Raw genomic sequence first — 55819 nt, 5'->3', positions numbered from 1 at the left:
AGTGCGGCTACTGCACGCCCGGTTTCGTGATCGGCGCGACCGCGCTGATGGAGCGGCTCAAGGCCCATCCCGTGCGCGCCGACCAGCTGGAAGACACGATCACCGAGCACCTGGGCCGCCACATCTGCCGCTGCACCGGCTACGTGCGCTACTTCGAGGCGGCCAAGGCCGTGATCCTCGCCACCCCCGGCCTCGTTACCAAGGAGAAATGACATGGCCCGCCCGTCCCCCTGGCGACGCGGTCCCATCGTCGCCCTCGTCATCCTGGTCCTGATCGTCGCCGCCGTCGCCGCGGCGATCCTGGGCAACCGCGACGCGCCGCCCGACCGTGAGCCCCAGCAGGTCCAGGCCACGCAGGAACAATTGCAGCTGGGCCGCTACCTGGCCCGGGCCGCCGATTGCGCCGCCTGCCACCAGGTCGCCGACGGCGCCGCCTATGCCGGCGGCTTCCCTTTGCAGACGCCGTTCGGCACGCTGTACGGCACCAACATCACGCCCGACCCCGACCACGGCATCGGCCGCTGGACCGCCGACGAATTCCACCGTGCGCTGACCGAAGGCAAGGCCCCGCACGGCCGCAATCTCTACCCCGCCATGCCGTACACGGCCTACCACGACATCCCGCGCGCCGATTCCGACCTGATCTACGCCTATCTGATGAACGTGCGGCCCAGCGCCCAGCCCAACAAGAAGCCCGAAATTCCTTTCCCGCTCAACCTGCGCATCCTGATGACAGGCTGGAACCTGCTGTTCTTCGACCACGATCCGCTGCCCGCCGCCTCGCAGGGCGAATCGCAGCAATGGGTGCGCGGACGCTACCTGACCAACGTGCTGGGCCACTGCGGCGAATGCCACACCCCGCGCGGCAAGCTGGGTCAGCTGCACCGCGACGACTGGCTGCAAGGCTATACCCTGAACCGCTTCGAGGCGCCGTCCCTGACCCCGCAGGCCCTGGCCGAACGCGGCTGGACGCCGGAAGACCTGCAACGCTTCCTGCGCACCGGCCTCGCGCCCCAGGGCATCGCCGCCGACGAGATGTACCCCGTCATCCTGCACAGCACCCAGTACCTGACCGACGACGACCTGAAGGCCATGTCCGCCTTCCTGCTGGGCGACTCGCCTCCCAAACCCGTCCCCGCCCCCCAGGCCAAGCCCGACGCCGGCCCGCCCTCCCCCGGCCGCCGCGTCTACCTGAACACCTGCGCCGCCTGTCACGGCGTCGACGGCGAAGGCCACCCACCCGGCATGCCCCCCCTGGCCGCCAACAGCACCGTCCGCCTGGAAAGCCCGCGCAACCTGCTGCTCTCCATCCTGGACGGCCTGCCCGCCCAACGCCTGCCCGACGGCACCAGCATCGGCGACATGCCCGGCTTCGCTCATCGCCTGACCGACGACGAGGTCGCCCAACTGACCAACTACATGCGCACCACCTGGAGCGCCCGCGAAGGCCAGGTCACCGCCGCGGATGTAGCGAAGCTGCGCGAGGGCAAATGAAGGGGGGCAAACCCCCTTCATTTGCCTGCTGAATATTCCGTAGAATCCTCATAAGGGCCCCGGACACAGCCGTCTCAAGAACCAGAAACCCCCATGAACTTCCGCCAACTAGACCTGAATCTCCTACGCGTCCTGGTCGCCATCCACCAAACCCGCTCCGTCACCGCCGCCGGCAAACTCCTCTCCCTTTCCCAGCCCGCCACCAGCAACGCCCTGGCCCGCCTGCGCTACTTCTTCGACGACGAACTCTTCCTGCGCACCCCCCAGGGGCTGGTCCCCACCCGTATCTGCGAACAGGTCGCGCCGACCGTCGCGGCGGAATTGCGCGCCCTGGAAACCGCGGTAACGGGGCGCGAGGCTTTCGACCCCCAGCACAGCCATGTCGAATGGCGAGTCTCCATGTCGGACCTGGGCGAAATGACCTTCCTGCCCACCCTGGCCGCGGCGCTGCACACCGAAGCCCCCCACTCGCGGCTGACCAACATTTCCGTGCCCGCCAACGACGTCGCCGCCGCCCTGGAAGCGCGCGAGATCGACTTCTGCCTGGGCATCCTGCATCCCAAGCAACGCGGCATCCAGGCCGACGTGCTGTTCCACGAGCCCTACGTCGCCATCACCTCGCCGCACTGGACGCCCACGCCCAGGCACAAGGGCAAGACACTGAGCCCCGCTGAATTGGCGAGCGCATCGCTGCTGGTGGCCTCGCCCACGGCGACCTTCCACGACAGCGTCAGCGAAATGCTCACGCGCCTGAAGCTCGACGATCGCATCGCCGTGCGGGCGCGCCACTTCGGCGCGCTGCCCGAAATGGTCATGAACTCGCGCATGCTGGCCATCGTACCCACGACGTATGCGCGCAACGCCCAGCCACGCTACGGATTCAAGGTATGGACCCTGCCCTATGCGCCCGCCTACGACGTGCGCCTGCTATGGCACGCCAGCACCGCGCGCGATCCGTCGCTGCAGTGGGTACGGGCGCTGGTGCACAGGCTGTTCCGGGTGCCCGCGGCGGGCGAGGATGGCGCCGCTCCGGCCAAACGCGCGCGGCGGCGGGCGGCGCCTCAGTGATAGTCGTCTTCGCGCTGGTGCCGTACGGCAAGGATGGTGACGGAATCAGGCCCATCGATCTCGAACAGGGCTACGTAACCCATACGGCCGAAGGGAATCAGCAGTTCGCGCAGGTAGGGCGAATGCGGCGTCGCTTTTCTGCAGGTATAGGGCGAACGCTCGAGAATCTCGACGCCATCCCGGATTGCGACCAAGGCCTGGGCGGCCAGGCCCGGATCATCGGGATCCCTCTCCAGGACAAAATCATAGAGCCGCAGAAGGTCCTGCTCGGCTTCCCGCGTGAAACGGACGCGGTACATCAAGGCCGCTTGCGCCGGTCGACCTTCGCTGTCTCCAGGCGCTGCTGCAGCTTGTCCAATACGGCTTGCGACGATGCGTAGTCCCCCGACTCCCGCGCCTGATCACGCGAGGCCAAGGCCCGGGCCAGGAAAGCAGCCTGCGCCTCGCGGCGCGATACAGCCGAACGAACAGCCTGCTCGACGAAGCTGGACAAACTCTCACCGGCTTCGAGGACTCTTTCAGCAGCCTCGCGCAATTCCGGCTCTACCCGCAGGGGAGGAAGCGTGGCGGTTTTCATGGCAACTCCCAAATGCATCGCATTTGCAATACATTAGCGCAACGCAGGGCCATCGGCAAGCCAGGGGACGTATTCAATCCGCCTGGCGCACCTCGGCCCGGATGGCTTCCCGCACCCGCGCCGCCATCGCATGGCGATGGTCCTCGTCGCCGTTCTCGGCCGCGGCGGGCGGCAGGTACACGACCTGTACCGCCACGCCGGTCGAGCCCAGCACCCGCCAGGCATTGCCCATCAGCGTCTCCTCGCCCACATAGGAAGGCAAGGTACTGCGCGTGCCATGGTGGAGATAGCGCAGCGCCACCGGCAGCACCGGCACGCCAGCACGCCGGGCGGGCTCGAACAAGCCGGCGTGGAAAGGCAGCACGTCCAGGCCGTCGGAGGTCGTGCCTTCGGGAAAGAGTCCGATCAACTGGCCACGCGCGAAGCGCTCGCCCATGGCCTGGGCCACGTGGTGCAGGGCGCGCCGGTTGCCCCGTTCGATGAACACCGTACCCACGCCCGCGATCAGCCAGCCCAGCACCGGCCAGTCGCGCAGCTCGCGCTTGCCGACGAAGATGGTGCAGCGCACGCTGCTGAGCGCGTAGATGTCCAGCCACGATACGTGGTTGGCGATCAGCAGCGCCGCCCCCTCGACCGGCGGATGGCCGCTGACGTAGACGCGAACGCCGCACCACCGCAGCAGCCAGCGCGACCACCAGCAGTTGATCCGGTCGCGTCGCGCCAAGTCGAACCGCCGGAACACGGTAGCCAGCACGATCAGCCCGAACATCACCCACAGGGTGACGAGCAAGAACCGCAGCGAGAACCGCAGCAAGTGCGCGGCCAGGCGAAACCAGGCGCGCACGATCAGACAGCCGCCTCATACGCGACGTGGCCCGCGACGATGGTCATGCGGACCTTGCCGGGCAGCTCCATGCCCAGGAACGGCGTGTGCTTGCCCTGGCTTTGCAGGCTGTCCTCGCTGACCAGCCAGTGCGCGTCCAGGTCGACCAGGCAGAGGTCGGCCAGCGCCCCGGCGCCCAGCTGCCCGCACGAGGCCAGCACCTTGGTGCCCAGGACCCGGGCGGGCTCGCTGGTGACGCGCGCCACCGCGCGCGAGACCGGCAGGTCGGCGTCGCGGGCCCATTTCAGCGCCAGCGACAGTAGCAGCTCCAGGCCCGTGGCGCCGGGCTCGGCCTCGCCGAAGGGCAGCAGCTTGTAGTCCTCGTCCACCGGCGTGTGGTCCGAGCAGATCGCGTCGATGGTGCCGTCCGCCAGGGCGGCCTGGATGGCGTCGCGGTCGCGTTGGCCGCGCAGCGGCGGCGTCAGCCGGCAGTGCGCGTCGAAGTAGCCGATGTCCACGTCGGTCAGGTGCACGTGGTGGGCGCTGACGTCGCAGGTCACCGGCAGGCCCTCGGCGCGGGCGCGGCGCACCAGCTCGATCCCGGCGGCGCTGGAGATGCGGCACAAGTGCAGGCGCGCGCGGGTGGCGCGCTGCAGCTCGAACAGCGTATGCAGGGCGATGGTCTCGGCCTGCTCGGGAATGCCGGCCAGGCCCAGGCGCGAAGCCATGGCACCGCTGGCGGCCACGCCCTCGCGGGCCAGCCAGGGGTCTTCCGGGCGCAGCCAGATCGCGTAGTCGAAGGTGCGGGCGTACTGCATGGCGCGCAGCAGCACGTTGGTGTCGGCGATGTGCGCATCCGCCTGCGAGAACGCCACGCAGCCGGCCTCGGTCAGCTCGGCCATCTCGGTGATGATCTCGCCCTTCAGGCCGACCGTCATCGCGCCCAGCGGGTAGACGTGCGACTGGTTCAGCTGGCGCGCGCGGTGCTTGAGCATCTCGACCAGGCCGGGCTCGTCCAGCACCGGATCGGTGTCGGGCGGCAGCACCAGGCTGGTCACGCCGCCCGCCAGCGCCGCCTGCAATTCGGACTCCAGCGTGGCGCGATGCTCGAAGCCGGGCTCGCGCAGCCGGGCCGACAGGTCCACCAGGCCGGGCAGGACCGCCAGGCCCCGCGCGTCGACCAGGCGGTTGGGCACGAAGCCCGCCGGCGCCTGGCCGATGCCGACCACGCGTCCCGCGGCGATGTAAATGTCGTTGACGGCGTCCACGCCGTTGGCCGGGTCGATCAGGCGGCCGCCCTGGATATGGATTTTCATGGGGTCAGGCTCCTGCGACGATGCTCATGACGGCCATGCGGACCGCGATGCCGAACGTGACCTGGTTCAGGATGACGGCCTGCTTGCCGTCGGCCACCGGGGAGTCGATCTCCACGCCGCGGTTCATCGGTCCGGGATGCATGACGATCGCATCGGGCTTGGCCAGCGCGAGCTTCTCCTGCGTCAGGCCGTAGTGCTTGAAGTATTCCTGCGCCGAGGGCAGCAGCGCGCCGCGCATGCGCTCGTTCTGCAGGCGCAGCATGATGATCACGTCCACGCCCTTGAGGCCTTCGGCCATGTCGGTGAACACGCGCACGCCCATCTGTTCGAGGCCGGACGGCAGCAGTGTCAGCGGGCCGATGGCCCGCACCTCGGGCACGCCCAGCGTGGTCAGCGCGTGGATGTCGGAGCGGGCCACGCGCGAATGCAGGATGTCGCCGACGATCGCCACCGTGAGCTTGGTGAAGTCCTTCTTGTAGTGGCGGATGGTGTACATGTCCAGCAGCCCCTGCGTCGGGTGCGCGTGGCGGCCGTCGCCGGCGTTGATCACGTGTACGTGGGGCGCCGCGTGCTGGGCGATCAGGTGCGGCGCGCCGCTGGAGGCATGCCGCACCACGAACAGGTCGGCCTGCATGGCCGACAGGTTGTTGATGGTGTCCAGCAGCGACTCGCCCTTGCTGGCCGACGAGGCGTTGATGTTCAGGTTGTAGACGTCGGCCGACAGGCGCTTGGCCGCGATCTCGAACGTCGTGCGCGTGCGCGTGGAGTTCTCGAAGAACAGGTTGAACACGCTCTTGCCGCGCAGCAGCGGCACTTTCTTGATCTCGCGGTCGGCCAGCGGCACGAACGACTCCGCGGTGTCGAGGATCTGGTTCAGGATCGCGCGCGGCAATCCCTCCACGGTCAACAGGTGGGTGAGTTCGCCGTTGCTGTTGAGCTGCGGGTTACGCATGGTGCGGCTCCTGGGGCGGCAGGGTTTCGAAATCGATCTTGAAGGCATCGCCGGCGCGCGACAGCACGACGCTCTGTCCCGGCGCCAGGTCGACGGTGGCCGCGGCGAAGTCGGCCGCCACGGGCAGCTCGCGCCCGCCCCGGTCCACCAGCACGGCCAGCCTGATGGAGGCCGGGCGCCCGTAGTCGAACAGTTCGTTCATGGCGGCGCGTATGGTGCGACCGGTGTAGAGCACGTCGTCGATCAGGACCAGGTGCTTGTCGTCCACGTCGAAGGCGATGTCCGAGGGCTTGACCTGGGGATGCAGGCCGATGCGCGCGAAGTCGTCGCGGTAGAAACTGATGTCCAGCTTGCCCGGCGCCTCGGGCAGGCCGAGGTCGCGGTGCAGCCGCTCGGCTATCCACGATCCCCCGGAGTGGATGCCGACCAGGTGGGTGCGGTCGGCGGGCAGCGTGTCCAGCAGCTTGCGCACGGCGTCGCGCAGCCGCGCATACAGCGCCTCGGCGTCGAGGTGGGGAGGAGTTGGATTCATGGCAGTCTCGGATCAGGGAGAACGGGGCGTATCGAAGTAGCTTTGCAGGATGATGGCGGCGGCCACCGCGTCCACGCGCAGCCCGCGGCCGGCCGCCCCCATCTCGGACTGGGCGGCCAGGCTGGTGCCGCGCTCGTCCACCAGCTCCACGGGCAGCCCGTAGCGGCCGTTCAACTGGTTGGCGAAGCGCCGGCACAGGGCCGTCATGGGCTGCTCGCCGCCGTCGGTATCCAGTGCCAGGCCCACCACCAGGCGGGACGGCTGCCATTCGCGCAGCAATTGCTCGACGCGGCCGAAGCGCGCCTCGCGCGTGGTATTGGCGATGACCTCCAGCGGGCGCGCGTGGCCGGTCAGCGTATTGCCGACGGCAACGCCGATGAACTGGGTTCCGTAGTCGAAGGCGAGCAGCGTTTCGTCAGGCATGGCCGGCTTCGCCCGCCAGCATGATCGGGGCGATGCCCAGCAGCGCCAGCGCGGCGTCGAAACGCTCGGCAGGCGGAACGTTGAAGATGACGTCGGACGACGCCGACACGCTCAGCCAGGCGTTCTCGGAGATCTCGTCCTCGAGCTGGCCGGCGCCCCATCCCGCATAGCCCAGGGTGACCAGCAGCTTGCCCGGCCCCTGCCCGTCGGAAACCGCCTGCAGCACGTCGCGCGAGGTGGTCAGGGCCAGGTCGCCGACCTTGATGGAGGAGTTGTAGTCGCCCACCGGAGCATGCAGCACGAAGCCGCGATCGGTCTGGACCGGTCCGCCGAAGAACACCGGGGTTTCCGCCTGCGGGGAATCGTCCAGCGACAGCTCGATTCGTTCGAACAGGCCCGCCAGGGTCAGGTCGGTGGGCCGGTTGATGACCAGGCCCAGCGCCCCCTTGGCGGTGTGTTCGCATACGTAGATGACGGCGCCGGCAAAGTTCGGATCGGCCATGGCGGGCATGGCGATCAGGAACTGGTTCGTGAGATCGATATTGGCGCGTTCGCTCATACCTGAATTGTAAACGCCCAGGGTGCGGGTCAGATCTCGACCATCTCAAAATCTTCCTTGCGGGCGCCGCATTCGGGACAAACCCAATTGGGCGGCACGTCTTCCCACTTGGTGCCGGGAGGAATACCCTCTTCCGGCAGGCCGGCTGCTTCGTCGTAGATCCAGCCGCAAATCAGACACATCCAGGTACGCATCGTCGTTCAATCTTACCAAGCCCCGCCCCCGCGAACCGGGAACCATCGGGCATCCATTAGAATCTCGCATCTTACCGAAACACCGTGGGCCACGCCCGGATCCCCGCCGGACGACCCCGCCTTTCGAGACTTTTCGTTGCCAGCCGCTCCCACGCCACCCCTCGTTCTGACCTTCGCCCCCTCCGACCCCAGCGCCGGCGGGGGTATCCAGGCCGACCTGCTGACCTGTGCCAGCATGGGATGCCATGCGCTGACCGTGCTGACGGGCTATACCGTGCAGGACTCGGCCGGCCTGGAGGACGGCGAAGCCGTCGCCCCCGAATGGATCGACGACCAGGCCCGCAGCCTGCTGGAGGACATGCCGGTGCGGGCCTTCAAGATCGGCGGGCTGTTCTCGGCCGAGGCGGTAGCGGCCGTGGCCGAGATCCTGGCCGACTACTCGGCCGTGCCGGTCGTGCTGCACCTGGGGGCCGACCCTCCGGACGCGGACGACGCCGAAACCGAGGACTCGGCCGAGGAAATCATGGCCGCCACCATCGAACTGCTGGTGCCCCAGGCGACCCTGGTCGTGGCCGACAGCCTGCGGCTGGAGCAACTGGTGGCGGACGGGCTGCTGGACCTGGATTCGGCCGACGAAACCGCGGCCCAGGCGCTGCTGCGCCGGGGCGCCGCCTGGGTGCTGGCGACCGGCCTGCATCAGCCCGGCGACATCGTGGTCAACACGCTGCGCGGCGGCGGCGACACCGCCGCCGAACCGGCCGGCGAATACCGCTGGCCCCGGCTGCCCGGCAATTTCCGCGGCGCCGGCCCGACCCTGTCGGCCGGCCTGGCCGCCCTGCTGGCCAGCGGCATGGACGTGCGCGACGCCACGGCCGAGGCCCAGGAATACACGTGGCAGGCGCTGGCCTCGGGCTTCCAGCCCGGCATGGGCCGGCTGCTGCCCGACCGCTTCTTCTGGGCCAAGCAGGGCGAACAGGCGGCGGCCGGCGACGCGGCCCCGCCCGACTCCACGGAACCCACGCCATGAGTCCCGATCCGGTCCCGACCCACCCCCTGCGCGGCCTGTACGGCATCACGCCCGAATGGGACGACACCGCCCGGCTGGCGGCCGCCGTGGAAACGGCCGCCCGCGGCGGGCTGCGCGCCGTGCAGTTGCGCCGCAAGCTGGCCGAACCGGCCAAGCGCCTGGAACAGGCACGCGCCTTGCGCGCCGCCTGCGACCGCCTGGACGTGCTCCTGATCATCAACGACGACTGGCGGCTGGCCATCGAGGCCGGCGCCGACGGCGTCCACCTGGGGCGCGAGGACGGCGACATCGCCCAGGCCCGCCAGGCCGGCGGACCGGCGCTGCTGATCGGCGCCTCCTGCTACGACGACATCGGGCGCGCCCGCGCCGCGCTGGCCGCGGGCGCCGACCACGTGGCCTTCGGCGCGGTGTTCGACTCGCCCACCAAGCCGGCGGCCGTGCACGCCCCGCTGTCCTGCCTGACCGAGGCGCGCAGCCTGCGGCGGCCCGACGCCTCGCGCCCCGCCATCGTCGCGATCGGCGGCATCACGCCGGCCAACGCCGGACTGGCCGTGGCGGCGGGCGCCGACGCGCTGGCCGTCATCACCGCGCTATTCGGCGCCGACGACATCGAAGCCGCCGCGCGGGCCTTCGCCCAGGCCTGGGCCGAGGACCCCGCCGGCAATCCCACCAAGGCATGACCATGATCCGCAACGCAGAACTCTTCGAACGCGCCTGCCGCACCATTCCCGGCGGCGTCAATTCGCCGGTGCGCGCCTTCCGCTCGGTGGGCGGCACGCCGCCCTTCATCGAACGCGCCGCCGGTCCCTACACCTGGGATGCCGACAAGAAGCAGTACATCGACTACGTGGGCTCCTGGGGCCCGGCCATCCTGGGCCACGCCCATCCGGACGTGATCCGGGCCGTGCAGGAGGCCGCCGTCAACGGCCTGTCGTTCGGCGCCCCCACCGAGGCCGAGATCGAACTGGCCGAGATGCTGGTGCACCGCCTGCCCTCGATCGAGCAGGTGCGCCTGGTCAGTTCGGGCACCGAAGCCACCATGAGCGCGATCCGGCTGGCCCGCGGCTACACCGGCCGGGCCAAGATCATCAAGTTCGAGGGCTGCTACCACGGCCATGCCGACAGCCTGCTGGTGAAGGCCGGCTCGGGCCTGCTGACCTTCGGCAACCCGACCTCGGCGGGCGTGCCGCCCGAGTTCACCTCGCACACCCTGGTGCTGGACTACAACGACATCGCCGGCGTGGAAGCCGCGTTCAAGCAGTACGGCGACGAGATCGCCTGCGTGATCGTGGAGCCGGTGGCGGGCAACATGAACCTGGTCCAGCCCGTGCCCGGCTTCCTGCAGGCGCTGCGCGACCAGTGCACCCGCTACGGCTCGGTGCTGATCTTCGACGAGGTCATGACCGGTTTTCGCGTCGGCCCGCAGGGCGTGCAGGGCCGTACCGGCATCGTGCCCGACCTGACCACCCTGGCCAAGGTCATCGGCGGCGGCATGCCCATCGGCGCCTTCGGCGGCCGGCGCGACATCATGGCCCACATCGCCCCGCTGGGCGGGGTCTACCAGGCCGGCACGCTGTCGGGCAACCCCGTGGCCGTGGCCGCGGGCCTGACCACCCTGCGCCTGCTGGCCGAGCCGGGTTTCTACGAGAAGCTGGAAGCTCAGACCGGCAAGCTGGTGCAAGGCTTGCTCGCGGCGGCGGCCGGCGCGGGCGTGCCGTTCAGCGCGGACCACGTGGGCGGCATGTTCGGCCTGTACTTCCGCGACACGGTGCCGACCTCGCTGGCCGAGGTCTCAGCCTCGGATACCGCCGCGTTCAACAAGTTCTTCCACGCCGCGCTGGTCCGCGGCGTGAGCTTCGCGCCGTCGGCGTTCGAGGCCGGCTTCGTCTCGATCGCCCACGACGACGACGTCATCGCCCGTACCGTCGCCATCGCCGGCGAAGCCTTCGCCGAACTCAACCCCTGATCCGACACACGGGGCGCAGGCCGCGCCCCGCCCCTTCCGCTCCGCGAGGACAGCCATGGCCGTCAATCTGCACATTCCCGCTCCCGAACTCGTCTTTCCGGTGGACGGCGTCGAAATCGGCGTCACCGAAGCCGGCATCCGCAAGGCCGACCGCCGCGACCTGACCGTCTTCAGGCTGGCCGAAGGCACCAGCGTGGCAGGCGTCTTCACGCGCAACCGCTTCCGCGCCGCGCCGGTGCAAGTTTGCGAGGAACACCTGGCGCAGTCGCTGCCCATCCGCGCCATGGTCATCAACACCGGCAACGCCAACGCGGGCACGGGCGAGCCCGGCCTGGCCGCCGCCCGCGCCACCTGCGACGCGCTGGCGAAGCTGCTGGGCCTGGACCCACGCCAGGTCCTGCCCTTCTCGACCGGCGTGATCCTGGAACCGCTGCCGGTGGACCGCATCGAGGCCGGCCTGCCGGCCGCCGTCAAGGCGCTGGCGCCGGGCAACTGGACCGAAGCGGCGCACGGCATCATGACCACCGACACGCTGCCCAAGATCGTGTCCAGCAAGGCCAACATCGGCGGCCATCAGATCACCCTGACCGGCGTCAGCAAGGGCGCCGGCATGATCCGGCCCAATATGGCGACCATGCTGGGCTTCCTGGCCACCGACGCCGCCATCGCCCCGGCCCTGCTCAAGCGCATGGCGGGCCAGGTCGCCGACGTCTCGTTCAACCGCATCACGGTGGACGGCGACACCTCGACCAACGACTCCTTCATCATCGCCGCGACCGGCCGCGCCGGCCTGCGCGTCGAGTCCGAGTCGGACCCTCTCTATCCCGAGCTGCTGGCCACGCTGAAGGCCGCCGCGACCGAACTCGCGCAGTTGATCGTGCGCGACGCCGAAGGGGCGACCAAATTCATGACCATCCGGGTCGAGGACGCCGGCAGCCAGGACGAGGCGCTCAAGGTCGCCTATTCGGTGGCGCATTCGCCGCTGGTCAAGACCGCCTTCTACGCCTCGGACCCCAACCTGGGGCGCATCCTGGCGGCCATCGGCTATGCCGGCATCGACGACCTGGACGTGGGCCGGGTCAACCTGTGGCTGGACGACATCTGGGTGGCCAAGAACGGCGGCCGCAACCCGGACTACCGGGAAGAGGACGGCCAGCGCGTGATGAAACAGGCCGAGATCGCCGTGCGCATTTCGCTGGGCCGCGGCAAGGTGGCCGAGACGGTGTATACGTGCGATTTCTCGCATGAGTATGTGAGCATCAACGCCGACTATAGGTCGTAGAGGCCCCCTACGCCCTTCGGGCGCCCCCTCAAGGGGGCAATGCGCGAGGACCGGAAGGAAAGCCCCACCCCCTACGCCCTTCGGGCGCCCCCTCAAGGGGGCAATGCGCGAGGACCGGCAAAGCCGGATCCTCCGCATTCTGGATTAGAAGACCGTAATATCAGTCCTTAATAGATATAAGGACTGATATTGCGGTCTTTTTTGATTTTTGACAATATGTCTGCAATCTCGGTCCTTAAGTTATTTTAGGACTAATATTGCAGACATGAAACGCGACGAAACTCCGCTGCTGCCTGATGGCCGGGTGACCGAGGCACGATTGCTGGGCGAACGGATCACCCAATTGCGCCAGGGGCTGAAGCTGCGCCAGGCCGACGTCGCCGCGCGCGCGGGCGTCTCGCGCTCCACCGCCGTGCTGATCGAAAAAGGCGACCCCGGCCGCACCCTTGCACAGGTTCTGCGGTACATCCATGCGATGGCGCCGGACGTCTCGCTGTTAACCCTGTTGTCGGGCGAGGCGCCCGCCCTGATCGCCCTTCATGCGCGCAAGCTCCCGCAACGCGTGCGCGCCGCGACCAGGAACGAGCTGCGCGACCTGGACTTTTGAGGACTGACCTTGCCCCCCCGTCGCTCCCACGACCGCGTCGCGATCTTCGCCCACATCGCCGACCGTGCCGACCACCGGCACCATTTCGTGCCTGCGGGGCTGCTGGACAAGGAACGCGCGGCTTCGGACCAGCAGGTCATGAGCTTCGCCTACGGCTTGCGCTATCTAAAACGCCCGGAGGCCTTCGATGTCGACCCTCGCGCGTTGAGCCTGGCGCGAGCGCGGGAACGTCCCGGTACACGCTGGTATCCATCGGCCGGACTGGATGAATTCGGCGGCATCCGTGACGCCGCCCCCGACGCCTGGGGCCGGCGCGTCATCGAAGCGCGGCTGAACGCCGCGCCCAACAGCCTGGACGAGTTCACCTATCTGCTTGAAGCGGGCAGCGATCGCGTGGGCGCGCTTGACGTACGCGAAGCGCTGGATGCACCGACCCGAAATCCGGCCGGAAATCTGGCGAGCCTGCCGTATCTGCTGCAAGCCGCTGCCGCCGTGGACGCGGGCGAGCCCGTCCCCGGCCATCTCATTCCGTACCTGGGCGGCGCTCCCTCGGCGGGCGGGGCACGCCCGAAGGCGTCCTTGCGCGACGAGGACGGCGTGCTGTGGCTGGCCAAATTCCCCGCGCGAAACGACGCCTACGACATGGCCGTGGTCGAAGCCGGCGCCCTGGACCTGGCTCGCGCGGCAGGCCTCACTGTGCCACCGCTGCGAGTCCTCGCCGTCGGAGCCCAGCGCGTGCTGCTGGTGCGCCGCTTCGATCGCTACTGGGCGCCGGCCGGCCAGCCCTTGCCGGTCGGCTCTCGCGGCTATGACTCCCGGCCCCAGGCCGGTTTCACCGAGGGGCGTATCCCGCAAGCCAGCGCGCTGACGATGATGGGATGTCCGGAGATTGACTCCGCGGCCAAAGGCTACAGGGATCTTGCACAGACCATACGCGAACAGGTGGCGCCTGCCTGCATCGCGGCCGACAACGAAGAATTGTTCGCCAGGATGGCACTGAACATCTTCGTCAACAACGATGACGACCATCTGCGCAATCACGCCTTCTCCTATGACGCCCAATTGTCCGGTTGGCGGCTGAGTCCGCTCTATGACGTCGTCCCGCGTCCGACGGTCGCGCGAGAGCGCCGGCTGCACCTGAGCGTGGGCCTGCAAGGAAAGCTCGCCACACTGGACAACGCCATGAGCGAGTTCGCGGCTTTCGTTCCCGACAAGCCCGCCGCGCTGGCCGTGATCCGCCGCGTATGGGGTGCCGTACGCAGTTGGAAGCAAGTATTCGAAGCGCACGGTGCCACACCTTCGCTCATCCGCACGCTGGAGCAGGCCATCCGCCCCTTGAGCGACATCGCCAGCCCGGAATTGGAACGCGAGTTGCGACGACATCCGCCCGCCCCGCCGGGCGCGCCATCGAAAAAAATGGTGCAATACCCGATGCCGTAGATGGATACCGGCCCGTGCGGCCTGCCCGCCCGGGCCGGTATCCGTCGTTCAAGAACACGATCCGGGGCCCGCGCGGCGCCGGCCGAAGATAGGAACGCCGCTGTGCCGAACGAGTCCTCCCCACCTGTCGATCTGGCCTCTTTCCTGAAACGCGCCGAGGGCGTCCTCGCCCAGCTCGAAGCCTGGTTGCCCCCCGCCCCGCCCCCCGTGGACTGGAACTCCCACGCCTTCCGCTGGCGCAAGCGCGGAACGCGGGGCTGGCTGGAGCCGGTGCGGCACATCGCGCGCATCGACATGGACGACCTGCAGCACATCGACCGCCAGAAAGAAGTGATCGACCGCAACACGGTGCAGTTCCTGGAAGGCAAGCCGGCCAACAACGTGCTCATGACCGGCGCCCGCGGCACCGGCAAGAGTTCGCTGGTGAAGGCCATGCTGGCCACCTATGGCGACCGCGGGCTGCGGCTGATCGAGGTCGACAAGAGCGACCTGGGCGACCTGCAGGAGATCGTCGAGACCGTGGCCGAGCGGCCGGAGCGCTTCCTGGTCTTCGCCGACGACCTGTCGTTCGAGGAAGGCGAGGCCGGCTACAAGGCGCTCAAATCAGTGCTGGACGGCTCCATCGCCGCCTCGACCCAGAACGTGCTGATCTACGCCACGTCCAACCGGCGCCACCTGATGCCGGAATACATGCACGAGAACCTGCAGGCCAAGCATCAGAGCGACGGCGAGATCCACCCGGGCGAAACCGTCGAGGAAAAGATCTCGCTGTCCGAGCGCTTCGGCCTGTGGCTGTCCTTCTATCCGTTCAAGCAGGATGACTACCTGGATATCGTCGCGCACTGGCTGCGCGACCTGGGATGCAGCGAGGAGTCCATCGCGCGCTCGCGCACGTCGGCGCTGCAATGGACGCTGGAACGCGGCTCGCGCTCCGGCCGGGTTGCCTGGCAATTCGCGAAAGACTGGGCCGGGAGGGATGTCCCCCCCCCTACGCGCTGACGCGCGCCCCCCCAGGGGGGCGATGCGGGTGGACCGGCGGAGCCGGATCCACCGCATCCTGGGTCTTGTGCGGGTTTCTTCTTTAGGAAGGTGAATGGGGATTCTGGATTCTGGTGTGAAAGTCGTCGATGTCGCGGTGGGCGTGATGCTGCAGCCGGACGGGCGGTTGCTGCTGGGCCAGCGGCCCGAAGGCAAGCCTTATGCGGGATGGTGGGAGCTGCCCGGGGGCAAGCTGGAGCCGGGCGAGACGATCTTGCAGGCCCTGGCGCGGGAGCTGAAGGAAGAGCTGGGCGTGACGGTGCTGGAGTCATCGACCTGGGTCACGCACGTGCACGCCTACTCGCACGCCACCGTCAGGCTGTATTTCTGCCGCGTCACGCGCTGGGAAGGCGAGCCTCGGGGGCTGGAGTCGCAGGCGCTGCAATGGGGGCGGATACGGGATGCGGGCGCGGCCGAGATACAGGCGGCGCGGCACGATCACGCGGAACGGTTGAAGGCGCTGGAAGCGCGCATCGCCGGGGGCGAACAGCCGACCGACCTGGAAGCGGCCCAGGCGCGCGCGCAGGCGCCCGAGGATGCGCTGGGACTGGCGCTGGAGCCGCGCATCGGCCCCCTGCTGCCGGCCACGCTGCCGCCGCTGCGGTGGCTGCACGTGCCCGAGACCTATGCCATCACGAACATCGGCGCGCCCGGCAACGTCGACGCCTTCCTGCAACGCCTGGATGCCGCGCTGGCCTCGGGCCTGAAGCTGGTCCAGTTCCGCGAGCCGGGTTGGCCCGGCGGCGCGGCCGACGACGGACTGCGCCAGGTGCTGAAACAGGTGGTGGCGCGCGCCCGGCCGGCCGGTGCGCGGGTCCTGCTCAACAGTGCCCATCCACGCGACTGGATCGCCGATGCCGACGGCCTGCATCTGCGCGCCGCCGACATCCCGGGCCAGCGCCCCGCGCTGCCACCCGGCGCGATGCTGGGCGTGTCGGCCCACGACGCCGCGGAACTGGAGCGAGCACGCCAGCTGGACGCCGACTTCGCGGTGCTGGCACCGGTGCTGCCCACGCGCTCGCATCCCGGCCAGCCCGGCCTGGGCTGGGAGACCTTCGGCACGCTGGCGCTGCATGCCGGCCTGCCGGTGCTCGCGCTGGGCGGACAATCCGCGGACACGCGCGCGACGGCCGTGGCGCACGGCGCGCACGGCATCGCCGGCATCAGCGGTTTCTGGGGCGGCTGATCCCGGACAGCGGGCCGGCGGCGGCCGGCCCCTCGGCATCCCGGCCTCGTCACTGCACGGTGATGCTGGCCTCCTTGATCACCTTCTCCCAACGCGCGGCCTCGGTATCGATCAGACGCTTGAATTCGGCGGGCGTATTGCCCACCGTGATGCCGCCGTGCGCCTGCACCTTCTCCTTGACGTCCGGCGACCGGGCGATCCGCGCAAATGCGGCGGCCAGCTTGCCGACGATCTCGGGCGACGTGCCTGCGGGCGCGACCACGCCGTTCCAGACGGTCGCCTCCAGGTCCAGGCCCTGTTCCTTCAGCGTCGGCAGCTCGGGCATGGAGGCCAGGCGCTCGCCGCTGGTCACGCCCAGGCCGATCACCCGGCCCGACCGGATCGGCGCCATGCCCGAACCGGTGAAGGCGAAATGGATGCGGCCGGCGTTCAGATCGACCTCGGCCGAGGCGGTGGACTTGTACGGCACGTGCAGGGTGTCGACTCCCGCCATGGACGCGAACAGCGCGCCCACCAGATGCGGCGACGTGCCCGACCCCGGCGACGAGTAGTTGAGCTGGCCCGGCCGGGACCTGGCCAGCGCGACCAGTTCCTTCACGTTCTTGACGCCCAGCGTGGGGCTGGCCATCAGGTAGAACGGCAGCGCCGCCACCATGGAAACCGGCGCGAAGTCGCGCTTGGGATCGTAGGTGATGTTGGGATACAAGGAAGGGTTGATCGACAGCGTGGTCACCGACGCCATCAGCAGCGTATAGCCGTCCGGCGCGGCCTTGGCGACGTAGTCGGCGCCTATCATGGTGCTGGCGCCGGCCTTGTTCTCCACGATGACCGGCTGCTTGAGTTCGCGCGCCAGCGCATCGGCGAAGATGCGCGATACCGTGTCGGCGACGCCTCCGGGCCCGTGCGGCACCACCAGCTTGATGGGCCGGTCCGGATACTCGGCATGCGCCGCCAGCGCCGGGATCGCCGCCAGCGCCATGGCCGCGGCGAGAGTCTTGATGCGTGTCTTCATGCTGTCTCCTGTTTTCATGCGCGGGACGGGTGCCGGCCTCCCGGCCCCGTCCCGCGGAAAAGGCTTATTGTCCGTTCGCTTCCAGCGGCACGTTCCAGGCGTCGTAGCCGTAGACCCAGTCCGGGTTGGTGGACTCGCGCATCCAGTTGTTGGCGCTCGACCCGGCCTGCACCGCCGACGTGCGGGGCTTGCGTACCTGCTCGAACAAGCGGAACGCCGCGTCGAGATCGCTGCCGTGGGCGGCCACGCAGCGCGCCAGCACGACCGAGTCCTCCAGCGCCATGGCCGCGCCCTGGGCCATGTAGGGCGTCATCGGATGGCAGGCGTCGCCCATCAGCACGACGTTGCCCCGTCCCCAGCTCGGCAGCGGATCACGCTGGAAGATCGCCCATTTGTGCACGTCGGGGCAGGCCGCCAGCACCGCGCGCACGTCGGGATGGAAATCGGCGTAGGCCGCACGCAGCACGTCCAGGTCGCCCTTGGCCGACCACGATTCGGGGGTCAGCCAGCCCGCGTCCTCGGGCTGGCTGGTGACGAAATAGATCTCGTCCTGGCGCCGGGTGACGTAGTAGATGACGATGTGGCGGTCCGGCCCCCACCATTTCGTGCGCGACTGACCGATATCGAGCGCGCCCAGCCGGCTGGCCGGGAACGTCGTCCGGTAGGCGACGCGGCCGGTGAAGCGGGGCTGCTCCTCGCCCAGCAGCAGCTCGCGCACCAGGGAATGCACGCCGTCGGCGCCGATGACCGCGCGGGCACGGGCCTCGGTGCCATCCTCGAAGCGCAGCGCGACCTCGCGATCGCCCTGGTCCAGATGCACCAGCTTCTTGCCCAGCGAAATCTGCGCCTGCGGCACCTGTGCCGCCAGCGCCGCATGCAGGTCGCCCCGGTGCATGGCCAGGAAAGGCATGCCGTAGCGCTCCAGGACGGCCCCGGCCAGCGGGAACTCGTTCGTCACAGCGCCGGTGTCGTGCGCCCGGTTCAGCGACGACTTGGGCGAAAAAGCGATTTCTTCCAGTTGCGGACGCAGCCCCAGCCCATCGAGCACCCGCATGGCATTGGGCGACATCTGGATGCCCGCGCCGATGCGCGCGAACTGCCGCGCCTGCTCGTAGACCTGCACGGCCACGCCCTGCGCGCGCAGCGCGGTCGCCGCCGCCAGTCCGCCTATACCCGCGCCGATGATCGCAACCGGCAACTCCGACTTCGTCATGAAACTCCTCCAAGGGTCCGCCATTGCGGAAGCGCCCATTATTGGAGCCGGGACATATCGAGTAAATTGCAGAACAGCTCTAGCAGCTATAGAACTTCTCTATGTGACGCGAGACAGGCATGGATATCAAGCAACTTGAGTACTTCGTCCAGGTCGTCGACGCCGGCAGCTTCACACGCGCCGCCATGGTGCTCGAAATGACCCAGCCTTCCCTGAGCCGGCAGATCCGCCTGCTGGAAGTGGAGCTGCACGAACACCTGCTCTACCGCAACGGCCGCGGCGTGGAACCGACCGAGGCCGGCAGGCGCCTGCTGGAACACGCCCGGGTCGTCCTGGCCCGCCTGGCCACCGCGCGCCAGGAAATCCACGAACTGAAGGCGGTGCCGCGGGGCAAGATCGTGGTCGGCTTTCCGCCGCGCATCGCCCATCTGCTGGCGCCCAGCCTGGTGCGCGGCTTCCGCGAACGCCTGCCCGGCGCCGCGCTGACCGTGACCGAAGGACTGAGCGTCAGCCTGCGGGAGTGGCTGCACGAAGGCCGGGTCGACGTCGCGCTGCTGTACGACCCCGCCCCGGGCGAAACGCTGGACTACGAGCCGGTATTCCAGGAGGAACTGATGCTGGTGGGATGCGTGCCCGGTCCGGGCGAACGCCTGCCGGAGTCGCTGCCGGTCGATGCGCTGGCGGACTACCCACTGATCCTGCCCTGCGAGCCCAACACCATCCGCGCGGTGGTGGATGCGGCCTGCCGCCGGCGCGGCATCGCGCTGGACATCGTTGCCGAGGTCAACGCGGTGCACACCATGGTGGCCCTGGCCGAAAGCGGGGAAGGCTACGCGCTGCTGTCGGCCAGCGCCATCGGGCCGCAGCGCCGCGCCGGCACGCTGGCCACCGCCCGCGTGCACTCGCCGTCCATGCACAACAACCTGATCATGTGCACGGCGCGGCTCCAGCCGCTGACCCGGTTGACGCGGGAGACCATGCAACTGCTGCGGTCGCTGGACATCCGGACGCTGCTGGAGAACTCCTAGCTCAGTTCATCGACTGCGGCGAAGGAAACAGCCGGCCCGAGGAATCCCCGCTCAGGTCGTCGGTTTCCAGGGGCGCGCCGGGTATGGCGAATTTCTCGGCCGCCCACGCTCCCAGGTCGATCTGGCGGCAGCGTTCGGAGCAGAAGGGCCGCCAGGCGTTGTCGGGGCTCCATGGAGCCGGCCTGGCGCATGTGGGGCATTTGACTTTCTTGACCATGGCCGCATTGTAGCCAGGGGACGAGCGATGCGCCGCCTTCAGAAGCTGTTGCACAGCGTCAGCTGGAAGGGCACGTCGGCCGCCACCGGCTGCGGCTTCAGATCGCCTCCCTGGGACGAGAAGCGCACCGACACCATGTACTTGTTGGCGCTGACCTCGGGGAACACGCCCAGCGCCTCGTCGACATAGATGCGCAGCAGCTGGTAGGCCTTGCCGCCCAGCATCTGCTGGAAGGCGCCGCCCTCGGCCACCACCGCGACCTGCCGGCCCGATTCGCGCAGCATCTTCAGCACGATGGCCAGGCCGTCGCGTATGGGCAGGAAGGGTTCGACCCACTGGGCCAGGTCCTGGACGCGATGCTCGACGGGCTTGTGCTTCCAGGCGTGGAAGGACGGGACGTCGAATTCGCAGGCGCCGCCCGGGATCGCCAGGCGGCTGCGTATGCTGGTCAGCCATTCGTTCTGCCGCAGCGGCTGGCCGGTCTTGCCCTGGGCCACGAGCGCGCCCGCGGCCTGCTCGATGCTGGACAGCATGACGTCCAGGGTCTGGCGATCGACGCCGGGATGCTCGCGCAGCGAACTCAGGGATTGGCGATAGCGCTCCAGGTCCTGGAGCAGTTCGGACTTGAGATCGGCCCGCGCCGACACATCCAGGATTTCGAACAGCGTGGTCAATGCGACGTGATGCCCGCGGGCATCCGGTTGCCGCACGAAGAAGAACAGATTGTCGAAGAGGCTTTCCAGACGCAGCAGCGTTCGGACGCGCTCGTTGAATGGGTATTCGTAAAGAACCACGTAGACCGTCCGGAATCGGAATTTCGTAGAAATATACCTGTACGGCATGGACACGGCGACACTTGCCTTGCCCGCTTCCGAACGGCGCCTTGCGCGGGCGCTTCGGAACACCTCCATTGTAGGTACGGAGCCAACGGGAAAAACACTCAACCGTAGCTCGATCACCCCCTACTTTGAAGCAGGCGGCCCCGCAATGCGGTTTCGAGTTGTGACGCCCGCCGCGTCGGCCGCTTCCAGCAGGACTTCGTGGAAGTCGCGATGCAGCGAGGTGTCGGGCGCATCGCGATGGCGCAGGATGCCCACCATGCCCTGCCGGCGCGTGGGCAGGTCCAGCGCCACCAGTTGGCCGGCGGCCTGAAAATAGCGCAGCACGCGGCGCGACAGCGCGGTCAGCAGATGGGCCCGCTGCATCATCGCCACCAGCATCAGGATGCCGACGGCCTCGACCCGGTAGCGGGGCGCGGGCAGGCCGGCCAGCGCGAACTCGGCGTCCAGTTCGCGGCGCAGCGGATTGCCCTGGGGCGGTACCACCCAGCCGCATCCCTCCAGGTCCGCCCAGGCCAGCCCCCGGCGGCCGGCCAGCGGATGCGACGGCGGCGCGGCCACCGCGATGCTTTCGCTATAGACCGGCGTGCAGCGCAGGCGGCCGTCGATGGCATCGCCTTCCAGGCGCGTCACCACGAAGTCCAGGCGACGCTCCAGCAACAGCGGCAGGAGCTGGTCCAGGGTCGACTCGGTAATGGACAGACGGGTCTCGGGCCGCCGCGCCAGCAGCAGGGCCACGCTGTCGGGCAGGAGCCCGGTCGAGACCGTGGCCGTCACCCCGATGGACAACTGGCCGTCCGCGCCTTCGGCCATCAGCGCCATGGCCTGGCTGGCGCGCTCGACTTCGGCCAGCATGACGCGGGCGTGTTCGGCCATGGCCGTGCCGAAGCGCGTGGGCACGAGGCCGCGCGAATGACGCTCGAACAGCGGCACCCCCAGTTCGGCCTCCAGCTCGGCCAGCCACTTCGACAGGGCCGGCTGCGTCATGCACAGGCGTTCGGCGGTGTGGCTGAGATTGCAGGTATCGGCCAGGCTGCTCAGCACTTCGAGCTGCCGGATGCGCAGTCGCCGGGTCCAGTCCATTGCCATGAATTTTAGATATGACAGCACCGAACTTTATCATTGGAACCAAATACCTCTCCGTTCCCATAATGCAGGCACGGCGCCGACCAGACTGGCTTCAGCCAGCCCGCCCCCTTCCACGGAGACATCCCATGCAACCGCTTGCGCGCCTTTTCCTCGCCCTCGTCCTCGTTGCCGCCGCCCCCTGGGCGCGGGCCGCCGGCTATCCCGACCACCCGGTCAAGCTGGTCGTCAATTTCGCCGCCGGCGGACCGCTGGACCTGGTCGCCCGCTTGATCGCCGAACAGGCCGCATCGCGCCTGAAACAGCCCGTCATCGTCGAGAACCGCGCGGGCGCCGGCGGCAACATCGGCGCCGAGTACGTCGCCCGCTCGCCCAAGGACGGCTATACGGCGCTGGTCAGCGTCGACCACCTGCTGACGATCAACCCCTCGGTCTACAAGAACATGGGGCTGGATCCCTACCGCGACCTCGTGCCGGCCGGCATCTTCGGCACCACCTCGCAGGTGCTGGTGGCCCATCCCAAGCTGGGGCTGAAGGACTTCCGCGACTTCCTGGAGCGCGCCAGGAAAGAGGACCTGACCTACGCCTCGGCCGGCCTGGCCTCGCCCGGGCACCTGACCTTCGAACTGCTGAAGGCCCGGACCGGCATACGCGGCACGCACGTGCCCTACAAGGGCAATGCCCCGGCACTGTCCGACGTGGTGGCGGGACACGTGCCGCTGGCCTTCGTGGCCTCGTCCAACACGCTGCCCTATGTGCGCTCCGGCACGCTGCAGGCCCTGGCCACGTCCGCCGCCACGCGCAACCCCCAGTTGCCGCAGGTTCCCACCGCCCAGGAACAGGGCGTGCCCGACTTCGACGTGCAGTTCAGCCAGGTGGTGCTGTTCCCCGCGGGCACGCCGGCGGCCGTGGTGAAGACGTGGGAAGGCCTGCTGCACGACATCCTGGAAAGCCCCGAGGTGCGCCGCCAGCTGGATCAGATGGCAGTAACGCCCTTCTGGGCGGACTCGGCGCGGACCACGGCCTGGCTGCACGATACGCGCACGCGCTGGGAAGCCTTGATCCGTACACTGGACATCCAGTAAAGCCTTGGCGGGTCGCTAGCCGGTCGGTGCGGGCAGATCCAGCCAGACGCGGTGCTGGGCCAGGGTGCGTTGCGCCAACTGCCCGGGCGTGGTCTCGCCGTCGTTGACGATGACGTCGTCGGCCACCGCCAGGCGCTGGGCGCGCGTGGCCTGGGCGGCCATGATGCGGGCCACCATCTCGGGAGCCAGGCCGCTGCGGCGCTGGACGCGCCGGACCTGGGTGGCCTCGTCGCAGTCGACCACGCAGATGCGGTCCACCCGGTCCCGCCAGCGGCCGGACTCCACCAGCAGCGGCACCACGAAGACCTGGTAGAGCCCCTGGCGCCCGGCCGCCTCGCGCTCGACCTCCTGGCCGATGAGCGGGTGGATCAGCGCTTCCAGCCGCGCCTTGGCCTGGCCGTCGGAGAACACCAGGGCCCGCATCCGGGGGCGATCCATCGCGCCGTCGGGACCGATCATGTCCGGGCCGAATTCGCGCCGCACAGGCTCGATGGCCAGCCCGCCCGGGGCCGTCAGCGCATGCGCGATGGCATCGGTATCGATCACGGCCGCGCCCTGCGCCTCCAGCAGATCCGCCACGGCGGTCTTGCCGGATCCGATGCCGCCCGTCAGGCCCACGCGCAGGGGCCGGACGCGGGAAGAGGAAAGTGTGCCTACCATGCCAGCAGCTTAATCCATGCATCGCCCGCGAACAGCGCGGCCACGCCCGCCGCCGCCAGATACGGCCCGAAGGGCAGCGGCTGGCCGCGCCGCACCCGGCCGGCGATCATCAGCACTCCGGCCACCGCCACGCCGGCCAGCGAGGCCGCCACCATGACCAGCGGCAGGCTCTGCCACCCCAGCCAGGCGCCGATCGCGGCCAGCAGCTTGAAGTCGCCATAGCCCATGCCTTCCTTGCCCGTCAGCAGGCGGAACAGCCAGTACACGGACCACAGCACCCCGTAGCCCGCCATCGCGCCGATGACCGCGTCGGGCAGGAAGGCGAAGCCGCCCCACAGGTTGACGAACAGGCCCGCCCACAGCAGCGGCAGCGTCAGGTCATCCGGAAGCAGCGAGGTCTGGTGGTCGATCACGGCCAGCGCCAGGCAGACCGCGCAGAACGCCATGGCCGCCAGGCTGCTCCACGTCACGCCGAACACGGCCACGCAGGCCGCGAACAACGCCGCCGCCGCGAGTTCCACCAGCGGGTACTGCCAGGAGATGGGCGCAGCACAATGAGCGCAGCGGCCGCGCAGCACGAGCCAGCCCAGCACCGGGATGTTGTGGCGCCACGAAATGGGATGCCGGCAGGCCGGGCAGTGCGAAGCGGGATAGGCCAGGTCGAAGCGCGCCGGTTCGGGCGGGGAGTCGCCATGCAGTTCGGCGCACTGCTCCTGCCAGACGCGCTGCATCATCTGCGGCAGCCGCGCGATCACGACGTTGAGGAAGCTGCCCACCACCAGCCCCAGCACGGCGGCGGCCGTATGGGCCAGCCACGGGGTGGCCGCGAGTATCTGCACGAATGACATAGGCAAGAATGAAAACGCCGCCACGGCGGCCCCCCGCAAGCTTAACCGCCCCACGGGTCCCGCGTGGAGCGGTTGCTGCGATAAATGTCCTACCGCCGCGGCACGGCATCCATCGGCCGGCCGCATTTCCCGTCGCATGCCGGCAGACGCAACAGGTTAGACTTGCGGTAAATCTCAAGAGCCGGAGCCGTGATGATCAACCCGCCCCTTTCTTCCCGCCCCGCACCTTCCCGCCTTGCCACCCTGGCCGCCGCCCTGGTCGTGGCGGCCGGACTGGGCGCATGCTCCATCCCCCTGCCCGACCGCGAACGCTCCGGCACCCTGACCGCCGCCGACGCGGTGATCCCGCCGCCGCCCGCCGTGAAGCAGGAACAGGCCGAACGAGGCAGGCAGGACCGGGGCGTGCCTCTGGCCCAGCCCCAGACCTTCCGCGGCGTGATCCCCTGCGCCGACTGCGCCGGCCAGCGCGTCACGCTCACGCTGCTGCCCGACTGGACCTGGCGCATGCGCCGCGTGTATTTCGGCACCCGCGACAACAAGGAACTGAGCTTCGTCAGCACCGGCCGCTGGGAACGCCTGTTCGATTCGCCCGACCAGATCCGCCTGATCGGCGACCGCAACGAAGGCGGACTCTACGAGTTCATCTCCGCCACCACGCTGCGCATGCTGGACCAGAATGGCGAACCCATCCAGTCCACGCTGAACTACGCCCTGACCCAGCAGTTCGAGGTGGATTTCATCACCGACACTTTCACGATGCGCGGCAAGGTCGTACCCAAGGACGGCCAACCCACCTTCGCCATCTGCAGCACCGGCAAGCGCTACCCGGTAGCCTCCGCCGGCCAGGCCCAGGCACTGGCCGACGCCTACGCCAAACTGCGCGTGGCGCCCGGCACCCCGGTCCTGATGTGGATAGACGGCCACATCGCCCGCAACGGCGAACCCCCGGTAGAGTCGGTGGTCGTGGACAAACTGGCCCGCGGCACCCTGGACAGCCCCTGCGAGGACTAGGGTCCCCCCCTACGCGCTGACGCGCGCCCCCCAGGGGGCCGACGGCGGGGGACCGGCGAAGCCGGATCCCCCATGTCGTGGTCTTGTGGGGCCATCTTGGTACGTCGCACGGGTGCTATCGCTGGCTGCCAGCGGTAGCTACGGTGTGACGTGCCAAGAAACAGGTACTAGACCCAGGAAACCGCGGATCTGGCTTTGCCAGTCCGCCGGTTTCGCCCCCTGGGGGGCGCGCGTCAGCGCGTAGGGGGGGTTCCTCTACCTAGCGCGTGAGATCCGCACTTCCGCGCCGCGGCGCTTCACTTCCAGGCCTTCGGACGGCAGGATCTTCAGGCCTTCCAGGCCCTTGGCGTAGCTCGATCCCTGCATCTGCATGACGCGGATCTTGTTGCGCATCACGCTGGGGTTGTGCACGGGCATGCCGAACAGCCAGACCTCGTCCAGGATGCGGGCGGAATTGAATTCGCCGGTGTGCTGGGCGGCGGGGCCCAGGCACAGCATGTGGCCTTCGCGGCCGAAGACCGGCAGGCGGTCCAGTCCGCATTCGAAGGTCCAGCTCGTGCCGCCCTCGTAGCGCCAGCCCGTGTTCAGGTCCCACCAGGCTTCACCCTTGGGGAAATAGACGCGGATCTGGTTGCCGGGCTGCACCGCGGGCACGACCAGCAGGGCCGGGCCGAGCAGGTATTGCAGCTCGTGGGCATGCGCCTCGGGATCATCCGGGAAGGACAGCGCCATGGAACGCTGCACCGGCAGGCCGGTGCGGGCCGCGTCCTCGATCACGCCCAGCACGTAGGGAATGAGCCGGTAGCGCCACTGCATCAGCGTCTGCACGTGCTGGAAGGCTTCGTCGCCGAAATCCCAGGGCAGCAGCCCCGGCACCGCGTGGAAGCGCAGGTGCGAGCTGAACACGCCGGCCGCCAGCCAGCGCAGGTACAGCTCGGGCGTCATGGTTCCCAGCGGATGCTCGGGCGAACCGATGTCGTGGGCATGGGCCGGCAGGCCGCTGGCGCCCGAGGTCAGCGCGGCGCGCAGCGACTCGGCCAGGCCTTCCCAGGTATTGGGCACCGACACCGGCGCCTGCATGGGCAGGCGCTGGCCGGTCGGGAAGAGATCGCGGCTCCACACCACGCCTTCGGGCGGCGTCTTGTTCCAGGCCGCCGCCTCGAACAGGCAGCGCTTGGCCAGCATGGGATAGGCCGTGCGCAGCCGCGCGCCGGTATCGCCGTTGCGCGCCTCGACGCCGTCGGGAATGTCGAACTGGATGTCGCAGGACACCGCATCGACGCCCTCGTCCATGACCTGGCGGATCTTGTCGCGCCAGAAGGTCCACACGTCGCGATGGGTCAGGTCGAGCAGGCCGAAGCTGCCGCCGGCGCTGGCGGGCACGCCCGCGAACACCTGGGCGGCGCCGGACTCATCGGTCAGCAGCCAGCCCTTGTCCTCCAGCTCGGCGAACATGGGGCTTTGAGTGGGCACGCCCGGAAAGCCCGGTGCGCACACCTTCAGGTCCAGGCCCTTGAACTCGCTCAGCACCTGGCGCGGATCCGGGAAGCGGGCGGCGTCCCATTCCAGGTTCAGCTTGGCGCGGATCTCCCAGGCCGCGGGCGGGCGGAACGACACGGCGTCGACGGGCACGCCGCGGCTGCGCATCTGGCCGGCCACGGACGCGAGCTGTTCGGCGCCGGTGCCGGCCGCCTGGTGCAGCCACGCGCCCATGCTCCACAGCGTGGGCTGCCCGGCGCGGCCGGTCAGCTGGGTGTACTGGTTCAGGATCTCGGCCGGCTCGCCCACGAACAGGAACACGTCCAGCTGGGCGTCGGCGACGGTCACCACATAGCTGTCGGGCGCGAATTCGGGCAGGCCGATGTCGTGCACGACGGATTCGAGCGTATTGACGTACAGGCCCCAGCCACGCGGGCTCCAGGCCAGCGGCAAGGCGCGCGACTCGGCCTCGTCGGAGACGACGCGCTCGGCGCGGCGATCCAGCATGATGCGGCTTTCGCCCAGGCCGTGGACGGCTTCACCGGTCGCGAGGTCGAAGCACAGGGCCCACGACGCCGGGGCCGAGGCGTCCTCGGTGCCAAGCGGGCACAGGTCCTCGTCGGCGGACGAGACCAGCACCTGCTGCCCCTTGCGGTACAGGGCCAGCCGCACGGGATTGGCGGCGATCTCGAGCACGTTGTCGCCCTGGACGATGCGCCAGCCTGACTGGCCGGCCACGTCCGCCTGTTCAACCACGGCCTCGCCTATGGCCTCGTCCCGGGCCAACAGGTCATGCAGGGCCGCGGCGCGCGTGGCCGAGCCGGAGGCCGGCTTGCCGGTCGCGGCGGGCGTGCCCATGCTCAACCGGAACACACCTGGCGCGCTGGCCTCGACCAGTACCGCCTGGCCCTGGTCTGTCGTGAAACGGACGGCAGCCGGGCTGGATGTGTTGAGAGACAGGGATTCCAGACGCTGGTAGCGGGAGGAGTCGAATTGAAGTGGCACAGGTTTCCCTCGATCGCTTTCGACAGATTGGCAATAGCAAAGACGCAACCCCTCGCGAGGCCCCGCTATCCGCCCCGAATGCGGCAGATGACCGCACTTTTTCGCCAAAACCTCTATTTTGACGGATTCGGAGAGGCAAATAAACCGTGGAAGCAGCCTTCTCCCGTCCAAGCGCGCCTCGCGGGGCTCCACGGGAGACCCGGCAAGGCCGTATCCGGGGCCATCCTGCGCCCCTGGAAGCGGCGGATCGGGACGCACGGGCCGGGCACCGCGCGCCCTCGGGCACGTCTTTTTGCTGTTAATCCTTCTATTTTCCCACGATTCGGCCCAGGATCAGCGCCAGGCGATCATCCGCAGCAAATCCCCTTCCAGCACCATGGGTTCTCCCTCCAGGGAAGCGGCCAGTATGTCGCCCCCCAGGGCGGACCAACTGAGCCCGCGCGAGGCATAGCCCGAGGCGGCCCAAAGCCCGCCGTGGACGGGCGATTCGCCTATCACCGGCAGCCTGCCGGGCAGTACGGCGCGCCAACCGGCCCAGCCCGTGAGCGCGCCGGGATCCAGGCCGGCACCGGCCAGTTCCGGCAGCAGCCGGGCGGCCCGTTCCAGGTTGACCGCATGGCCCTCGGCCGTGGCGACGGCCTGCGCGGCCTCGTGCACATAGGTGCTGCCGGCCACGCAGGCGCCGTCCACGGCGGGCAGCACATAGCCGTCGCCCGCCACCACGCAGTGCGGCGGGCGCCAGCCGGCATCTTGCGCCGGAAGCAGCGTGATCTGCCCCGCTATGGCCTTTTGCCCGAAGAAGCCCGGCAGTTCGCCGCCGGTGGGCGCCAGGCCGCTGGCAGCCAGCAGCTGGGGAGCCTGGGCGGCATTGGCCAGCACCACGATCTCGGCCTCGGCCAGCGTGGCGCCCTGCCCATCGACGGCCCGCCACCGCCGCCCCGCGGGCACATCGGCCGGCAGCGCCTGGATGCGGGCTACGCCGGCGGCCCGGACTTCGATGCCAGGCCGGGACAGCAGCGCAGCGCCCAGCAGGCGCGGGCGTACGCGCAGTCCGCCGGGGAAATACACGCCGCCGCGCGCCGCCGGGCAGCCGGCCAGTTCGCTGGCCTCATCCCTCGTCACCGGGCGCACCCAGTCGGCTGGAAAGCCCAGTTCCTCCAGCATGGCATGCATGCCGGCCTCTTTGTCGTCGGACTTGGCCTGCTGCACGGTGCCGCAGCGGGCGACGATCCCGCCATCCATCCACGGCGTCCAGCGCGCGGCCGCGCGCAAGGCCCCGGCGCGGCTCAGGCGCGCGCGCGGGCTGTCATCCCGGGCCAGCAGCGGCGTCAGCGCGGCAGCCAGGTGGCCGGCCCCCTGCGCCGGGGCTCCCCACGCCGCGTCGAACACGGACACGCGCCAGCCGCGCAGCGCCAGCGCATGCGCCACACCAGCCCCGGCGATGCCCGCCCCCACCACCACGGCGTGGCGCTCGGCGAAGGACGGCGGTTCGGCCGGCGGGTGGCGGCGCTCGAAACGCGGCGCGTAACGCGCCACCGTCATGTGGAGCTTGCCGCCGAAGCCGTCCCGGCGCTCGACCTCGAAACCCGCCGTCTGCAAGGCCCGGCGCATCACGCCGGCGCTCGCCCAGGTCGCCGCCGTGGCGCCCGGCGCGGCCAGCCTGGCCAGCGCGCGCATCAGCGGCTCGGACCACATGCCGGGATTCAGCGTGGGCTTGAAGCCATCCAGGAAAAAGGCGTCCGCGCGCAGGACCAGCCGGGGCACGACCTGTTCGGCCAGGCCGAAGGCCAGGGTCAGCGTCACCGCCCCGCCATCCAGGTCCAGCCGGTGCAACCCCGGCAGGAGCGGCGGCCATTGCGCCAGCAACTGCGCGGCCATGTCCTGCCAATCGGCGGGCAGCCGCGCGCGCAACAGTTCCGCCAGGTCCTCGCGGGTGAACGGATGGGCCTCGACGGACACCATATGCAGCCGCCGGCTGCGCCGGGGATCGTCGCGCCAGGCCCGCCACAGCGTCAGGAAGGTCAACCCCAGCCCGAATCCCGTCTCGCACACGGTGAACCGCTCGCGTCCGCGCCATCGCTCCGGCAAACCGTTGCCCGCCAGGAACACATGGCGAGCCTGCTCCAACGCCCCCTGGGCGGCATGGTAGATGTCGCCGTAGAGCGGGCTGTAGGGCAGGCCATCCTGATCGAAGGCCGGCCGGGAAGGAATCAAAGGAATAAACACGGCGAGGATGATACCCCCCTACGCCCTTCGGGCTCCCCAGGGGGCGAAACCGGCGGACCGGAAGGGAAGCCCACCCCCACGCCCTTCGGGCGCCCCCTCAAGGGGGCGATGCGAGTGGACCGGCAAAGCCGGATCCACCGCATCCTGGGTCTAGTACCGTTATCTTGGGTTTGGCACGGGTGCTATCGCTGGCTGCCAGCGGTAGCAACGGTGATCCAATCCAAGAAGCGCGTACTAGACCCAGGAAACCGCGGATCTGGCTTTGCCAGTCCGCCGGTTTCGCCCCCTGGGGGGCGCGCGTAAGCGCGTAGGGGGGGTACACTCCCTCTATGAGCATCTCCGCAGCTCCCACCATGGACAAACCCGTCCCGCTGGATCTCTTCAAGGCGCTCGAAGCCGCCGTCACCGCCGCGCATGCCGGCGCCGCGATCCTGCAGGCCTATGCGCACAAGCGCTCGGAACTGGTGATCGACCTGAAGGCCCGCAACGACCTGGTCTCGCAGGCGGACCGCGAGGCCGAGATCGCCATCATCGAAGTCTTGCGCGCGCGCACGCCGCAATACGGCATCGTGGCCGAGGAAACGGGCGGATCGCCCTCGGGCCCCGCCAGCTGGTACATCGACCCGCTGGACGGCACCACCAACTTCGTCCACGCCATTCCCCACTACGCCGTCTCCATCGCGCTGGTCGCCCACGAGGGCTGCGGCATCGCCTTCGAGGAAGCCCGGTGCGAGCCGGGACCGGTGGTGGGCGTGATCTACGATCCCTGCCGCGAAGAGATGTTCACCTCGGTCCGGGGCGTGGGCGCCTGGCTCAACAGCCACCGCATCCACTGCTCGCGCACCGAAACGCTGGCCGATGCCCTGCTGGCCACGGGCTTCCCCTACAGCGACATGTCGTTCACCGAAAGCTACCTGCCCATGCTGCGCGACGCCATGCACGGCACGCGCGGCGTGCGGCGCAACGGCGCCGCGGCGCTGGACCTGGCCTGGGTGGCCTGCGGACGCTTCGACGGTTACTGGGAACTACGGCTCAAGCCGTGGGACGTCGCCGCCGGCACGCTGCTGGTGCGTGAAGCCGGCGGACAGGCCTTCGATCCGTTCGGCCAGGCCCCCTGGCCCGAACAGGGCAACATCGTCGCGGGCGGCCCCGGCGTGGCCAAGGCCCTGCACGAGCTGATCGGCCCCAATCTCAAGGCCGCCGGCGCGGCCTGAAGGCCCGACGGCCGGTCAGCGCACGATCATCAGGCCGATGCGCACCTGGGACCTGGCGCGCACGTTGTAGTCCAGCAGGGTCTCGCCGTAGCCGTTGAAGTACTGCACGTGCAGGAAGCCGTTCAGGCGGCCCAGCCCCAGCTTGCGCAGCGGGTAGGCCATGTCCAGTTGCAGCGACCCCTTCTCGTGGCCCTTGCGCACCAGCGCCGACACCATCAGGCCGTCGTCCTTGGCCCAGCGCAACTGGTAGTCGACATGGCCCCGGTAGTTGGCGATATCCGGATTGCCCTCGCGGGTCATGTAGTACTTGATCTTGGGACCGAAGCTCAGGGTGCTGCCGTCGTCCAGGCGGTAGCGCAGCGTGGGCCGGGCATACAGGGAATTGATGGCGCGCGAGGTATCGCCGTCGCGCCCGTTGGACTCGTGCTCGAAGCCGCCGTCGAAGCCCAGCGACTTGCGGCGGTCCTGCGATTCCCAGACCCGGTCCGACAGCCAGAAGACCGCGGGACGATAGCTGCTGTCGCGGAACGGGGCCGAGTTCTCGCCCAAGTCCCACAGCGAGGTCTGGCTATAGCCCAGGTACAAGTTGTTGAGAAAGCCCGTTTCCTCGCCGTCGCGGGGCTGGAACAGCCGGAACTTCAGACTGACCTGGAAGCGCGCGTTCAGGTCGGGACGGGCGCCGAAGCTGAAATACACGGGTTCGTAGGGCGACAGTGCGCTGCGGAAGCGGCTCAGCACGTCATGCTCGTCGTTGCCCGGGCCGGCGGCCTCCGCCGGCGCCGGTCCCGACAGCGCGGTGCTGCCCAGCCCCGAGCCCGCCGACAAGCCGCTGACCGCGGCCAGCACGCCATTGTCCGGCACCTGCGGCACCGCGGCGGGCGCGCGCGGGTCGACGATGGGGCCGATCGCGCGCGAACCCACGATGACGCCCTTCTCGGCCGGCGTCGCGTCCAGCGCCAGCAGCACCGGCTCGCCTTCGATCGCAATGGCCTGCAGGCCGCGCGCCTGCTCGGGCACCACGGCCGACCAGCTCGCGCGCGAGAACTGGCCCACGGGTATCTGCAGCACGGCGGTGCCTCCGTCGAGCCGCGCTGGCGCGCGCACGACGCTGCCGGCGGCGTCGCGCCATTGCAGCACCAGTTCGCGCGGCGCATCCCAGGTCGCCGTGGCGTTGCCGTCGTTGAAGAACATGGCTTCGATGCGCACGGTCTCGCCGGGCCCGGCCTGGATGCGGTCCAGCCTGAAGGTCACGCCCGCGTCCGCCTGCAGCGGCGCGGCGGCCATCAGGGCGCAAAGGCTCGCGGGCACGAGCGCGCGGCGCACGGCGCCATGCGGCGCATGGGGACGATGGCCAGCCATCCGACCTAGCATGTGGACTCCCGGACAATGCCCGCGATGGGGCAGACGCCGCCATTGTAGGGGCATGCCGGGGATCGCCCCTTACGCGGCGGCCTCGGTGCCGGCCCGCAGTTCGCGCCGCAGGATCTTGCCCACGTTGGACTTGGGCAGCTCCGACCGGAACTCGATGTGGCGCGGCCGCTTGTAGCCGGTCAGGCGGTCGCGGCAGAAGGCCTTCAGGTCCTGCTCGGTCAGCGCCGGGTCGCGCTTGACCACGACCACCTTCACCGCCTCGCCGGAATGCTCGTCGGGCACGCCGATGGCGGCGCACTCCAGCACGCCCGGATGCTGGGACACCACGGCCTCGACCTCGTTGGGATACACGTTGAAGCCCGACACCAGGATCATGTCCTTCTTGCGGTCGACGATGCGGATGTAGCCGCGTTCGTCCATGATGCCGATGTCGCCGGTCTTGAAGAATCCGTCCGCCGTCATGACGCGGGCGGTCTCGTCCGGCATGTTCCAGTAGCCCGGCATGACCTGCGGGCCACGCAGCGCGATCTCGCCGCGCTCGCCGATGGGCAGCGCGGCGCCGTCGTCGTCCAGGATCGCCGCCTCGGTCGAGGGCAGCGGAATGCCGATGGTGCCGGAGTATTCCTTGATGTTGATGGGCGTGCAGCAGGCCACCGGCGACGTCTCCGACAGGCCGTAGCCCTCGCACAGGGGCGACCGGGTCACCTCGCGCCAGCGGTCGGCCACCGCCTTCTGCACCGCCATGCCGCCGCCCACGCTCACGCGCAGGCCCGAGAAATCCAGCGACCGGAACTTCTCGTTGTTCAGCAGGGCGTTGAACAGCGTGTTGACGCCGGGGAACAGCGTGAAGCGGTAGCCCGACAGCGTCCTGACCAGGTCGGGGATGTCGCGCGGGTTGGGCACCATCACGTTGAGACCGCCGGCCCGCATGCCGAGCAGGGCGCACACCGTCAGGCCGAAGATGTGATACAGCGGCAGGGCGCAGACGAAGATGTGCTGGGTGCGCGGTCCGCCCTGCGTGGCAGGCTGTTCGTCGGTCAGCAGCCAGGCATCGCACTGCAGCACGTTGGCGACGAGGTTCCGGTGCAGCAGGACGGCCCCCTTGGCCACGCCCGTCGTGCCGCCGGTGTACTGCAGGAAGGCGACGTCGTCGGGCCCGACCTCGGGGCGCGCCAGTTCCCGTGCCGCCCCTTGCGCCAACGCGCGCCGGAAGCCGACCGCGCCCGGCAGGCTGAACGGCGGGACGAGCTTCTTCACGTAGCGCACCACGGCATTGACCAGGACGCCCTTCATGCCGCCCATCAGGTCGCCCATGGACGCCACCACGATGTGCCGGATGGCCGTGGCCGACAGTACCTGCTGCAGGGTGTGGGCGAAGTTCTCCAGGATGACGATGGCCTCGGCGCCGCTGTCCTTGAGCTGGTGCTCGAGTTCCGGGGCGGTGTATAGAGGATTGACGTTGACCACCGTATAGCCGGCCCGCAATACCGCCGCGATGGCCACGGGGTACTGCAGGACATTGGGCATCATCAGGGCCACCCGCGCGCCGCGCGGCAGTCCGCGCGATTGCAGCCAGGCCCCCAGCTTGCGCGACATGGCGTCGATGTCGGCGTAGGCAAGCGTCTTGCCCATGCAGACGAAGGCAGGGCGTTCGGCGTACTGCTCGAACGATTCCTCCAGCAACTGGATCAGGGACCGATAGCGCCCCGGGTCGATGTCGGCGGGAATGCCCGGCGGGTAGTACGCCAGCCACGGTCTTTGCATGCACGTCTCCTGGTCTGTCTGGTCTGCGCCGCTCGGTGTCGGCCTATGGGGCCGATGATAGCCCAGCGGCCTGCGCGCGTTCGGTTTCCGCCATCAATCGCCGCCGGCGCTCGGCATACGGCAGCCGCGCCAACTCGCGCGCCTCGTCCAGGAACAGCGCCAGGCTGCCGTCGCGGCAGCTCTCGCAGCGGCGCGCCATGGCCAGCAGCGCGGGCACCCATTGGTGATACGCGCCCATGGCCGCGAATTGCGCGTTGTTCAGCGCCTGCGAGAACCAGGCGTCGTAGCCGGCATAGCCGTGCCACCGCTCGCGTTTCATCCGCTCGTAGCGGGACCGCAGGTCGGCGATGATCTCGGCCTTGCGGGCTCGCCGCCGCTCGATCTCGTCCGGCCCCAGGCCCGCCGGGTCGGGCGTGGTGGGCGCCGGCCCCTGGCGGGCGCCGGTCTCGCCGTAGGCCTGCGCCAATTGCCGGCGCGTCTCCAGCAGCAGCGCGACGAAATCGCGCCGGCGCGCATCGAAGGCCTCGTAGGCGGGCCGCAGCGACTGGTTCTGCGGTTCCCGCAGCCAGCGCTCGACGCCGATCTGCTCCACCGCCGTGGCCAGCGACTCGTTGAACGCCGTGTCGTTCCTGGCATAGACCGCCTGGTGGGTCAGCTCGTGGAAGACCAGGCGCGCGACCTCGGCCGGCGGCAGGCGGATGAAGGTGTTGACGAAGGGATCCGGATACCAGCCCAGCGTGGAATAGGCCGGCACGCCCCCCACGTGCACGTCCCAGCCCTGGGCCTTCAATTCACCGGCCATCCGCCGCGCATCGGCCTCGCTGTAGTAGCCCCGGTAGTCTATGCATCCCACCACCGGGAAGCAGGACTGCTTGAGCCGCAGGGACAGTTCCGGCGTGGCGAACACGTTCCAGACGACGTAGGGACGCTTCACGTCGGCGTATTCGGTGTAGCTGCGGTTGTCGGGCAGGCCCAGCACCTGGCTGGCATAGTGGCGGGCGTCCTGCGCGTAGCGCAAGCGCTGGCGCAAATCGGGCGACGTGGAAGAATCGGCCAGCACCTGGTCCACCGGCCGCGCCGCCTGCAGCAGCGACGAATGTCCACCTATGGATTGCGCGTAGTAGCGCAGGTCGGCGCATCCCGCCAGCGCCCCGGCCAGGACCAGGGCAACCCAGGCCGCCCGGCCCCTCGTCGTTACACTCGCCATAGACAAGCTCATTGGAGATAATGGCTATGGTAACCGCCGGACTTCGGGCACACGACACCCGGCCGGCGACGCCGGATACGGCGCGGCACATCGGCCCTTTCCGCCTTCGCGACCGCCTGGACCAGGCGCGGCGCGCTCGCACCCGCGGAGGGGCAACATTCAGGAGTTCCCCATGAATCTGCTCGAACCCATCGTCGCCTTCCAGAGCGACCTGAAGACGATCCGACGCGACCTCCACGCCCACCCCGAGCTGTGCTACGAGGAACACCGCACGTCGGACACCATCGCCCGCCTGCTGGAGGGCTGGGGCATCCCGGTCGTGCGCGGCCTGGGAGGCACCGGCCTGGTCGGCGTCCTGGAAGGCACGGACAGGAACGGCCCGGCCATCGGCCTGCGGGCCGACATGGACGCCCTGCCCCTGCAGGAACTCAACACCTTCGAACACGCCAGCGTCAACGCCGGGAAGATGCACGCCTGCGGCCACGACGGCCACTGCGCCATGCTGCTGGGCGCCGCCCGCCACCTGGCGGCGCATCGGGACTTCCCCGGCACCGTCTACCTGATCTTCCAGCCGGCCGAGGAAGGTGGCGGCGGCGGCAAGGCCATGATCGACGACGGGCTGTTCACCCGCTTTCCCATGCAGGCCGTGTTCGGCATGCACAACTGGCCCGGCATCCCGGTCGGCAGCTTCGCCGTCACGCCAGGGCCGATGATGGCCTCCAGCAACGATTTCCGCATCGTGGTCACGGGCAAGGGCACCCATGCCGCCCTGCCCCACCTGGGCGTCGATCCGGTCATGATCGCCGTGCAGCTCGCGCAATCCTTGCAGACCATCCTGACCCGCAACAAGAAGCCGATCGACACCGCGGTGCTCAGCATCACCCAGATCCACGCGGGCACGACCACCAACATCGTCCCGGACGAGGCCGAGATGGTGGGCACGGTGCGCACCTTCACCATCGAGGTCCTGGACCTGATCGAGCAGCGCATGCGCGAGATCGCCCAGGGCATGGAACTGGCCCATGGCGCCCGGATCGAGGTCGATTTCCAGCGCAAGTATCCGCCGCTGATCAACCACCCCGACGAGACCCGCTTCGTGACCGGCGTGCTGCAATCGCTGGTCGGGCCGGGCCAGGTGGACGCCGCCACCGAACCCACGATGGGCGCCGAGGACTTCGCCTTCATGCTGCAGGAGAAGCCCGGCTGCTACGTCTTCATCGGCAATGGCGACGGCGCGCACCGCGAGGCCGGCCACGGGCTGGGGCCGTGCACGCTGCACAACGGCAGCTACGACTTCAACGACGACCTGCTGCCGCTGGGGGCCAGCTTCTGGGTGAAGCTGGTCAGCGACTGGTTCGCTCGGCCTCGATCAATATGACGCGGTAGTCGTTAACGTTGGTCAGCGTGGGGCCTGTCGTGACCAGGGTGTCCAGTTCGCGGAAATAACCCCAGGCGTCGTTGGCGTCCAGCCAAGGGCCGGGCGTCACGCCCCGGGCCGCCGCTCGGCGCAGGCGTTCGCTGTCCCACCAGGCGCCGGCGTTGTCCTCGCTGCCGTCGATGCCGTCGGTATCGCAGGCCAGGGCCGAGATCCTGGCTTCGCCGCACAGCTCGGCGGCCAGCGACAGCAGGAACTCGGTGCAGCGCCCGCCGCGGCCTCCGCCGCGCACCGTGACCGTGCATTCTCCCCCGGACACCAGCGCCACCGGCGCATCGAAGGGCTCGCCATGCCGCAGGACCTGGCGCGCCAGCGCGGCATAGACCTTGGCCACCTCGCGGGCTTCGCCCGTGACGGTATCGCCCAGCACCACCGCCTGGATACCCGCGCGCCGCAGGACGCGCGCGCCGGCCTGCAAGCTTTGCTGGGCGGTGGCGATGACGTGGTTCTCTACCCGCTCGAACACCGGGTCGCCGGCCTTGGGGGTTTCGGGGTGGCGTCCCGCGGCCCCGCCCTCGAGCCAGTCGAGCACCGGCGGCGGCGCCTGAACGCCGTGGCGGCGCAGGATGTCGAGCGCGTCGGCGTAGGTGCTGGGATCGGCTACCGTGGGGCCGGAGGCGATGGCGGACGGATCGTCGCCCGCGACGTCGGACACGATCAGGCCCAGGACCCGGGCCCGCGTCGACGCGGCCAGGCGCCCGCCCTGCAATTGCGACAGGTGCTTGCGCACCACGTTCATCGATTCGATGGGGGCGCCGCTGCGCAGCAGCGACTGGGTGACTTCGCGCAGCGCGGCCATGGGCACCGCCGGCACCGGCAGCGACAGCAAACTGGAGCCGCCGCCGGACACGAGCACGATCAGCAGGTCGTCGTCGCCCAGTTCCGAAGCCAGTCGCAGGATGTCGCCAGCGGCTCGTTCGCCGGCCGCGTCGGGCACCGGATGCCCGGCCTCGACGCAGGCGATGCGATCGAGCGGCATGCCGTGCCCGTAGCGGGTCACGACCAAACCTTCCAGGGGAGCGTCGGCGGGCCAGGCATCCTCGACGGCGCGGGCCATGCTGGCGGCGGCCTTGCCCGCGCCGACGACGACCGTGCGGCCCCTGGGGGGAGCCGGAAGGTGGCGGGCGGTAATGTGAAGGGGGTCGGCGGCGGCGACGGCGGCTTGAAACGATTCCAGGAGGAGCTGATGCATACGCGGGGAACGGCTGATGTCTCTTTTCGTGGTGATAGCCATTATGGCGGCCCGCCACGGCTTGGCTAGCTGGATGAAATCCCTATTCCACCCATCGCCCCGGCATGCACCACTCCCCCGCGTAGCACCTTGTTGCAACCGCTCTCAGGCGGCGGGCGCGGCCGGAATCAGCAGGCCCCGCTGCACGGCGGGACGCGCCACGAAGGCGTCCAGCACCCGCTTCACGTTGGGGAAGTCGGCGAACCCGACCAGCTCGCCCGCGCCGTAGAAGCCCACCAGGTTGCGCACCCACGGGAAGGTGGCGATGTCGGCAATGCCGTAGTCGTCGCCCAGGATCCACGCCTTGCCGTCCAGATGGCGCTCCAGCACGCCCAGCAGGCGGCGCGACTCGGCCACGTAGCGGTCGCGCGGACGCTTGTCCTCGTAGTCCTTGCCGGCGAATTTGTGGAAGAACCCCACCTGGCCGAACATCGGGCCGATGCCGCCCATCTGGAACATCACCCACTGCATGGCCTGGTAGCGGCCGGCGGGATCCTGCGGAATGAACTTGCCCGACTTCTCGGCCAGGTAGACCAGGATGGCGCCGGACTCGAACAGCGGCAGCGGCTTGCCGCCCGGGCCATCGGGATCGAGGATGGCGGGGATCTTGTTGTTGGGGTTGAGCGACAGGAACTCCGGCGACATCTGTTCCTGGCTGTCGAACGCCACGCGGTGCGGCTCGTACGGCAGGCCGGTTTCCTCGAGCATGATCGAGGCCTTCACGCCGTTGGGGGTGGGCAGCGAATAGAGCTGGATGCGGTCCGGATGCTGCGCGGGCCATTTGCGGGTGATCGGGAAAGCGGACAGGTCCGTCATGGGGAATCCTTGCTCGATGAAAGGGTCGATCCGCCGGACTATACCAGCCGCGAATGGCGGCAATACCCCGGACCCGGCCGTAGAATATTGATGAAGATCGATCAACCTTGAAGACCATGACGCACAAGGACTATCTCAGCGCCAAGGAAGCCGTGGAGCTGCTGGGCATACGCATGCAGACGCTGTATGCCTACGTCAGCAAGGGCTGGATACGCAGCGTCAAGCAGCCGGACACGCGGCAGCGCCTGTACCTGCACGAGGACGTGCTGCGGGCCAAGGCTCGCTCCAGCGCCCGCTCGGGCCACGGGGCGGTGGCCGCCTCGGCCATGAACTGGGGCGAACCCATCATCCCCACTTCGATCACCGAGATCCGGTCCGACGGCCCGCACTACCGCGGCCATTCGGCGGTGCGGCTGGCCCGCGGGCATGCCAGCTACGAGGCGGTGTGCGAACTGCTGTGGACCGGCGTCTGGCACGATGCCCCGCGCCGCTGGGAAACCGGCATCACGCCCCGGCTCCAGGAAACCTTGCTGGAGTCGCTCGCGCCGCCCAAGTCCAACAGCGGTTTGCTGGAGATCATGGCCATCGTCACGCTGCGCCTGGGCATGTCGCGCGGGTCGGTGGAGGACCGCATGCGCGGCGGCCACATGCACGAAGCGGCGCGGCAACTGATCAAGACCCTGGCCGGCTGCGTGGGCCTGGTGTCGCGCCGGCGCCGCTTCCATGCCATCGCCGACGGCGCGTCCATGGCCGAGGGCCTGCTGGCGGCCCTGGACCTGCCCGCCAACCCGGCCAACCTGCAAGCCATGGAAGCCTTCCTGGTGCTGTTCGCCGACCACGAACTGTCCCCCAGCACCTTCGCCGCGCGCGTCGCGGCCTCGGGCGGGTCGACCCTGCACAGCTGCGTCGCCTCGGCCATCTGCAGTTCGGCCGGCGTGCACCTGGGGCGGATGTACGACCGGATCGAGGACTTCCTGCGCAGCGCCGACGACGCCGCCGGTCTCATGCGGCAGGCGCGCGCGCAGCACGAACGCGGTGCCAGCGTGCCGGGCTTCGGCCACCCGCTCTACCCCAAGGGCGACGAGCGCGCCGAACTGCTGATCGAACTGGCGCGCAAGCGGCCGCGCCAGAAGGCGGCGCTCGAACAGATCCATCGCTTCATCGACGACGTGCGCGGCGAGTTCGGCCTGCACCCCCGACATGAACTGGGCGGCATCGTCCTGGCCATGGCCATGGGCGTGCCGCGCCAGTCGGTGGGCACGCTGTTCACGCTGGCGCGCATGGCGGGCTGGGTCGCCCACGTGCAGGAACAGCGCCTGAGCGGCATGCTGCTGCGGCCCCGGGCCAAGTTCGTGGGTGCCGCCGGCGAACCCTGAGCCTTAGTCGCCCGACGGCCAGAACGACTCGATCTCGGCCCACAGGGCGTCCGGCGCTTCCTCGGCGATGTAGTGGCCGCAGTCCAGCGCCCGGCCATCGACCTGCGAGGCCTGCCTGCGCCACAGGTCCAGCACGTCGAAATAGCGCCCCACCACCCCTTTTCCGCCCCACAGGACCCGCAGCGGACAATCCACCCGATTGCCCTGGCCGCGGTCGGCGCGGTCGTGTTCCAGGTCGATGGTGGCAGCCGCGCGATAGTCCTCGCAGATCGCGTGCGCCCAGTGCGGATGGCGCGCGCAGCGTTCGTACTCGGCCATCGCGTGGCCGGTGAAGGGAGCCAGGCCCGCATGGCGCCCGCCCATGACCGAACGCAGGTAGAAGGCCGGATCGGAACCGATCAGCTGCTCGGGGAAAGGCGCCGGCTGGATCAGCCAGAACCAGTGGTAGTAGGCCTGCGCGAAACCGCGCGTGGTGCCCTCGTACATGTCCAGCGTGGGCGCGATGTCCAGCAGCATCATGCGCTCGATCCGCTCGGCATGGTCCAGCGCCAGCCGGTGCGCGACGCGCGCCCCGCGATCGTGGGCCAGCACGCCGAAGGTCTCGTAGCCGATGCAGCGCATCACCTCCACCGCGTCCACCGCCATCGTCCGCTTGGAGAAGGCCTCGTGCCCGGCCGGCTCGTCCGCCGGCATGCCGCTGTCGCCGTAGCCGCGCAGGTCGATGGCGACGCAGGTGTAGCGGTTGGTCAGCCGGGCCCACAGCTTGTGCCACATGGCGTGGGACTGGGGATGTCCGTGCATCAGCAGCAGCGCCGGCCCGGTGCCGCCCACGCGCGCGGCGATGTCCACGCCATTGACGTGGAAATGCTGCAGCCGGTCGTTGAAGAGCGAGATCTCGGACATGGCGGCCCCTAGCTTTTCGCGACGAGTTCCGCCACCGCCTTGCCGACATCGGACGTGACCGCCTTGCCGCCCATGTCGGGCGTGCGCGGACCGTCGGACAGCACGGTCTCGATGGCCGACAGGATGGCGTCGTGCGCCGCCTTGTGGCCCAGGAACTCCAGCATCAACGCGCCCGACCAGATCTGCGCGATGGGATTGGCCACGCCCTTGCCGGCGATGTCGGGCGCCGAGCCGTGCACCGGCTCGAACAGCGACGGGAAGCGGCGGTCGGGATTCAGGTTGGCCGAGGGCGCGATGCCTATCGTGCCGGTGCAGGCGGGCCCCAGGTCCGACAGGATGTCGCCGAACAGGTTGGAGGCCACCACCACGTCGAACCAGTCGGGATGCAGCACGAAATTGGCGGTCAGGATGTCGATGTGGAACTTGTCCACGCGTACGTCGCCATACTTGCCCGCCATCGCCTCCACCCGCTCGTCCCAGTACGGCATGCTGATGGCGATGCCGTTGGACTTGGTGGCCGAGGTCAGGTGCTTGCGCGGCCGCGACGCCGCCAGGTCGAAGGCGAACTTCAGCACCCGGTCGACCCCGGTGCGCGTCATGACCGTTTCCTGCAGCACGACCTCGCGCTCGGTGCCTTCGAACATGCGGCCGCCCACGCTGGAATACTCGCCCTCGGTGTTCTCGCGCACCACGTAGAAATCGATGTCGCCCGGCTTGCGGTTGGCCAGCGGCGACGGCACGCCGGGCATCAGCCGCACGGGACGCAGGTTCACGTACTGGTCGAACTCGCGGCGGAACTTCAGCAGCGAGCCCCACAGCGAGACGTGGTCCGGCACCGTGGCCGGCCAGCCCACCGCGCCGAAGAAGATCGCGTCATGGCCGCCGATCTGCTCCTTCCAGTCGTCGGGCAGCATGGCGCCATGCCGGGCGTAGTACGCGCACGAGGCGAAGTCGAAACGGTCGAACGACAGCCCGATGCCGAAGCGCGACGCCGCCGCCTCCAGCACACGCAAGCCTTCTGGAACGACCTCGGTGCCGATGCCGTCGCCGGGTATTACTGCAATGCGGTGGGCCATGGATGAAACGTCCTCGTCGTGGTGGCGCCGGCACGCAAGCCTGCCGCGGAAACCGGCGCGGGATGGAATGGATCAAGTGTATCTCGCGCTTGCCCTTCATAATTGAACGAGATAAAAACCATTGTTGAACTGAAGTTAACGATGGACACCATCTCCGACCTCGCTTTCTTCTCGCTCCTGATCCGCCACGGCAGCCTGTCGGCCGCCGCCCGCGAACTGGGCCTGTCCACCCCCGCCGTCAGCAAGCGCCTGCAGCGGCTGGAGCAGCGCCTGGGCGTGCGCCTGCTCAACCGCACCACCCGCCGCATCGCGTTGACTCACGAGGGCGAACTCTACCTGCGCGAAGGCAACCGCATCCTGGCCGACGTCGAGGAACTCGAACACACGGTCGGCCGCAGCCGCGACGAACCCCGCGGCCTGCTGCGCATCAACGCCACCCTGGGCTTCGGCCGCCACCACATCGCCCCCGCCCTTTCCGACTTCCTCAAGCGCTTCCCCGCCGTCCAGGCCCAGCTCCACCTGACCGACCGCCCCGCCAGCCTGCTGGACGAATCCTTCGACGTCTGCATCCGCATCGGCGACCTGCCCGACGCCCGCCTGACCGCCCGCAAGATCGCCTCCAACCGCCGCCTGCTGTGCGCCTCGCCCATCTACCTGAAGCGCCACCCGCCACCCGCATCCCCGCGCGACCTGGCCCGCCACCCCTGCATCGTCATCCGCGAAAGCGACACCGCCTACGGCACCTGGCACCTGCGCTCGGGCACCCGCACCGAAACCGTCAAGGTCCGCGGCCCGCTCAGCGCCAACGACGGCGAAAGCGCCCTGTACTGGGCCCTGGAAGGCCACGGCATCATCATGCGTTCGGAGTGGGAGGTCGGCGCCTACCTGCGCTCGGGCAGGCTGGTGGCCGTCCTGGAAGACTGGCACACCCCCTCGGCCGACATCTTCGCGCTGTATCCCGAGCGCCAGAACCTGTCCGCCAAGACCACCGCCTTCGTGGACTTCCTGGCGGAACGCTTCGCGCACCGGCGGCGCGAGCGGGAAGAAGGATTGTCCTGGTAGGCGGAGCAGCCGTACAGGTCGCCCTCCCCTCTTACCAATCAATGCGGCAAGATCTTCGACAGGAAATGGCGCGCCCGCTCGGACCGCTGCGCCGACGGATCGAAGAACGCATCCTTGTCAGTGTCCTCCACGATCCTCCCGCCATCCATGAACACCACCCGATGCGCCACCTTCCTGGCGAACCCCATCTCGTGGGTCACCACCATCATCGTCATGCCCTCTTTGGCCAGATCCACCATCACATCCAGCACCTCGTTCACCATCTCCGGATCCAGCGCCGACGTCGACTCGTCGAACAGCATCGCGACCGGATCCATCGACAACGCCCGCGCGATCGCCACCCGCTGCTGCTGCCCTCCCGACAACTGCCCCGGAAACTTCTCCTGCTGCGCCTTCAACCCCACCCGGTCCAGCAGCTTGCGCGCCCGTTCCACCGCCTCATCCTTCCCCCGCCCCAACACCTTCACCTGGGCCAGCGTCAGATTGTCCATGACCGACAGATGAGGAAACAGCTCGAAATGCTGGAACACCATCCCCACCTTCGATCGCAGCTTCGGCAGGTCCGTCTTCGCGTCGCCCACCGAAATGCCATCCACCACGATCTCCCCTTCCTGGAACGGCTCCAGCGCATTGACCGTCTTGATCAACGTCGACTTGCCCGACCCCGAGGGCCCGCACACCACCACCACCTCGCCCGTCGCCACCGAAGTCGAGCAATCGGCCAGCACCTGGAAAGACCCGTACCACTTGCTCACATGCTTGATCTCGATCATTCGAGATTCTCCTGAAAGTATTCCGGGCCCCGTCAGCGGACGATCGCCACCCGCTGCTGCAACCGCCGCACCAGCCTCGACGCGGCGAAGCAGATGATGAAATACACCACCGCCGCGAACACATACATCTCCACCAGACGCCCGTCGCGCTGCGCCACCTTCGACGCCGCGCCCAGGAAATCCGTGATCGACAGCACATAGACCAGCGACGTGTCCTGGAACAGCACGATCGTCTGCGTCAACAACACAGGGATCATGTTGCGGAAGGCCTGCGGCAGGATCACGCTGCCCATGGCCTGCCAGTAGTTCAGGCCCAGCGCATAGGCGGCGTAGGTCTGCCCGCGCGAAATCGACTGGATGCCGGCCCGCATGATCTCGCAGAAGAAGGCCGCCTCGAACATCGTGAAGGTGATTACCGAGGACCAGTAGGCGCCGACCTTGATCGGCGTGGACGACCCGATGATCCACGCGCCGATGTAGGGCACGAGGAAATAGAACCAGAAGATCACCAGCAGGAGCGGCAGCGAACGCATCAGATTCACGTAGGTACCCGCCACGGCCGACAGCCAGCCGAAGCGCGACAGCCGCATCATCGCCAGCAACGTGCCGAAGACGATGCCGCCCGCCGTCGCCATCGCGGTCAGCGTCAGGGTGAAGGTCATGCCCTCCTTGAACAGGTAGGGCGCCGTGCGCCAGATGACGTCGAAATCGAAATCGCCGAACATGTCCGCCCCCTTCAGTGCGAGCCGTCGCGCGCGGGCCCGATGAACCCGGGCACGGCCACACGCCGCTCGACCCAGCGCATGAAGGTGACGACCACCAGGCTGACGATCAGGTACAGCACCGTGGCCGCCGCGAAGGCTTCGAACACCTGGAAGCTGAACTCCTGCATCGACCGGGCACGGCCCGTCAACTCCAGCAGGCCGATCGTCATGGCGACCGACGAGTTCTTGATGATGTTCATGAACTCGGACGTGAGCGGCGGCAGGATCACCCGATAGGCGATGGGCAGCAGCACATGGCGATAGACCTGCGTGCCGCGCAGCCCCAGCGCCGTGGCCGCCATGCGCTGCCCGCGCGGCAGCGACTCGATGCCGGCCCGCACCTGCTCGGCCACCCGCGACGAGGTGAAGAACCCCAGGCACAGCACCGCCGGCCAGTACGCGCCCCACGGCGGCGCGATCTGCTTGATGGCGTTGCCCAGCGCCTCGGGCAGCAGTTCAGGCAACACGAAATACCACAGGAAAAGCTGCACCAGCAGCGGGATGTTGCGGAACAGCTCCACATAGGCCCCGGCCAGGCGGACGGCCCACTTGACCTGCGTGGTGCGTACCACGCCGACGATGGAGCCCAGCACGAAGGCGATCACCCATGCCGCCAGCGCCGTGGCCAGCGTCCATTGCAGGCCCGACAGCAGCGTATCCATGTAGGTACCCTGGCCGTCGGGTGACAGTTCCCAGAATATCTTCCAGTTCCAGTTGTAGTTCATCGCGGCTCCGCCGTGCTTACCCGGCCCGGCACAGCGCCGGCCCCATGGAAACAGGGGACCGCTCGGGTCCCCTGGAGTCCTGCTTGATCATCCGAGGCGCATGGCCGGCTGGCTGGCCGGCCGGCTCCGCATCAGCGATAGGCCGCTGGATCGCCCGAATCGGTCGGGTTGGCGATGACCTTCTTGAGCGCGTCGCTCATCGGCACCTTCAGGTTGACGTTGCGCGGCGGGATGGGCGAGTTGAACCACTTCTGGTAGAGCTTCTCGACCTCGCCGGATTTCATCAACGCCACGACCGCGTCGTCCACCACCTTCTTGAACGCGGGGTCGTCCTTGGGCTCGATCATGCCATAGGGCTCGACGGTATAGGCCTTGCTGCTGACCATCCACTGGTCCGGGCTCTTGGAATTGGCCACCAGTCCGTACAGCAGGATGTCGTCCATGAAGAACGCCGCGGCGCGACCGCTGTCGACCATCAGGAAGGCATCGGCATGGTCCTTGGCCGGGATGATCTGCATGCCCAGGCTTTCCTTGCCGTTGGTCTCGGTCAGCCACTTCAGGTTGCTGGTGCCGGCCGTCGACACGACGGTCTTACCCTTGAAGTCGGAAAGATCGTTCAGTTTCGAGCTTTTCTTGGCGACGAAGCGCGTGGCCGTCACGAACGTGGTCGGCGCGAACGACACCTGCTGCTGGCGCTCGGCGTTGTTGGTGGTGGACCCGCACTCGAGGTCGACCGTGCCGTTGGCAATGAGGGGGATGCGGGTGGCCGAGGTGACCGGGGAAAGCGCGATGTTGAGCTTGGGCAGCTTCAGGTGGCTCTTGACCGCATCGGCGATCTTGTAGCAGATGTCCATCGAGTAGCCGATGGACTTCTGGTTGTCGTCCAGGTAGGAAAAGGGAATGGAGGAATCGCGATAGCCGAGCGTCAGCGTCCCCGAGTCCTTGATCTTCTTGAGCCGGCCAGTCAGGTCTTGCGCCGATACAGACGACGCGGCGACCAGGGTCAGCGCGGCGGAGAGCAGCACGAGCTTCTTCATGGAATCCCCCTTCCGTAACTAATAGCTAATGTCGGCCGAGTGTAGCAACAAATGGGGGCTCCCCCCTACACGCTTCGCGTGCCCCCCCGGGGGCGGCACTGGCGGACCGGCGAAGCCGGACCCGCTGTGCCCTGGATCGGCGGCAACTATCTTGAATCGGAGAAATTCCTTTTGACGCGATGATCGCGGGTATGCGGAAACTAAACCGCCACCTTCTTGAACCGGTAGGGCCGCGTCAACACCTCCGGCTTGAGCACCTGCTCCAGGGTTTCCGCATCCAGCAGCCCGGCTTCCAGCACCAGGTCGGCCACCGGCCGCCCCGTCCGCATGGCATCCCGCGCGATCCGCGTCGCCGCCTCGTAGCCCAGCACCGGGTTCAAGGCCGTTGCCAGCCCCGCCGAGCGCTTGACCGCCTGCGCCAGCCGCTCGCGGTTCGCCGTGATTCCCTTGACGCAGTTGTGCGTCAACGTGGTGCATGCCGCTTCCAGGTGGGAAATGCTCTTGACCAGGCTCCACGCGATGATGGGCTCGAAGGCGTTCAACTGCAGCTGGCCGCTCTCGGACGCCATCGTGATCGTCATGTCGTTGCCGATGACCTCGAACGCCACCTGATTCACGACTTCCGGAATGATGGGATTCACCTTCCCCGGCATGATCGAACTGCCCGCCGCCCGCTCCGGCAGGTTGATCTCGTTCAGCCCCGACTGCGGGCCCGACGACAACAGACGCAGGTCGTTGCAGGTCTTGGACAGCTTGCAGGCCACCCGCTTCAGCACGCCCGACAACTGCACGAACGCGCCCGTGTCCTGCGTCGCCTCGATCATGTTCGCCGCGCGCACCAGCGGCAGTCCCGTGATCTCGGCCAGGTACTGCACCGCCAGCGGACTGTAGTCCGGATCGGTATTGATGCCCGTACCGATCGCGGTCGCGCCCAGGTTCACTTCCACCATCAGCGTCCGGGCCTCGCCCAGCCGCGCCTCGTCCTCGCCCAGCATGACGGCATAGGTCAGGAACTCCTGCCCCAGCGTCATCGGCACGGCGTCCTGCAATTGCGTGCGACCCATCTTCAGCACGTCGTCGAACTCCAGCGCCTTCGCCTCGAAGGCGCCGCGCAGCTCCGCCATCGCCACCAGCAGGCGCTGCAACGAGAAACACATGGCGATGCGCAGCGCGGTGGGATAGACGTCGTTCGTGCTTTGCGAGGCGTTCACGTCCTGAATCGGATGCAGGGCGTCGTAATGGCCCTTCTTCTCGCCCAGCAGTTCCAGCGCGCGGTTGGCGATCACCTCGTTGGCGTTCATGTTGGTCGAGGTGCCCGCCCCGCCCTGGATCACGTCGACGATGAACTGGTCATGCAGCGCGCCCTCGATGATCTCCTGGCAGGCCTGGACGATCACCCCGGCCCGTTCGGCGGGCAGCACGCCCAGGTCCTGGTTGGCGCGGGCCGCCGCCAGCTTCACGCAGGCCAGCGCCCGCACCAGGTCGGCCTGGCCGCCTATGGTCGCGCCGGAAATCGGAAAATTCTCGCGGGCGCGCAGGGAATGGATGCCCCAGTAGGCATTGGCGGGAATCTCGCGCTCGCCAAGCAGGTCGTGTTCGATGCGGAAGAGGCCGGAAGCGGCATTGCTGCTCATGTTCGATGTCCATCGGAAAGGCCGCCGCACCATGCGGCGCCCGATGGAAAACACTATAGGCAGGCGCTCCGCGATAGCGCCAATGCCGTGTTCGCATTGGCCAATGTTTTTTTTGCATTGCCAGGAAAATGCCCGGGCGCGGAAAGCCTAGCGCGTTCCCGACAGGTAGCCCCACAGGGCGTCGACCAGCGGCTTGGCGGGGGCGCTGGCCGGCGCGCGCTCGCGGTAGAGCCGGATCTCCATGGTCTCGGTATAGGCCTCGCCCGCGCAGGCCAGGCGGCCCGAGGCGACCTCGCGGGTGACCGCGCTCTCGGGCAGGAAAGCCACGCCGTGGCCTTCGAGCGCCATGGCCTTCAGGCCCTCGGCCATGTCGGTTTCATAGCGCTCGTCCAGCGGCGGCCGGGGCTGAGCGCGCGCCAGGATCAGGTCGACGATGCGGCCCAGGTAGGCGTTGGGCGCATAGGCCAGGTAGGGCACCGGGCCGCCCTCGCCCAGCACGTACTCCGGCATGCCGTCGGGCTTGCCGCGCGCATAGGGGTAGACCGCCTCGCTGCCCAGTACCAGCATGTCGTAGTGGCGCGGATCGAGCTGGACCGGCAGGCGGGGATGGTAATAGACCATGACCAGGTCGCTGCCGCCCTGGACCAGGCTGATGGCGGCGTCGTGCACGTTCAGCGCCATCAGGCGGGCCGTGAAGTCCGGCAGGCCGGCTTCGGCCCGGATGCGGCTCAGCCAGCGCGGAAAGAAGGTCAGCGACAGGGTATGGGGCACGGCGAAATCGATCACCGCCTGCGAGGCGGGGCGCATGCCGCGCAGCATGGCCCGGGTCTCGTCCAGCTTGGCCAGCATGGCGATGGCCTCGGCGCGGAAGGTCTCGCCGGCGGGCGTCAGGCGGGTGGGATAGACGGCGCGGTCGACCAGATCGGTGCCGACCCAGGCCTCCAGGGCCTGGATGCGGCGCGAGAAGGCAGGCTGCGTGATGTGTCGCAGCTCGGCCGCCCGCGAAAACGAACGGGTTTCGGCCAGCGCGATGAAATCTTCGAGCCACTTGGCTTCCATGCTTGCAACCGTGGAGGAACCGGCGGAAATTGTACCGTGGGCCGGTGCCCCGCCCCGGCCGGGCATACACTTCCCGCATGGCCCCCGTGCCACCGAGTGTCTTTCCCTGGAGCCCTGCGTGACCGATTCGCTACCTTATCCTCCCCCCGCCCCCGATTCGCTGCCCGCCGGCCAGATGCCGGTGCTGCGCGTCATTCCCATGCCAGCCGACGCCAACCCGTCGGGCGACGTGTTCGGCGGCTGGATCATGGCCCAGGTCGACCTGGCCGGCTCGGTGCCCGCCCAGAGCCGCGCCAACGGCCGCGTCGCCACCGTGGCCGTGACCTCGTTCGTATTCAAGGAACCGGTGTTCGTGGGCGACCTGCTCAGCTTCTACGCCCACATCGTCAAGACGGGCCGCACTTCGATCACGGTCGCGGTCGAGGTCTACGCCGAGCGTATCCGGCTCAACTCCGAAGTCGTCAAGGTTACCGAGGCCACCCTGGTCTACGTGGCAACCGACCATCAGCGGCGCCCCCGCACCCTGCCGGACCTGCGCACCGGCTGAGCCCGTCTGGACACCCATGGCGATTAGTGGCACATTGACCACAAGGACGTCACCGCCCCAGCCCCGCCGGCACAGACCGGCCGGCCAGCCAACACGGCAGGCACGCAGGCCCTGCCCCCAAGGCCAAGGAGACTCACCATGGACATATCCGGTTCGCGCCTGATTCCAGCGTCCCAGGAACACACCTGGAACAAGCTCGTCGCTCCCGAGACCCTCAAGGTCTGTATCAGCGGATGCGAAAAAGTCGAGCGCCTCTCCGAGAACGAATACCGGATCAACCTGCGGGCCGAGGTCGGTCCCCTGTCGGCCCGCTTCCACGGGCGGCTGCAGCTGACCGATATCCAGGCCCCGAACTCCTACCACCTCACCTTCGAGGGCGAAGGCGGCATGGCCGGATCGGCCAAGGGGCACGCCGACATCCGGCTGACGCCCGAAGGCGACGGCACCCGCGTCTCGTACAACGCCCATGCCGACCTGGAAGGCAAGCTCAGCCAGTTGCGCACCGACCAGGCCGAGAAGATCGCGCGCAAGATGATGGACAATTTCTTCGCGCTGTTCTCGGTCTGCGCTTGCCGGGCGCTGGAGCGCCCCTCGCCCCGGCCGCCGCGCATGGCCAGGCCGGTGGCCGCGGGCGGCGGCGCGCATGCCCTGCACCTGCCCACGCAATGGGTCAACCGGCTGTCGTGGCTGGTGGCGGCGGGGGTCATCGCCGGGCTGGTCGTCTACCACACCTTCCTGCACTGAACGCGGGAACGCCGCGCGCCGCAACGCTCAGCGGCGCACGTTCTTCATCTTGATGCGCTGGGACAGGACCATCATCACGGCGCAGAACACGATGGCCATCACCATGCCGGCCTCGATGCCGGTATTGACCGACGTGCGGGCGATGATCAGCCCCACCAGCGCGGTGCCCACCGCGCTGCCCAGGGTGCGCATGGTCTGGATCAGCGCCGAGGCCACGCCCACGTCGCGGCGCTCGGCGATCATCTGCATGAACAGCGTCAGGTTGGGAATGATGAAACCCATGCCCACGCCGGCGAGGCCGAACGAGACGACGGCGAAGGCCATGGACGACCCGCGCTCCAGGAACATCACCCCCAGGCAGCCCACGGCCAGCAACAGCGCGCCGAACACCATCAGCCGCTGAGGCTGGCTCTGGCGCGGAAACAGGCGGCCGTTGATGACGCTGCCTATCGGTATGCAGGCCACCAGCGGCGCCAGGATCATGCCCGCCTGGGTCGGGCTCAGTCCCACCTCCACCTGCAACAGCAACGGGCCGTAGTAGATCAGGATGAACATCACCGCCCCGGTCATCACGCCGACGACGTTCAACAGGCGCGATTCCCTGCGCTCGAGCACGCGCAGCGGAAACATGGGCTGCTCCAGCCGGCGCTCGTACCGCACCAGAAGGAAAACCGACACGACGGCCACCGCCAGGAACGCCAGGCCCAGCACCGGACGCGGATCGGTGGAGAAGCCCAGTTCGAGCGCCGCCATGGGCGTGCCCACGGCCAGCGCCAGCAGCGCCCCGCCCAGCCAGTCGATGCGGGGTGGCGTGTCGTGCCTGGGCTTGAGCGGCGGGAAATACCGCCACAGCATCACGAAGGCGACCACGCCCATCACCGGACTGACGAAGAAGGCCGCCCGCCAGCCGAAGGCCTCGGTGATCGCCCCGCCCAGCAGCGGCCCGATGCCGCTGGCCACCGCGAACGAGGTCGAGATCAGGGCCTGCCAGCGCACCCGCCGCATGGCGTCGGGGAACAGGTCGGCGGGCGCCGCGAAGGCGGTGGCGATCATCATGCCGCCGCCCACGCCCTGCAGGGTGCGGGCGGCGATCAGCTGCGGCATGGACTGGCTGATGCCGCACAGCACCGAGCCCAGCGACACCAGGCCCAGCGAGACGAGAATGAAATATTTGCGGCCGAACAGGTCGCCCAGGCGGCCGAAGATGGGAATGACGATGGCCGAGGCCAGCAGATACCCCGTGCCGACCCAGGCATACAGGGGCATGCCGCCCAGTTCGGCCACCACGCGCGGCAGCGTGGTGCCGACGATGGTCGAATCCAGCGCCACCAGCATCACGACCGCGCAGATTCCGATCAGCGCCAGGATCAGCTGACGCTGGTCTTCTACCGGTGAAGCAAGGTCGGAAGGCGGGTGGGGGCTGGCGTGCCCGGGCGGCGATGGCGGGTGCGGCGGGTTCTCGGACATTTGCACGTAATCATATACCGCGCCATATACCGCGGCCCGGGGTATACCCCCAAGCCCGATCCCCCTGCGCGCCGGCGTGCGCCCATCCGGAACCGCATCCCGGATCCAGCCGTCCACGGGCACGCCGCTTGCTGGTACATGCGGCTGCGCACGCGGCGCCCCACTATGGAGATCGACATGGCCAAGCCATTGCAAGGACTCACCGTTGCCATCGTGGCAACCGACAATTTCGAACAGGTCGAACTGAAGAGCCCGAAGGAAGCACTGGAACGCGCGGGCGCCACCGTGCACATCCTTTCCGCCCAGGCCGGCGAGATCCGGGGCATGAAGCATGACGAGAAGGCCGACCGCTTCCACGTGGAGGCGAGCTGGAACGACGCCGACCCCACCCGCTACGCCGGCGTGGTCGTGCCCGGCGGCGTCTTCAACGCGGATGTCATCCGCACCGACAAGGGCGCCCAGCGCTTCGTGCAGGCCCTCCATGACACGGGCAAGCCGGTGGCCGTCATCTGCCACGGTCCCTGGCTGCTGGTGTCGGCCGGCATGGTCGATGGCCGGCAACTGACCAGCTGGCCATCGCTGCAGGACGACATCCGCAACGCCGGCGGACAGTGGGTGGACGAAGAAGTCGTGCTGGACGGCAACCTGATCACCAGCCGCAAGCCCGACGACCTGCCGGCGTTCAACGCGAAGCTGATCGCGGCCCTGTCCAATGTCGAGAGCGCCGACACGCCCTCGGGGGCGCAGCCCACCTGATCCGGGTATGTGCCCGGCGCGGAGGCCGCCGCCAGCCCCTATACTTGCCGCGACCAGGCAGGAATAGGTGGCGTTGCCTTATGAATGTGACCCTGCGCCAGATGCGCGCGTTCGTCGAAGTCGTGCATTGCGGCGGTTTCACCGCGGCCTCGCGGCGGCTGCACCTGACCCAGTCCGCCACCAGCCTGCTGGTGCGCGAGCTAGAAGGCCAGTTGAGCCTGCAGTTGCTGGACCGGTCCACGCGCAAGCTGGCGGTCACCGAGGCCGGCGCGGAATTCCTGCAGCATGCGGAACGCATCCTGGGCGAAGTGGAACAAGCCATACGCCGCACGCAGGACCTGGTGCAGATGCGCCGCGGGCGCGTCACCGTGGCGACCACGCCGGTCATGGCGGCCACGCTGTTGCCCGATGCCATCGCCGCTTTCCAGGCCGCCCATCCCGCCATCGAAGTCCGCATGTCCGACGCGCCGGTCGACGTCATCCTGCGGCAGGTGCAGCAGGGCGAGGTCGACCTGGGCGTGGGCGTGTTCACCGGCAACGAGGTGGAACTGGACCGCAGCCTGCTGATGCGCCATCCGCTGGGCGCCATGATCCCCAGCGCGTGGCCGCTGGCGCGCCGTCGGCGGGACCTGGCGTGGGCCGACCTGGCCAGCCAGCCCATGATCGTGGTGCCGCAGTCCAGCGGCTCGCTGCCGCAGATCGACCGCGTGCTGCACCAGTCGGGCATCGCGGCCGAGCCGCGCTTCGAGGTGCACTATCTGTGGTCGGCCATCGGCCTGGTCGAGGCCGGCCTGGGCATCGCGGTGCTGCCGTCCTACGCGGGGCTGCTGGCCCGCTCGAAGCGCGCGCGCTTTCGCGTGCTGCACGACCCCATGGTGTATCGCAAGATCGAACTGGTCACGCAGCCCGGCCGCTCGCTGTCGCCGGCGGCCGCGTCCTTCCGCACCCACCTTGCGGCCCATTGCAAGGAATTCGGGGAACGGGGCTGACGCCGCGCCGGCCCGGCGGCCGGCGCGCGTTCAGCGGGCGGTCAGTTCGCGCACGGACTGCGCCGCATCGCGCACGATCTGCGCAGGGTCGCAGGCGGTCCATTGCCCGTGCCGGCGCAATACGCGCCCGTCGACGATGACGGTGTCCACGTTGGCCGGCTGGGCCGAATAGACCAGCGAGAAAGCCGGATCCACCACCGGCGCCATGTTCAGGTCGGTGGTGCGAACCAGGATGACGTCGGCCCGCTTGCCCGCCTCGAGCGAACCGACGCGGTCCGCGATGCCCAGATCGCGCGCGCCGTCCAGCGTGGCCAGCCGCAGCAGGCGGCGCGCCGTGAGCGGGACCTCGGCGCCGAACCGCTGGCGATGCGACCACAGCAGGGTACGCATGCAGGAAAAGAAATCGGCGTTGGCCGCGGCCGACGAACTGTCCACCGACAGGCTTTGCCGCACGCAGGCGCACTCCAGCTCGTGGAACTGGATCACGCCGCGCGACGCCTGGGCGTACAACACCTCGATCACCGGCGAACACGAAAACGAGACGCCGCAGGCGGCCAGCCGCGATTGTTCCTGCGGCGACACGCCCTGGGGATGCACCAGTTGCAGGTCGGGGCCCAGCAGGCCGTGCGCGTCCAGCACCGACACCACGCCGGGGCGCGCATGCATGGTGATCGGCAGGCCCAGGCGCCGCACGCCCGCGAACTCGGTGCGCACGACGTCGATGGGCACGGTGCCGCGCGGATTGGATACCGGCGTGCGCAGCGCCACGCCCAGGTGGATCATGGGATCGCCGCTCTCGGTCCGGGCGACTTCCGCCAGACCCGCCAGGTCCATCGCGCGGTCCAGCGGCAGGTCCTGTCCCCAGCCGTAGGCCAGGCGGCCCCGTACGCCCAGGCTGCGCATGGCCGCCAGTTCCGCGCGCGCGTGGTCGGGCGTGCGGGTGTTGTGCGACCAGTTGTGCACCGTCGTGATGCCGCTGGCCAGGCCCTCGGCCAGCCCCAGCCGCACCGAGTGATAGGAGTCGTCCGGCGTGAAGCGCGGCCCCATGGACAAGGTCACAGGAAAATAGCCGCGCGCTGCGTCGTCGCCGCTGATCAGCGCGCGCAGCGAACAGTTCCACAGGTGCCAGTGCGTGTCGACGAAACCCGGCATCACGATCATGCCGCGCGCATCCAGTTCCCGCGCGCCCGGTACGCTCAGCCCCCGGCCGATCGCCACCAGCGTCCCGTCGCGGACATGGACGTCGGCATCCGGCAGGTCGTCCACGCCGTCGGCCATGGTCATCACATGGCCGCCCCGTATCACGAACTCCTCGCGCGCGGGCAGGCCGGCCACGTGTCCGGCCGCCTCGCGCCATCTTGCTGACTGCATGCCCATTAGTCGGCCTTGGCTCCGGTCAGGCGGATCAGGCCTTCCTTGTGACGCATCTCGTCGCGCAGCGCGGCGGTGAACGCCGCCGGCGACGAGAACACCGGATCGAAGCCGCGCGCGGCCACGAAACGCTGCTGGAATTCCGGGTCGGCGGCGATCGCCTTCACGTCGGCATGGATGCGCTGGATCACGGCATCGGGCGTGCCGCCGGTGGCGAAAAGGCCGAACCAGGATTCGCGCGGATCGATGTCGGCATAGCCGGCTTCCGCCAGGGTGGGCACGTTCGGCTCGGACGACAGCCGGCT

The 55819-nt window shown here is 68.8% G+C and carries 56 protein-coding genes (2 of these 56 running past the window's edge); 22 read left to right on the top strand and 34 right to left on the bottom strand.

The genetic code is table 11. The features are described 5' to 3' along the window. From EGT29_RS04625 to EGT29_RS04615, 3 genes are all read left to right on the top strand, one after another. On the top strand, positions 1-212 hold the final stretch of the coding sequence (locus tag EGT29_RS04625; RefSeq protein WP_124687916.1) for a (2Fe-2S)-binding protein. It extends 337 nt beyond the left edge of the window; 212 of the gene's 549 nt are visible here — the last part of the coding sequence; its start codon lies beyond the left edge, outside the window; its stop codon occupies positions 210-212. Position 213: 1 nt separating this feature from the next. Beyond that, positions 214-1494 (top strand): cytochrome c, encoded by a 1281-nt coding sequence (locus tag EGT29_RS04620; protein ID WP_124687915.1) that lies wholly within the window; start codon positions 214-216, stop codon positions 1492-1494. Between the two features lie 93 nt (positions 1495-1587). Further along, entirely contained in the window at positions 1588-2562 is a 975-nt protein-coding gene (locus tag EGT29_RS04615) for a LysR family transcriptional regulator (RefSeq protein WP_124687914.1), read from the top strand. Here the strand turns inward: EGT29_RS04615 and EGT29_RS04610 are convergent. The 9 genes from EGT29_RS04610 to EGT29_RS04570 all read right to left on the bottom strand — a co-directional run bounded on the left by EGT29_RS04610 (position 2556) and on the right by EGT29_RS04570 (position 7938). Continuing rightward, positions 2556-2864, bottom strand: a complete 309-nt coding sequence (locus EGT29_RS04610) for a type II toxin-antitoxin system RelE/ParE family toxin (protein ID WP_124687913.1) — start codon at positions 2862-2864, stop codon at positions 2556-2558. The genes EGT29_RS04615 and EGT29_RS04610 overlap by 7 nt on opposite strands. Further along, positions 2861-3139, bottom strand: a complete 279-nt coding sequence (locus tag EGT29_RS04605; protein ID WP_124687912.1) for a YlcI/YnfO family protein — start codon at positions 3137-3139, stop codon at positions 2861-2863. Before EGT29_RS04605 ends, EGT29_RS04610 begins: the two co-directional genes overlap by 4 nt. 73 nt (positions 3140-3212) lie before the next feature. Beyond that, entirely contained in the window at positions 3213-3908 is a 696-nt protein-coding gene (locus EGT29_RS04600) for a 1-acyl-sn-glycerol-3-phosphate acyltransferase (protein ID WP_124692217.1), read from the bottom strand. A gap of 77 nt (positions 3909-3985) precedes the next feature. Further along, on the bottom strand, positions 3986-5278 hold the full coding sequence (locus EGT29_RS04595) for a dihydroorotase (RefSeq protein WP_124687911.1): 1293 nt from the start codon (positions 5276-5278) through the stop codon (positions 3986-3988). 4 nt (positions 5279-5282) lie between these two features. Continuing rightward, positions 5283-6278 (bottom strand): aspartate carbamoyltransferase catalytic subunit, encoded by a 996-nt coding sequence (locus EGT29_RS04590; RefSeq protein ID WP_124687910.1) that lies wholly within the window; start codon positions 6276-6278, stop codon positions 5283-5285. After that, positions 6223-6762 carry a bifunctional pyr operon transcriptional regulator/uracil phosphoribosyltransferase PyrR gene (gene pyrR / locus EGT29_RS04585; protein ID WP_124687909.1) on the bottom strand — a complete coding sequence of 180 codons (540 nt, stop codon included), beginning with the start codon at positions 6760-6762 and terminating at the stop codon, positions 6223-6225. Before pyrR ends, EGT29_RS04590 begins: the two co-directional genes overlap by 56 nt. A 12-nt stretch (positions 6763-6774) precedes the next feature. After that, a complete protein-coding gene (gene ruvX / locus EGT29_RS04580) occupies positions 6775-7185 on the bottom strand; it encodes a Holliday junction resolvase RuvX (RefSeq protein WP_124687908.1) in 411 nt (136 codons plus the stop codon). Then, the gene (locus EGT29_RS04575; RefSeq protein ID WP_124687907.1) at positions 7178-7744 is read right to left on the bottom strand and encodes a YqgE/AlgH family protein; all 567 of its coding nucleotides are present in this window, start codon (positions 7742-7744) and stop codon (positions 7178-7180) included. Before EGT29_RS04575 ends, ruvX begins: the two co-directional genes overlap by 8 nt. A gap of 29 nt (positions 7745-7773) precedes the next feature. After that, complete coding sequence (locus tag EGT29_RS04570; RefSeq protein WP_087780643.1) at positions 7774-7938, bottom strand: rubredoxin; 165 nt, start codon at positions 7936-7938, stop codon at positions 7774-7776. Positions 7939-8074: 136 nt separating this feature from the next. Here EGT29_RS04570 and EGT29_RS04565 point away from each other — a divergent pair, with 136 nt between their 5' ends. From EGT29_RS04565 to EGT29_RS04530, 8 genes are all read left to right on the top strand, one after another. After that, a complete protein-coding gene (locus EGT29_RS04565) occupies positions 8075-8965 on the top strand; it encodes a hydroxymethylpyrimidine/phosphomethylpyrimidine kinase (RefSeq protein ID WP_124687906.1) in 891 nt (296 codons plus the stop codon). Then, positions 8962-9645 (top strand): thiamine phosphate synthase, encoded by a 684-nt coding sequence (thiE, locus tag EGT29_RS04560; RefSeq protein WP_124687905.1) that lies wholly within the window; start codon positions 8962-8964, stop codon positions 9643-9645. The genes EGT29_RS04565 and thiE overlap by 4 nt, the downstream gene beginning before the upstream one ends. 2 nt (positions 9646-9647) lie before the next feature. Continuing rightward, complete coding sequence (gene hemL / locus EGT29_RS04555) at positions 9648-10931, top strand: glutamate-1-semialdehyde 2,1-aminomutase (RefSeq protein ID WP_124687904.1); 1284 nt, start codon at positions 9648-9650, stop codon at positions 10929-10931. Positions 10932-10986: 55 nt separating this feature from the next. After that, positions 10987-12213, top strand: coding sequence for a bifunctional glutamate N-acetyltransferase/amino-acid acetyltransferase ArgJ (gene argJ / locus EGT29_RS04550; protein ID WP_124687903.1), 1227 nt, complete (start codon positions 10987-10989; stop codon positions 12211-12213). 265 nt (positions 12214-12478) lie between these two features. After that, entirely contained in the window at positions 12479-12820 is a 342-nt protein-coding gene (locus tag EGT29_RS04545) for a helix-turn-helix domain-containing protein (protein WP_124687902.1), read from the top strand. A 9-nt stretch (positions 12821-12829) separates the two neighbouring features. After that, on the top strand, positions 12830-14260 hold the full coding sequence (locus EGT29_RS04540; protein WP_124687901.1) for a type II toxin-antitoxin system HipA family toxin: 1431 nt from the start codon (positions 12830-12832) through the stop codon (positions 14258-14260). Between the two features lie 102 nt (positions 14261-14362). Next, positions 14363-15259 (top strand): ATP-binding protein, encoded by an 897-nt coding sequence (locus EGT29_RS04535; protein ID WP_238160287.1) that lies wholly within the window; start codon positions 14363-14365, stop codon positions 15257-15259. Positions 15260-15404: 145 nt separating this feature from the next. Then, positions 15405-16484 carry a thiamine phosphate synthase gene (locus tag EGT29_RS04530; protein ID WP_238160421.1) on the top strand — a complete coding sequence of 360 codons (1080 nt, stop codon included), beginning with the start codon at positions 15405-15407 and terminating at the stop codon, positions 16482-16484. A 49-nt stretch (positions 16485-16533) separates the two neighbouring features. On the opposite strand, the gene EGT29_RS04525 is transcribed toward EGT29_RS04530, so the two are convergent. Both EGT29_RS04525 and EGT29_RS04520 read right to left on the bottom strand, forming a co-directional pair. Next, positions 16534-17496, bottom strand: coding sequence for a tripartite tricarboxylate transporter substrate binding protein (locus tag EGT29_RS04525; protein WP_161567696.1), 963 nt, complete (start codon positions 17494-17496; stop codon positions 16534-16536). Between the two features lie 64 nt (positions 17497-17560). Next, a complete protein-coding gene (locus EGT29_RS04520; RefSeq protein ID WP_124687898.1) occupies positions 17561-18709 on the bottom strand; it encodes an FAD-dependent monooxygenase in 1149 nt (382 codons plus the stop codon). Positions 18710-18828: 119 nt separating this feature from the next. Between EGT29_RS04520 and EGT29_RS04515 the strand changes: the two genes are divergently transcribed. Then, a complete protein-coding gene (locus EGT29_RS04515; RefSeq protein WP_124687897.1) occupies positions 18829-19737 on the top strand; it encodes a LysR substrate-binding domain-containing protein in 909 nt (302 codons plus the stop codon). A 1-nt stretch (position 19738) separates the two neighbouring features. Here the strand turns inward: EGT29_RS04515 and EGT29_RS04510 are convergent, their stop codons facing one another. The 3 genes from EGT29_RS04510 to EGT29_RS04500 form a co-directional block, all read right to left on the bottom strand. Then, positions 19739-19954 (bottom strand): DNA gyrase inhibitor YacG, encoded by a 216-nt coding sequence (locus EGT29_RS04510; RefSeq protein ID WP_124687896.1) that lies wholly within the window; start codon positions 19952-19954, stop codon positions 19739-19741. A gap of 38 nt (positions 19955-19992) precedes the next feature. After that, the gene (zapD, locus tag EGT29_RS04505; RefSeq protein WP_124687895.1) at positions 19993-20748 is read right to left on the bottom strand and encodes a cell division protein ZapD; all 756 of its coding nucleotides are present in this window, start codon (positions 20746-20748) and stop codon (positions 19993-19995) included. Between the two features lie 168 nt (positions 20749-20916). Continuing rightward, entirely contained in the window at positions 20917-21882 is a 966-nt protein-coding gene (locus EGT29_RS04500; RefSeq protein ID WP_124687894.1) for a LysR family transcriptional regulator, read from the bottom strand. A 125-nt stretch (positions 21883-22007) separates the two neighbouring features. Here EGT29_RS04500 and EGT29_RS04495 point away from each other — a divergent pair, with 125 nt between their 5' ends. Beyond that, entirely contained in the window at positions 22008-22964 is a 957-nt protein-coding gene (locus EGT29_RS04495) for a tripartite tricarboxylate transporter substrate binding protein (protein WP_161567695.1), read from the top strand. A gap of 15 nt (positions 22965-22979) precedes the next feature. Here EGT29_RS04495 and coaE read toward each other — a convergent pair whose 3' ends face one another. Further along, a complete protein-coding gene (gene coaE / locus EGT29_RS04490) occupies positions 22980-23624 on the bottom strand; it encodes a dephospho-CoA kinase (protein WP_124687892.1) in 645 nt (214 codons plus the stop codon). Further along, positions 23618-24598 (bottom strand): A24 family peptidase, encoded by a 981-nt coding sequence (locus tag EGT29_RS04485; protein ID WP_370282784.1) that lies wholly within the window; start codon positions 24596-24598, stop codon positions 23618-23620. The genes coaE and EGT29_RS04485 overlap by 7 nt, the downstream gene beginning before the upstream one ends. Before the next feature lie 66 nt (positions 24599-24664). Here EGT29_RS04485 and EGT29_RS04480 point away from each other — a divergent pair, with 66 nt between their 5' ends. After that, complete coding sequence (locus EGT29_RS04480) at positions 24665-25483, top strand: copper resistance protein NlpE N-terminal domain-containing protein (protein WP_124687891.1); 819 nt, start codon at positions 24665-24667, stop codon at positions 25481-25483. A gap of 255 nt (positions 25484-25738) precedes the next feature. Here EGT29_RS04480 and EGT29_RS04475 read toward each other — a convergent pair whose 3' ends face one another. Next, entirely contained in the window at positions 25739-27967 is a 2229-nt protein-coding gene (locus EGT29_RS04475) for a TIM-barrel domain-containing protein (protein ID WP_124687890.1), read from the bottom strand. 333 nt (positions 27968-28300) lie between these two features. Further along, positions 28301-30202: an FAD-dependent 5-carboxymethylaminomethyl-2-thiouridine(34) oxidoreductase MnmC gene (gene mnmC, locus EGT29_RS04470; protein ID WP_124687889.1), complete on the bottom strand. Its 1902-nt coding sequence runs from the start codon at positions 30200-30202 to the stop codon at positions 28301-28303. A gap of 344 nt (positions 30203-30546) precedes the next feature. Between mnmC and EGT29_RS04465 the strand changes: the two genes are divergently transcribed. After that, positions 30547-31407 carry an inositol monophosphatase family protein gene (locus EGT29_RS04465; protein WP_124687888.1) on the top strand — a complete coding sequence of 287 codons (861 nt, stop codon included), beginning with the start codon at positions 30547-30549 and terminating at the stop codon, positions 31405-31407. Positions 31408-31422: 15 nt separating this feature from the next. On the opposite strand, the gene EGT29_RS04460 is transcribed toward EGT29_RS04465, so the two are convergent. The 3 genes from EGT29_RS04460 to EGT29_RS04450 form a co-directional block, all read right to left on the bottom strand. Beyond that, positions 31423-32778 (bottom strand): phospholipase A, encoded by a 1356-nt coding sequence (locus EGT29_RS04460; protein WP_238160286.1) that lies wholly within the window; start codon positions 32776-32778, stop codon positions 31423-31425. Between the two features lie 69 nt (positions 32779-32847). After that, the gene (locus EGT29_RS04455) at positions 32848-34542 is read right to left on the bottom strand and encodes a long-chain-fatty-acid--CoA ligase (protein ID WP_124687887.1); all 1695 of its coding nucleotides are present in this window, start codon (positions 34540-34542) and stop codon (positions 32848-32850) included. Between the two features lie 43 nt (positions 34543-34585). After that, positions 34586-35749 carry an aminopeptidase gene (locus tag EGT29_RS04450; RefSeq protein ID WP_238160285.1) on the bottom strand — a complete coding sequence of 388 codons (1164 nt, stop codon included), beginning with the start codon at positions 35747-35749 and terminating at the stop codon, positions 34586-34588. Between the two features lie 172 nt (positions 35750-35921). Here EGT29_RS04450 and EGT29_RS04445 point away from each other — a divergent pair, with 172 nt between their 5' ends. Next, positions 35922-37127: a M20 aminoacylase family protein gene (locus EGT29_RS04445; RefSeq protein WP_124687885.1), complete on the top strand. Its 1206-nt coding sequence runs from the start codon at positions 35922-35924 to the stop codon at positions 37125-37127. Here the strand turns inward: EGT29_RS04445 and EGT29_RS04440 are convergent. Both EGT29_RS04440 and EGT29_RS04435 read right to left on the bottom strand, forming a co-directional pair. Then, positions 37093-38376 carry a glycerate kinase gene (locus tag EGT29_RS04440; protein WP_124687884.1) on the bottom strand — a complete coding sequence of 428 codons (1284 nt, stop codon included), beginning with the start codon at positions 38374-38376 and terminating at the stop codon, positions 37093-37095. The two genes, EGT29_RS04445 and EGT29_RS04440, sit on opposite strands and share 35 nt — an antisense overlap. A 144-nt stretch (positions 38377-38520) precedes the next feature. Then, on the bottom strand, positions 38521-39231 hold the full coding sequence (locus EGT29_RS04435; protein ID WP_124687883.1) for a glutathione binding-like protein: 711 nt from the start codon (positions 39229-39231) through the stop codon (positions 38521-38523). A 116-nt stretch (positions 39232-39347) separates the two neighbouring features. Between EGT29_RS04435 and EGT29_RS04430 the strand changes: the two genes are divergently transcribed. Continuing rightward, entirely contained in the window at positions 39348-40607 is a 1260-nt protein-coding gene (locus tag EGT29_RS04430; protein ID WP_238160420.1) for a citrate synthase family protein, read from the top strand. A 3-nt stretch (positions 40608-40610) separates the two neighbouring features. Here the strand turns inward: EGT29_RS04430 and EGT29_RS04425 are convergent, their stop codons facing one another. Then, entirely contained in the window at positions 40611-41510 is a 900-nt protein-coding gene (locus tag EGT29_RS04425; RefSeq protein WP_124687882.1) for an alpha/beta fold hydrolase, read from the bottom strand. Between the two features lie 8 nt (positions 41511-41518). Beyond that, on the bottom strand, positions 41519-42586 hold the full coding sequence (locus tag EGT29_RS04420; protein WP_124687881.1) for a tartrate dehydrogenase: 1068 nt from the start codon (positions 42584-42586) through the stop codon (positions 41519-41521). Positions 42587-42727: 141 nt separating this feature from the next. Here EGT29_RS04420 and EGT29_RS04415 point away from each other — a divergent pair, with 141 nt between their 5' ends. Then, positions 42728-43648, top strand: coding sequence for a LysR family transcriptional regulator (locus tag EGT29_RS04415; RefSeq protein WP_124687880.1), 921 nt, complete (start codon positions 42728-42730; stop codon positions 43646-43648). 38 nt (positions 43649-43686) lie between these two features. Here the strand turns inward: EGT29_RS04415 and EGT29_RS04410 are convergent, their stop codons facing one another. The 6 genes from EGT29_RS04410 to EGT29_RS04385 form a co-directional block, all read right to left on the bottom strand. Beyond that, complete coding sequence (locus EGT29_RS04410) at positions 43687-44421, bottom strand: amino acid ABC transporter ATP-binding protein (protein ID WP_124687879.1); 735 nt, start codon at positions 44419-44421, stop codon at positions 43687-43689. 32 nt (positions 44422-44453) lie between these two features. After that, positions 44454-45146: an amino acid ABC transporter permease gene (locus EGT29_RS04405; RefSeq protein WP_124687878.1), complete on the bottom strand. Its 693-nt coding sequence runs from the start codon at positions 45144-45146 to the stop codon at positions 44454-44456. A gap of 11 nt (positions 45147-45157) precedes the next feature. Continuing rightward, positions 45158-45910: an amino acid ABC transporter permease gene (locus tag EGT29_RS04400; RefSeq protein ID WP_124687877.1), complete on the bottom strand. Its 753-nt coding sequence runs from the start codon at positions 45908-45910 to the stop codon at positions 45158-45160. A gap of 131 nt (positions 45911-46041) precedes the next feature. After that, a complete protein-coding gene (locus tag EGT29_RS04395; protein WP_124687876.1) occupies positions 46042-46947 on the bottom strand; it encodes an amino acid ABC transporter substrate-binding protein in 906 nt (301 codons plus the stop codon). Positions 46948-47147: 200 nt separating this feature from the next. Beyond that, a complete protein-coding gene (aspA, locus tag EGT29_RS04390; RefSeq protein ID WP_124687875.1) occupies positions 47148-48581 on the bottom strand; it encodes an aspartate ammonia-lyase in 1434 nt (477 codons plus the stop codon). A 147-nt stretch (positions 48582-48728) separates the two neighbouring features. Beyond that, on the bottom strand, positions 48729-49640 hold the full coding sequence (locus EGT29_RS04385; protein WP_124687874.1) for a LysR family transcriptional regulator: 912 nt from the start codon (positions 49638-49640) through the stop codon (positions 48729-48731). A 175-nt stretch (positions 49641-49815) separates the two neighbouring features. On the opposite strand from EGT29_RS04385, the gene EGT29_RS04380 reads away from it, so the two are divergent. Both EGT29_RS04380 and EGT29_RS04375 read left to right on the top strand, forming a co-directional pair. Then, entirely contained in the window at positions 49816-50187 is a 372-nt protein-coding gene (locus EGT29_RS04380; protein ID WP_124692212.1) for an acyl-CoA thioesterase, read from the top strand. A 138-nt stretch (positions 50188-50325) separates the two neighbouring features. Then, entirely contained in the window at positions 50326-50931 is a 606-nt protein-coding gene (locus EGT29_RS04375) for a CoxG family protein (protein ID WP_124687873.1), read from the top strand. A gap of 27 nt (positions 50932-50958) precedes the next feature. Here EGT29_RS04375 and EGT29_RS04370 read toward each other — a convergent pair whose 3' ends face one another. After that, complete coding sequence (locus EGT29_RS04370) at positions 50959-52398, bottom strand: MFS transporter (RefSeq protein WP_124687872.1); 1440 nt, start codon at positions 52396-52398, stop codon at positions 50959-50961. A 177-nt stretch (positions 52399-52575) separates the two neighbouring features. Here EGT29_RS04370 and EGT29_RS04365 point away from each other — a divergent pair, with 177 nt between their 5' ends. Together EGT29_RS04365 and EGT29_RS04360 are read left to right on the top strand one after the other, a co-directional pair. Then, the gene (locus tag EGT29_RS04365) at positions 52576-53154 is read left to right on the top strand and encodes a type 1 glutamine amidotransferase domain-containing protein (protein WP_124687871.1); all 579 of its coding nucleotides are present in this window, start codon (positions 52576-52578) and stop codon (positions 53152-53154) included. Positions 53155-53234: 80 nt separating this feature from the next. After that, positions 53235-54143, top strand: coding sequence for a LysR family transcriptional regulator (locus EGT29_RS04360; protein WP_124687870.1), 909 nt, complete (start codon positions 53235-53237; stop codon positions 54141-54143). A 30-nt stretch (positions 54144-54173) separates the two neighbouring features. Here EGT29_RS04360 and EGT29_RS04355 read toward each other — a convergent pair whose 3' ends face one another. Further along, positions 54174-55514 carry an amidohydrolase family protein gene (locus EGT29_RS04355; protein WP_124687869.1) on the bottom strand — a complete coding sequence of 447 codons (1341 nt, stop codon included), beginning with the start codon at positions 55512-55514 and terminating at the stop codon, positions 54174-54176. A 5-nt stretch (positions 55515-55519) separates the two neighbouring features. After that, positions 55520-55819: the 3' end of a tripartite tricarboxylate transporter substrate binding protein gene (locus EGT29_RS04350; RefSeq protein ID WP_124687868.1), read on the bottom strand. The gene runs 714 nt beyond the window's last position; 300 of the gene's 1014 nt are visible here — the last part of the coding sequence; the start codon falls outside the window, past its right edge — the gene reads right to left on this strand; it ends in the stop codon at positions 55520-55522.

The organism is Pigmentiphaga sp. H8, from assembly GCF_003854895.1.
GTDB lineage: Bacteria > Pseudomonadota > Gammaproteobacteria > Burkholderiales > Burkholderiaceae_B > Pigmentiphaga.
The sequence above is the reverse complement of the archived record's forward strand: the minus strand, read 5'-3'. Positions and strand labels throughout refer to the sequence as shown.

Excerpts from the sequence above, each read along its gene's own strand:
- EGT29_RS04620 (WP_124687915.1), top strand. The coding sequence starts at position 214 with ATGGCCCGCCCGTCCCCCTGGCGACGCGGTCCCATCGTCGCCCTCGTC.
- EGT29_RS04615 (WP_124687914.1), top strand. The coding sequence starts at position 1,588 with ATGAACTTCCGCCAACTAGACCTGAATCTCCTACGCGTCCTGGTCGCC.
- EGT29_RS04605 (WP_124687912.1), bottom strand. The coding sequence starts at position 3,139 with ATGAAAACCGCCACGCTTCCTCCCCTGCGGGTAGAGCCGGAATTGCGC.
- EGT29_RS04600 (WP_124692217.1), bottom strand. The coding sequence starts at position 3,908 with ATGTTCGGGCTGATCGTGCTGGCTACCGTGTTCCGGCGGTTCGACTTG.
- EGT29_RS04595 (WP_124687911.1), bottom strand. The coding sequence starts at position 5,278 with ATGAAAATCCATATCCAGGGCGGCCGCCTGATCGACCCGGCCAACGGC.
- EGT29_RS04590 (WP_124687910.1), bottom strand. The coding sequence starts at position 6,278 with ATGCCTTCAAGATCGATTTCGAAACCCTGCCGCCCCAGGAGCCGCACC.
- pyrR (WP_124687909.1), bottom strand. The coding sequence starts at position 6,762 with ATGAATCCAACTCCTCCCCACCTCGACGCCGAGGCGCTGTATGCGCGG.
- ruvX (WP_124687908.1), bottom strand. The coding sequence starts at position 7,185 with ATGCCTGACGAAACGCTGCTCGCCTTCGACTACGGAACCCAGTTCATC.
- EGT29_RS04575 (WP_124687907.1), bottom strand. The coding sequence starts at position 7,744 with ATGAGCGAACGCGCCAATATCGATCTCACGAACCAGTTCCTGATCGCC.
- EGT29_RS04570 (WP_087780643.1), bottom strand. The coding sequence starts at position 7,938 with ATGCGTACCTGGATGTGTCTGATTTGCGGCTGGATCTACGACGAAGCA.
- thiE (WP_124687905.1), top strand. The coding sequence starts at position 8,962 with ATGAGTCCCGATCCGGTCCCGACCCACCCCCTGCGCGGCCTGTACGGC.
- hemL (WP_124687904.1), top strand. The coding sequence starts at position 9,648 with ATGATCCGCAACGCAGAACTCTTCGAACGCGCCTGCCGCACCATTCCC.
- argJ (WP_124687903.1), top strand. The coding sequence starts at position 10,987 with ATGGCCGTCAATCTGCACATTCCCGCTCCCGAACTCGTCTTTCCGGTG.
- EGT29_RS04545 (WP_124687902.1), top strand. The coding sequence starts at position 12,479 with ATGAAACGCGACGAAACTCCGCTGCTGCCTGATGGCCGGGTGACCGAG.
- EGT29_RS04530 (WP_238160421.1), top strand. The coding sequence starts at position 15,405 with ATGCTGCAGCCGGACGGGCGGTTGCTGCTGGGCCAGCGGCCCGAAGGC.
- EGT29_RS04525 (WP_161567696.1), bottom strand. The coding sequence starts at position 17,496 with ATGAAGACACGCATCAAGACTCTCGCCGCGGCCATGGCGCTGGCGGCG.
- EGT29_RS04520 (WP_124687898.1), bottom strand. The coding sequence starts at position 18,709 with ATGACGAAGTCGGAGTTGCCGGTTGCGATCATCGGCGCGGGTATAGGC.
- EGT29_RS04515 (WP_124687897.1), top strand. The coding sequence starts at position 18,829 with ATGGATATCAAGCAACTTGAGTACTTCGTCCAGGTCGTCGACGCCGGC.
- EGT29_RS04510 (WP_124687896.1), bottom strand. The coding sequence starts at position 19,954 with ATGGTCAAGAAAGTCAAATGCCCCACATGCGCCAGGCCGGCTCCATGG.
- EGT29_RS04500 (WP_124687894.1), bottom strand. The coding sequence starts at position 21,882 with ATGGCAATGGACTGGACCCGGCGACTGCGCATCCGGCAGCTCGAAGTG.
- EGT29_RS04495 (WP_161567695.1), top strand. The coding sequence starts at position 22,008 with ATGCAACCGCTTGCGCGCCTTTTCCTCGCCCTCGTCCTCGTTGCCGCC.
- coaE (WP_124687892.1), bottom strand. The coding sequence starts at position 23,624 with ATGGTAGGCACACTTTCCTCTTCCCGCGTCCGGCCCCTGCGCGTGGGC.
- EGT29_RS04485 (WP_370282784.1), bottom strand. The coding sequence starts at position 24,598 with ATGCGGCCGGCCGATGGATGCCGTGCCGCGGCGGTAGGACATTTATCG.
- EGT29_RS04480 (WP_124687891.1), top strand. The coding sequence starts at position 24,665 with ATGATCAACCCGCCCCTTTCTTCCCGCCCCGCACCTTCCCGCCTTGCC.
- EGT29_RS04465 (WP_124687888.1), top strand. The coding sequence starts at position 30,547 with ATGGACAAACCCGTCCCGCTGGATCTCTTCAAGGCGCTCGAAGCCGCC.
- EGT29_RS04460 (WP_238160286.1), bottom strand. The coding sequence starts at position 32,778 with ATGCTAGGTCGGATGGCTGGCCATCGTCCCCATGCGCCGCATGGCGCC.
- EGT29_RS04455 (WP_124687887.1), bottom strand. The coding sequence starts at position 34,542 with ATGCAAAGACCGTGGCTGGCGTACTACCCGCCGGGCATTCCCGCCGAC.
- EGT29_RS04450 (WP_238160285.1), bottom strand. The coding sequence starts at position 35,749 with ATGGCGAGTGTAACGACGAGGGGCCGGGCGGCCTGGGTTGCCCTGGTC.
- EGT29_RS04445 (WP_124687885.1), top strand. The coding sequence starts at position 35,922 with ATGAATCTGCTCGAACCCATCGTCGCCTTCCAGAGCGACCTGAAGACG.
- EGT29_RS04440 (WP_124687884.1), bottom strand. The coding sequence starts at position 38,376 with ATGCATCAGCTCCTCCTGGAATCGTTTCAAGCCGCCGTCGCCGCCGCC.
- EGT29_RS04435 (WP_124687883.1), bottom strand. The coding sequence starts at position 39,231 with ATGACGGACCTGTCCGCTTTCCCGATCACCCGCAAATGGCCCGCGCAG.
- EGT29_RS04430 (WP_238160420.1), top strand. The coding sequence starts at position 39,348 with ATGACGCACAAGGACTATCTCAGCGCCAAGGAAGCCGTGGAGCTGCTG.
- EGT29_RS04425 (WP_124687882.1), bottom strand. The coding sequence starts at position 41,510 with ATGTCCGAGATCTCGCTCTTCAACGACCGGCTGCAGCATTTCCACGTC.
- EGT29_RS04420 (WP_124687881.1), bottom strand. The coding sequence starts at position 42,586 with ATGGCCCACCGCATTGCAGTAATACCCGGCGACGGCATCGGCACCGAG.
- EGT29_RS04415 (WP_124687880.1), top strand. The coding sequence starts at position 42,728 with ATGGACACCATCTCCGACCTCGCTTTCTTCTCGCTCCTGATCCGCCAC.
- EGT29_RS04410 (WP_124687879.1), bottom strand. The coding sequence starts at position 44,421 with ATGATCGAGATCAAGCATGTGAGCAAGTGGTACGGGTCTTTCCAGGTG.
- EGT29_RS04405 (WP_124687878.1), bottom strand. The coding sequence starts at position 45,146 with ATGTTCGGCGATTTCGATTTCGACGTCATCTGGCGCACGGCGCCCTAC.
- EGT29_RS04400 (WP_124687877.1), bottom strand. The coding sequence starts at position 45,910 with ATGAACTACAACTGGAACTGGAAGATATTCTGGGAACTGTCACCCGAC.
- EGT29_RS04395 (WP_124687876.1), bottom strand. The coding sequence starts at position 46,947 with ATGAAGAAGCTCGTGCTGCTCTCCGCCGCGCTGACCCTGGTCGCCGCG.
- aspA (WP_124687875.1), bottom strand. The coding sequence starts at position 48,581 with ATGAGCAGCAATGCCGCTTCCGGCCTCTTCCGCATCGAACACGACCTG.
- EGT29_RS04385 (WP_124687874.1), bottom strand. The coding sequence starts at position 49,640 with ATGGAAGCCAAGTGGCTCGAAGATTTCATCGCGCTGGCCGAAACCCGT.
- EGT29_RS04380 (WP_124692212.1), top strand. The coding sequence starts at position 49,816 with ATGCCGGTGCTGCGCGTCATTCCCATGCCAGCCGACGCCAACCCGTCG.
- EGT29_RS04375 (WP_124687873.1), top strand. The coding sequence starts at position 50,326 with ATGGACATATCCGGTTCGCGCCTGATTCCAGCGTCCCAGGAACACACC.
- EGT29_RS04370 (WP_124687872.1), bottom strand. The coding sequence starts at position 52,398 with ATGTCCGAGAACCCGCCGCACCCGCCATCGCCGCCCGGGCACGCCAGC.
- EGT29_RS04365 (WP_124687871.1), top strand. The coding sequence starts at position 52,576 with ATGGCCAAGCCATTGCAAGGACTCACCGTTGCCATCGTGGCAACCGAC.
- EGT29_RS04360 (WP_124687870.1), top strand. The coding sequence starts at position 53,235 with ATGAATGTGACCCTGCGCCAGATGCGCGCGTTCGTCGAAGTCGTGCAT.
- EGT29_RS04355 (WP_124687869.1), bottom strand. The coding sequence starts at position 55,514 with ATGCAGTCAGCAAGATGGCGCGAGGCGGCCGGACACGTGGCCGGCCTG.